The sequence below is a fragment of the Pseudomonas sp. NPDC086566 genome, assembly GCF_050280885.1.
Taxonomy (GTDB): domain Bacteria; phylum Pseudomonadota; class Gammaproteobacteria; order Pseudomonadales; family Pseudomonadaceae; genus Aquipseudomonas; species Aquipseudomonas vlassakiae.
The window spans coordinates 54,362-111,261 of sequence record NZ_JBNNWD010000003.1 but is presented as its reverse complement, the minus strand read 5'-3'; the positions used below and the strand labels follow the sequence as shown (position 1 = coordinate 111,261).

Genomic DNA, 56,900 nt, shown 5'->3' with positions numbered 1-56,900 from the left:
CCGTGTCGCGCCTCAAGCTCGGGCAGCGGCCCCGGTGGCCTGCCGAGCAGTGAGCAGAGCACGTTGCGCAAGGCATTGAGCTGGTTCTCGAACTCGGGAATGGTGGCCAGGGTCGCCAGGTACTGGGTTCGCGCCTGCTGCCAGTCGAGTTCGTCGTTCTCGCCATGACGGAACAACCGCTCGGTAATCTGCAGGCTGCGCTCCTGGCGCTTTGCGTTGTCTTGGGCGATATCCAGCCGAGCCTCGGCGGTGCGCAGGGCGAAGTAGGTGTCGGCCAGCTGCGCGCGTAGCAGCACCATGGCGTCGGCGTAATTGGCCTGGGAGGCGAAGTAGACCGCATCGGCGCTCTCGATGGCGCGGCTGAAACGGCCCCAGAAGTCGATCTCCCAGCCAATGTCGAAACCAGCGCTGGACTGCCAGAACACCGAGTCGCGCGCGGTGGACGTACCGGACTGCTCCTGCTTCAGGTACAGGCTCTGCGCACGCAGCTGCTGCAGCTGTGGATAACGCCCGGTCTGTACGATGGCCAGCTGCGCACGCGCCTCGGCAATGCGCAGGCCGGCCACCCGCAGGTTGGTGTTGTTGGCGTCGGCTTCGGCGACCAGGCCTTCGAGCGTCGGGTCGGCGAATACCAGCCACCACTGGCGCAGGTCAGGTGCTGGCGCAGAGCGCGCGGCCTGCGCCAGCAGAGGCGTGTTCCAGCTATCCAGCCATGAGTCCTTGGGCGTTTCGAAGTCAGGCCCGACCTGGGTACAGCCGACCAGCAGCATGAGCAACCCCAGGCCGTAGCAGCGGTTGGGCATGGCTCAGTCCGCAGGCGGGGTCGGTTGCTCGGGCACCTGCAACGCCACCCATTGCCAGAACAGTACATAGGTCACGCCGAGGATCACCGGGCCGATGAACAGGCCGATGATGCCCTTGACCACCATGCCGCCCAGCGCACCGATCAGCACCACCGGCATCGGCACGTCCACCCCGCGCCCGAGCAGCAACGGTTTGAGCACGTTATCGGCAAGCCCGGCGACGAAGGTGTAGATGGCGAAGATGAGGGTCGCCACGGTGAAGCCCTCGGCATTGAACACGTAGAGGATCACCGGCACGGTGACCAAAGTCGCCGGTGCCTGGGCAATCCCCAGCATGAGGATGACGATGGCCAGCATGCCGGCGCCAGGCACCCCTTTGACGACGAAACCAACGCCAATCAGCAGCATCTGGATGAAAGCAATACCGATCACACCCTGGGCCACCGCGCGGATGGTGGCGGTGCACAGCCTGGCCAGCGGCTTGCCGCGGTCCTCGCCGGACACGCGCATGGCGATACGCTGCGCGGCAATCTCGCCACGCTCACCAAAGGCCATGATGATGCCTGAGACGATGATCGCCGCCACGAACATCAGGAACGCACCACCGGCACTGGCCGCCGCGCCCAGCACCGTGCGCCCGGCGTCCTTGAGCTGTGGCATCCACTGGTTGAGCACGTTGGCCATGTTCTCCGAAGCCGACAACCACAGCGCATGGACTTTCGGCCCGATCAGCGGCCACGTTGCCACCGACTCAGGCGGTGCCGGCACACTCCAGCTGCCGCTCTTGAGAAGCGTCACCAGGCTGTCCACCGATTCGCCGATGGACATTACCACGAGATAGATCGGCACGATCAGGACCACCAACACCAGCAGCACCACCAAGGTTGCCGCAAAGCCTCGCTTGAGGCCGGTACCCCGGTGAATACGGTAATGCAGCGGATACAAGGTGACCGCGAGAATCACTGACCACAGCATCAGCTCCAGGAACGGCTGGAAAACCTGGAAGGAGAACATCACCAGGGCGGCCACCAGGCCCGCCTTGATCAGCACGTCGAGCAGGCCCCGCGACAGGGCGCTGTCCAGCTTCAGACTCGGCTGCATGTTTCAGCTCCGAACAGTAGGTGCGCCCGCGAGGCGCGATTCAGTGGCCCGTCTCGCCGACCGGGCTGTCCCCATCAGGCAACCGCCGCACCAGGGCCATCATCACCAGTGGTACCACCGCCATCGACAGCGTGATGGCAAGCACCAGCAAGTCGTGAACCTGTTGCGTCAGTACTTGATGCTCCAGCGCCAGCTTGAACACCACGAAGGCAAACTCACCGCCAGACGCCAGCACGATCGCCAGGCACAACGCCTCGGCGCGGCTGAGGCCGCCTGCCGTTTGCCCGAGGGCGAGCAGCACAGGCAACTTGATCACCACCAGCAGTAACGTCAGCCCCAGGACGATCAGCGGCATGGCGAACAGCAGGCGCAAGTCGGCACTCATGCCGACGCCGACGAAGAACAGCCCCAGCAGCAGGCCCTTGAGCGGCTCGATCTGGGTTTCCAGTTCGTGGCGAAAGGGCGACTCGGCCATGATCACGCCGGCCAGAAAAGCCCCCAGGGCCATGGAGACCCCTACGTGCTCCATCAGCCAGGCCGTGCCCAGCACCACCAGCAATGCAGTGGCGGTAGAGAGTTCGGGCAAGCCCGAACCAACCGTCCATCTGAAGACCGGGGTCAACAGATAGCGGCCGAAGACAATCAGCACGCCAATGCCTGCCGCCAAGGCCAGCAGCGGCCAGGAACCTTCGTCGGCAGTGCTGACATCACCACCAAGCAAAGGCACCACGGCAATCAGCGGAATGGCGGCAATGTCCTGGAACAGCAGGATAGCGACGGCCAGGCGACCGTGCGGCTTGCCCAGGTCCTTGCGCTCGGCCAGCACCTGCAGGCCAAACGCCGTCGATGACAGCGCCAGGCCCAGACCGAGCACGATCGCGGCCTCTTTCGATTGCGCAAACAGGAAGTACGCCAACAGGCCAAGGGCCACTGCCGTCAGCCCGACTTGCAATGAGCCGACACCGAACAACGCCTTGCGCATGGTCCACAGACGGCGTGGCGACAGCTCCAGACCAATCACGAACAGCAGCATCACCACGCCCATCTCCGACAGGCGGGCGACGTTGTCGGGGTTGCCAAGCAGGCCCAGCACCGACGGCCCGATCAATATGCCAGCCAGCAGATAGCCGGGCACCGCCCCCATCTTCAAACGCTGCGCCAGTGGTACCAGAAGCACCACGGCCAGAAGAAACACTACCGTTGCCTGCAGCAGGCTGCCGTCATGTGGCATGGTTGCGCACCCTTCTAACTCCGGCGGGACGGATCAGAAACGTTCTTCCACCACTTTGAAGGGATAGGGCACGGCCTTGTATTTGCCGATCTTGCCGCGCTTGGGCAGCTTCACCACCTGGTCGCGGGTGATGTCCTTGTAGGGGATGCGCGAGAGCATATGGCTGATGATGTTCAGCCGGGCGCGCCGCTTGTCGTTGGAGTGCGCCATGAACCACGGCGCCCAGGATGAATCGGAAGCCGCGAACATGTCGTCGCGGGCGCGGGTGTAGTCGTCCCAGCGGGTGTACGACTTGAGGTCCATGGGCGACAGCTTCCACAATTTGCGCCCGTCATTGATACGGTCCTGCAGGCGCCGGGTCTGCTCCTCGGCGCTGACTTCGAGCCAGTACTTGATGAGGATGATCCCCGATTCGACCATCATCTTCTCGAACAGCGGCACCACCGTGAGGAACTTGGTGCTCTGCTCTTCGCTGCAGAAGCCCATCACCCGTTCGACGCCGGCGCGGTTGTACCAGCTGCGGTCGAAAATCACCACCTCGCCGGCGGCCGGCAGGTGGCGCAGGTAGCGTTGCACGTACATCTGGGTCTTTTCCCGCTCGGTCGGCGCCGGCAACGCCACCACGCGGAACACCCGCGGGCTGACCCGTTCGGTAATGGCCTTGATGGTGCCGCCTTTGCCGGCACCATCACGGCCCTCGAACACGATGCATACCTTCAAGCCCTTGGCCACCACCCATTCCTGCAGTTTCACGAGCTCCACGTGAAGCTTCTTGAGCGCTTGCTCATACGCTTTGCCGCCCAGTTTTTCTGGCTGCTCGTTCGAATCCTTCTTCCTGGACGGTTTGGCCATGGCGCTCTCCCGAGGGCGAATGAAGAGTCAGTATGGTCGATTCATGAGTTTTTGCCGTTTCGCTTGTTAGGCAACATGCCGCGCCCAAGCAGCCCTTATTTCGCCAACTTGTTGTAGCTGGTCATCAGGTTGCGATAGTCCGGGATGTGGTTGGAGAACAACGTGCCCAGGCCTTCGATATCGTTGCGCCAGTCACGGTGCAGCTCGCAGGCAACGCCGAACCAGGTCATCAGCTGGGCACCGGCGGCCTCCATGCGCCGCCAGGCCGAATCACGGGTCAGCTCGTTGAAGGTACCGGAGGCATCGGTGACCACGAATACCTCGAAGCCCTCCTCCAGCGCCGACAATGCCGGGAAAGCTACGCAGACCTCGGTGACCACCCCAGCGATCAGCAGCTGCTTCTTGCCCGTGGCTTTCACGGCCTTGACGAAGTCTTCGTTGTCCCAGGCGTTGATGTTGCCGGGGCGAGCGATGTAAGGGGCGTCGGGGAATTGCTCTTTGAGTTCGGGCACCAGCGGGCCGTTGGGGCCGGTTTCGAAGCTGGTGGTGAGAATGGTCGGCAGCTTGAAGTACTTGGCCAGGTCAGAAAGCGCCAGCACGTTGTTCTTGAAGCGGTCGGGGTCGATGTCGCGCACCAGTGAAAGCAGGCCGGCCTGGTGATCGACCAGCAGGACGGCGGCGTTGTTCTTGTCCAGACGCTTGTATTGGAAGGCCATGACGCAACTCCTTGCAACGTAGGTTGGGAATTTCAGCGTAGGCAAGGATGGGGGGCGGGAGGGACCGTCAGTCGGTTCGCTGGGGGGCTACTTGATCGGTTACTTGATCGGTAGACATCACTTCACAAATTCCTAAACTAATTATTTCTCCGCCGCGATTTTTCCCCTCGCCCGCCCCCACCAGAATCGCTTCACCACAATCACAATAACCGTGAGGCCACTCCCGTGGACCAGACACTCCAGGTACGGCAGGCTGCCGCCGACCTCGTCGCCGCCTTCGCCAGCAACGACACCGCCCGCTACTTCGCGTGTTTCAGCGAAGACGCCACCTTCCTCTTCCACACCTTGCCGCAACCGCTGCTGTCACGCCGTGCCTATGAAGCCCTCTGGGCCCAGTGGCAGGCCGAGGGTTTTGCCGTGCTCGGCTGTGCGTCGAGCAACGTGCAGGTGAGCCTGCAGGGCGACGTGGCGATCTTCATGCATGACGTGGCCACGCACATCCGCATTGCCGGTGAGGAGCACCAGTTGGCCGAGCGCGAGACCATCGTTTTCCGCCTTCACGGCGAGCAATGGCTGGCGTGCCACGAACACCTGTCGGTCGTCACCGCCGCCTGATCCACACTTACGCGGCCTTGCCGCACTGCCATCGCACCCACAAGAGGGCCCGTGCACCGCGCTGGGCCTACAACAACCGCGCTGGAGCATCACCATGAGCCACTCGACGAGTATCGAGACCAATGGCGTCGAGCAGATCCCCGACGATCAACGCGACGCCTCCCCGCTGGACCTGTTCCGCCTGATCTTCGGCGGTGCCAATACCTTCGCGACTGCCGTACTGGGCAGCTTCCCGGTGCTGTTCGGGCTATCGTTCCAGGCCGGCGTCTGGGCGATCCTGCTCGGCGTCGGCGTGGGCGCGCTGATCCTCGCGCCGATGGGCCTGTTCGGTGCCCTCAACGGTACCAACAACGCGGTGTCGTCGGGCGCGCACTTTGGCGTGCACGGGCGTATCGTCGGCTCGTTCCTGTCCCTGCTCACTGCCGTGGCGTTCTTTTCGCTGTCGGTGTGGAGCTCGGGTGATGCCTTGGTTGGGGGCGCCAAGCGCCTGGCCGGGCTGCCGGAGACTGACCTGACCCTGGGCCTGGCCTATGGCCTGTTCGCGGTGCTGGTGCTGGTGGTGTGCATCTTCGGTTTCCGCTTCATGCTGTGGGTCAACAAGATTGCCGTGTGGGCTTCGAGCCTGCTGTTCCTGCTCGGCATCTTCGCCTTCGCCGGGCCGTTCGATGCGGGCTTCGCCGGTAGCGTCAACCTCAGCCAGCCGGGCTTTTGGGCGGCATTCGTCGGCGCGGCGATCCTGGCCATGAGCAACCCGGTGTCGTTCGGTGCCTTCCTCGGGGACTGGTCGCGCTACATCCCGCGGCAGACGCCAAAGTCACGCATTATGCTGGCCGTGATCGCCGCCCAGGTGGCAACGCTGATCCCCTTCCTGTTCGGCCTGTGCACTGCCACCCTGGTGGCCACCCAGGCGCCTGATTACATCGCCGCCAACAATTACGTCGGCGGCCTGCTGGCCGTGGCGCCGAGCTGGTTCTTCCTGCCGGTGTGCCTGATTGCGGTGATCGGCGGCATGTCCACCGGCACCACCGCGCTGTATGGCACCGGCCTGGACATGTCCAGCGTGTTCCCGCGCCTGCTCAGCCGCGCCGGCGCCACCCTGTTGATCGGTGTACTGGCCATCGGTTTCATCTTCATCGGCCGCTTCACGTTCAACCTGGTGCAGAGCGTGTCGACCTTTGCCGTGCTGATCATCACCTGCACCAGCCCATGGATGGTGATCATGATCCTCGGCCTGATCACCCGCCGAGGCTTCTACCACGCAGACGACCTGCAGGTGTTTACCCGCGGCCAGCGTGGCGGCCACTACTGGTTCCTGCATGGCTGGAACTGGCGCGGCATGGGCGCGTGGATCCCCAGCGCGGTGGTCGGCCTGTGCTTCGTCAACCTGCCAGGGCAGTTCGTCGGCCCGCTCGGCGACCTGGCCGGTGGCATCGACCTGAGCCTGCCGGTAACCCTGGGCCTGGCCGGCGTGCTGTACCTGCTGCTGCTCAACCTGTTCCCTGAACCTGCTGGCGTGTATGGCCCCAACGGCCCGCGCTGGGTGCGCTGCAAAAGCGCCCCGCACACGCCGGTGACCACCGCCGAAATGGCCTGACTGGATACCGACCATGACCACTTCCCACTACATTGCCGGCCGCTGGGTCGAAGGCCAGGGCAACGACTGCATCAGCGTCAGCGAGCCTGCGCTGGGCTTGCCCTTCGCCGAGCTGATGGCCGCCAGCGTGGCCCAGGTCGACCAGGCCGTGGCCGCCGCCCGTGACGCCCTGCCTGCCTGGAAAAAGGTCAGCGCCAGCACGCGCGCGGCCTTCCTGCGCGGCTTTGCCGAACAGCTCGGCCAGCGCCGCGAAGCACTGATCACCTTGCAGATGCGCAACAACGGCAAGCCGCGGCACGAGGCCGAGATCGACCTGGATGATGCGGTCGCCACCTTCGCCTACTACGCCGAGCTGGCCGAACAACTGCCGTCGAAGAACCGTGACGTGCCATTGGCGGCAGCGGGCTTCACCGCCCGCACCCGCCTGGAGCCGGTGGGCGTGGTCGGCCTGATCGTACCGTGGAACTTTCCGCTGGTGACCAGCGCCTGGAAGCTCGCCCCGGCCCTGGCGGCCGGCTGCACCGTGGTGCTCAAGCCGTCGGAAGTCACCCCGCTGATCGAGCAGACCTACGGCCAGATCGCTGACGCCCTGGGCCTGCCGGCCGGAGTGCTGAACATCGTCAACGGCAAGGCCGAGACCGGCGCCGCCCTGAGCAGCCACAACGGCCTCGACAAGCTGTCGTTCACCGGCAGCAACAGTGTCGGCAGCCAGGTGATGCGCAGCGCTTCGGCACAGTGCCGTCCGGTCACCCTGGAGCTTGGTGGCAAGTCGGCAATCGTGGTGTTCGACGATTGCGACCCGGACCAGGCGGTGGAATGGATTGTTGCCGGTATCACCTGGAACGCCGGGCAGATGTGCTCGGCCACCTCGCGCCTGCTGGTGCAGGACGGCATTGCCGACACACTGCTGCCGCGCCTGCAGGCAGCACTGCAAAAGCTGCGGGTCGGCAACCCGCTGACCGAGGAGGTGGACATGGGGCCGCTGACCAGCCAGGCACAGTGGCTGAAGGTTGCCAGCTACTTCGCGACGGCGCGCGAAGAAGGCCTGCAGTGCCTGGCCGGCGGGCAGGCACTGGACCGTGAGGGCTGGTTCGTGAGCCCGACGCTGTATACCGATGTGCCGAAGGACAGCCGCCTGTGGAGCGAGGAGATCTTTGGCCCGGTGCTGTGCGCGCGTCGCTTCGCCACTGAAGAGCAAGCGATTGCCGAGGCCAACGACAGCCGCTTCGGGCTGGTCGCGACGGTCTGCTCCACCGACCTGGAACGCGCCGAGCGCGTGGCCGATGCGCTGGATGTCGGGCATGTGTGGATCAACTCGGTGCAGGCGGTGTTCGTCGAGACGTCGTGGGGCGGCACCAAGGGCAGCGGGATTGGGCGGGAACTGGGGCCTTGGGGGTTGTCGGGGTACCAGTCGGTGAAGCATGTGACTCGGTGTTTGGGGTGATGGCCGCAAGGTGCCTGGCACAAGAGTTTCAGCGCCAGTGAGATCGAGCGCCGCCCGCGCGGCGCATCGCGGATAAATCCGCTCCTACATTTGTTGCAACGTGGCCATGCCTGTAAGGCCATGGTTGTCAGCCGGTTTGCAAGACTCAAGACATGCACCAAGGCAGGTGACCATGGCGTAACAGGTTCGGCACGTTGCAACAAATGTAGGAGCGGATTTATCCGCGATGCGCCGCGCGGGCGGCGCTCGATCTCATAGGCGCTGAACTTCTCATGCCGAACACATGGTGGCCCTCCCCCAATCCCCAGCCATGCATCCCCAAGCATCTCCCCGTAAGAAAATTCCCAACCTGAAACCAAATGCTTCAAGAGCAACCTACTTGGGAATTATCCTACGCACTGCGCTGCCGTTTCTCTGTTGTTGGTGATCAGCATCAGGGCTAATTTCCCTGTGTCGCCAAATTCGGCGACCGGGTGTGAGAGCCCGTGTTGATCTAGCTGCGACCTCAGCGGTAGCTGTGCGCGGGCAGGACTCGTCCTGGCCGGTTTCCTAGATCACCGGTCTCTCACCCCGCGTACAGCTGCCACCCAAACCTGTGAGAGGGAATGGGCATCAGCTCCTGACTGATCTAGGAGTAAACAATGAAAAAAGTAGTCCCCGATCCACCCACCAAAACCTCTCCCCGCGCGTTCTACACCATCAACAACGACATGCCCTCGCCCGAGGCCCTGTTGTACGTTTCCCAATTGCTGCGCGGCATCGAAGACACACTGGACGAATACATCTGCGGCAATGCCGGCGAGCCTGGCATCGGGATGTTGGTCAACACCGTGCACAACGTGCAGATGGCCAGGGCGCTGAATGAATTGGTCCTGTGCCGGGATGCAGCAGAAATCACATGGCATTGAAAAGTGGGGAGGATGAAACGGGGCTGCTTTGCAGCCCTTCGCGGGCTCGCCCGCTCCCACAGAGGGCCCTGCTGACTCGAAGAGTCATGTGCAGTTCTGTGAGAGCGGCGATCCAACTTGCCCCTCGAAGGCCCTTACACCGACTCGTCGGCCGGGCGCGAGCCTTCCTGCAGCAGCACCATGCTCTGCGGCGAAGACAGCGCAATACCTTCATCGCGCAACCGGCCAAGAATGGTGAACAGCAAGTCGCTACGGGTGCCCGACACCTGCCGCGGCCCTGCCACATAACCACTCACGCCAATGACCATGCCCGCAGAGGTCAGGTCCTTGAAGGTCACCGAGCAGGCCGGCGCATCGAGGATTGCCTCATGCTCGCGATAGGCTGCCAGCAGCAGATCACGTACAAGGTTGGCATCGGTCTCCAGCGGCAAGGTCAGGGTGATGCCCACTACGCCCAGGGCATTGCCCATGGTCACGTTGCGCACGTTCTGCGAGATGAACTGCGAGTTGGGCACGATCACCGTGGAACGGTCGGACATCTGGATCTCGGTGGCGCGCACGTTGATCCGGCGGATATCTCCTTCGACCCCGGCCAGGCTCACCCAGTCGCCCACCTTGACCGGGCGTTCGGTGAGCAGGATCAGGCCGGAGATGAAGTTCTGCACGATCTGCTGCAAGCCGAAGCCGATACCGACCGACAGCGCACTGACCACCCAGGTCAGGCTGGTCAGGTTGATGTGCAGGGTCGACATCACCAGCATGGCCAGGAATATGAAGCCGAGGTAACCGACCAAGGTCACCAGCGAGGCGCGCATGCCGGCGTCCATGTCGGTTTCCGGCAGCAGTCGCTCGCTCAGCCAGCGCTTCACTACGCGGATGGCGAACAGGCCGCCGAAGAAGATCAGCACCGCCAGCAGGATGTCCTGCGGCACGATGTTGAGGTTGCCGAGCAACTTGCCACCGGTGCCGTCCCAGTCACCCAGGCTCAGCAACAGCTCGCCGGGGCTGGTGCCCGACGGCATCAGCGCCAGCAAGATGGCCAGGAACAGCAGCACCGTGCGGCTGATACCGACCAGGATGGTGCTGGCCTGGGCCTGGTGCCGTGGCGCCAGGCCCAAGGTCGAGGCGAGTGCCAGACCGCCCGGTTGGCGAGGCGACAGCAGGGCTTCGCAGAGGTCACTGAGGAACGTGGTGAGCAGGTAGGCACACACCGCCACCACGCTGATCCACAGCAGCTTGGCCGTGAGGAAATAGGCCAGGGTCAGGTAGCCAGCGAGCAGTGCCAGCACGATCAGCCCGACCCACACCACGGTCACGAACGGGATCAGCCCGGCCCAGCCCGTCGGGCGGTCCAGGTTGTGCTTTCTCAGGGTGCGGCGGTAGCGCAGCAGCGCCACCGTGAAGATCACTGCCACCACCAGTGCGGTCAGGCCATTGGTGGCCACGGTCAGCGCCAGGCTGGTGCCGATCACGCTGTTGATGCGCTCCATGGTCAGCATGACCATCAGCGCCAGCGCCAGCAGCTTGGGGAACCAGCCCAGCGCGTTGGCCACTTCGTCGTGGATCGGCGGCAGGCGCCAGGACGGGCGCTGCAGCATCAGCATGGCGCGGCCCAGGCCGGTGATGAAGGCGCTGAACACCACCAGGGTGAGGAAGTGATTGGTCAGGCTGGCGATGTCGGAGCCAAGCTCCGAGCTGCTTTCCAGGCCCCAGCGCAGCAGCGAAACGGAACCGGAGATGGTGCCCAGAGTGGCCAGGCTCACGCTCAGGGCCAGGGCGCTGCGTCGCAAGCGGCCTTCTGGCAGGCGGTGCACCATGATGCTGGCCAGCATACGCTCCAATAGCCCGCGCACCACAGTCCATACCAGGATCGCCGCCACCAGGCTGGTGATGAAGAACCAGCGATGTTCAGCATTCAAGGCACTGCCGACCGCATCGGTGGCCTCCTCGCGAAGATCGCGCAAGCGCGCTACGTCGTCCGAGGTGGGGCGGATCAGGCTCTGCCAGAACGCCGGGCTAAGCGGCGTCGTGGCTCGGCTGAGAATTTGCGAGTTGAACTGGCTACGGCGCAGGTTGACGATCTGCGTGGACAGGTCGCGGGCCGATTGAGTCAACTTGGCCGCCTGTTCCTGCTCGGCAACCAACGCCTTCTTCTCGTCAGCCAGCTGCTGACGCTGGCGGGTCAGCACTTCGGCTTCTTCCGGCTGCACCGGGCCGAGCACCTTGAGTTTGTCGTCGAGCTTTTCCACATCTGCGGTGCGCAAGGCACTCAATGCTTCGGCCTGGCGCTGCACCTGCACCGCGGACAGGCGCAACTGCGACAGCAGGTCGTCATTGGCATTGCTGGTAACGCCCTGGCGGATCTGGTCGAGCCGATCGCTCAGTTGCTCGTAGCTGGCATTTTCGTCCAGCACCGGTACTTCCGCCGCTGCCAGGCTGGAAACCGGCGTGGCCGGTGCCGACCATGCTGGGGTGGTCAGCGACAGCAGCAGGGCCATGACACCCAGGTAGAATCGGGCAAGGCTGACACGCCTCATCGAATGTTCCTCTTTACACATCTAACTGGCGGGGGATTCTACGCGGCTTCCGTCAATCAGGAGAGTGCCGTTTCTCGCGCCAGCAGTTGCCGTTTGCGCTCGACCCCCCAACGATAGCCGCTGATGTCGCCGTCACGGCGCACCACACGGTGGCAAGGAATGGCCACGGCGATGTGATTGGCCGCGCAGGCCATGGCCACGGCCCGCACCGCCTTAGGTGCGCCGATGCGTTCGGCAATCTCGGTATAACTGACCCGGCCACCCACCGGCACCTCGCGCAAGGCCTGCCAGACCCGCTCCTGAAAGGCGGTACCTTGCACATCCAGTGGCAGGCTCAGCCCCAGTGCCGGCGCTTCGACAAAGCCGACCACTTCGGCGACCAGCCGCTCGTAGCCGGCATCGCCACCGATGAGGCGGGCTTTGGGAAACTGGTTTTCCAACTGCTCGAGCAACACCTCGGGGTCATCACCCAACAGGATCGCGCAAATGCCCTTCTCGCTCTGGGCCACCAGAATCGCCCCGAGGGAGCACTGACCGATGGCGAAGTGGATGGTCGCTCCGGCGCCGCCTGCCCGGTACTCGCGGGGGCGCATGCCCAGGCGCTGGTCAGCGCTTTCGTAGAAACGGCTGTTGGAGTTGTAGCCGGCGTCGTAGATCGCATCGGTCACCGTACTCTGCCCGTCGCCCAGCCGCTCGCGCAGGCGCCTGGCGCGGAAGGCGCTGGCGTAGGCCTTGGGGGTGAGGCCGGTTTCGGCCTTGAACAGGCGGTGCAGATGAAAGGGGCTTACGGCCAATTGCGCGCCGAGCTGGTCGAGGCCGGGCGGGGTGTCGCTACTTTCCAACAGGCGGCAGGCGCGGGCAATCAGGTCAGCGCGACGGCTTTCACCCGGCTTGGCCATGCAGCGGCGACAGGCACGGTAGCCGGCGGCTTCGGCGCTGGCGGCGTCATTGAAGAACTCGACGTTGTCGCGCTTGGCCATGCGCGACTTGCAGCCGGGGTGGCAGTACACGCCAGTGGTGCGCACGGCGTAGACGAAGTGGCCGGCAGCAGACGTGTCACGGGACTTGACGGCTTGCCAGCGCTGGGTGTCGGTAGTGAAGGCATTCATCCGGTCAACCTCGGCTATCTGTTTCGTCTGTTCCGGCCTCTTCGCGGGCTTGCCCGCGAAAGGGCCGGCAAAGCCACTGCAAAAACATCAGGCCCGCCACAAGTACCAAGCCGCCACAGTCCTGTATGGGCTCCAGCCACCACCCAGTGAGCGCATCTGAGCCGGGGTCGGTGCCTTTTCCAGCCCCTTGAGTCGACGATACCCCTCGCGTACGCCAAAATCGTCCACCGGCAGGATATCCGAACGCTCCAGGCTGTAGATCAGCAGCATCTCGACGGTCCAGCGCCCGACGCCACGCAAAGCGATAAGCCGCTGGATCAATGCATCGTCCGATAACCCCAAGGCCTCCTCACGACCGGGCACCACACCCTCCAGGCTGGCCTGGGCGATACCCTGGATGGTCGCCAGCTTGCTCGCCGAAAAGCCGCAACCGCGCATCACCTCGGGGCTGACCGCCAGCAGTTGTTCTGGCGTCGGAAACGCCTGCCCAGGGAACAGCGCCAGCAACCGCCCGAGGATTGCCTCGGCCGCCCGCGCATGCAACTGCTGATAGGCAATCGCCCGCACCAACGCTTCATAAGGTTCGCGCCCTGGCGTTGCCTGGTGCAGGCACGGCCCGGTCACCTCGATATGCCGCGCCCAGTCAGGGTCCAGCGCTGCCAGGTAGTCGGTGGCTTCACGGTAGGCGGCGGGAGAAAGGTCGGCGAGGATCATCCGTAGCTCCTGTGGCTTCAAGGCAGGTCCAGCTTAGCCCAGCCGCTGATCGGGCAAACGCCGGATCTTGCGCCGCCAATTCTTCAGTCAGCAACGGCTCGCAACTTCCCCGCCCGGCGGTACGATTGCCGGGCAAAGCACACGAACAGCCCTGCCATCAGCGCCAGCGCCATCGGCAGCCCATGCGGCGCCACATCCATCGCCACCCCGCTCACCAGCGGCCCGACCAAGCTGCCGACGCCCCACAACAGGCCCACGCTGGCATTTGCCGTGACCAAATCCTGCCCTTTGAAGCGCTGCCCGATCAGCACCAGCGCCAGGGTGTAGATACCGCCCGCCACCGCGCCCAGCAGTACCAGCATCGGCCACAGCAGCCAAGGCACCTGCAGCAGCCATGGCAGGGCGATGCCGATGGCCATCGCCACCAGCCCGCACACCAGGTGCAACCCGGTGCGCTCGACACGGTCGGCCAGCCAGCCCAACGGCAGTTGGAACACCATGTCGCCGGCAAACACCACGGTCACCATCAGCGCCGCCACGGCCACGGCAAAACCATGGCTGCTGGCGTACACCGGCAGCAGCGACAGCACCACGGCATCGAAGAACGAAAAGAACAGCACCGCCACGCACAGCGCTGGCGCCACACGGAAAAAGCCCGCCAGGCCGAAGCTCTTCTCACCCTCATCGCCATGTTCGACATGGTCGTTGGGCACCGTCAGCACAATGCACAGCAAGGCCAGGCCATAGCCAAGGGTGACTACGCCAATGATCCAGGGGCTGTCGGCGCCAATCAACGCGATCAGGGCCGGGCCAAGCACCTGAAAGCCGGTGAAACTGGTGGCGTACAGGGCCATGATCTTGCCGCGGTTGTGGTCCGGGCACAGCTCGTTGACCCAGGACTCGCCGAGGATGATCGCGATGCCCATGCCAATGCCCAGGCCCAGGCGCAGCACGGCCAGCAGCCACAACGTATCGAACGCCGAATCAAGCAGGGCGATGCTCACGGTGCAGAGGCTGAAGCACAGCAGGTAGAGGGTGCGCCGGGTCAGGTGCCGGCAGCAGGCATCGACCATGAACGCCGAAAGCATCATGCCCGCAGCCGGGATGGCCGAGATGATGCCGATTTCCAGGGTTCCGGCCCCGGCCTCGTGCAGGCGCAACGATACCAGCGGCAGGCTGGCCCCCAGGCTGAAGCCCACTACCGATACGGCGAACAGAAGGCCCGCCAGCAAACGCATGTTCATGTACCACTCCAGGCAAAACTGAAAAGACGTGCAGATACAGGCGCCCATACGCTCGCCGGGAAGGCGGACGACGCAGAGGCGCTGGGTGTCAGTTCAGGGCTGGGTGTGGCGAGAAGGTGAAGGCGAACAGCACACTGCGGCGACGCTTGAGCACCGTATCGCTCGGCCACGCACGACGCATGGCCTGCAGAGCAGGCTGGCGGGTGTGTGGGAGGGATTGGCTACGGCGCATTGCTGTGGCTACTACGCAGGTGTGAAAAAGAGAGGCGGCACTCTAGGCCAAGCCTGACCAAGTCGTCAATTGCCCGGGGCTGCTTTGCAGCCCCCGGCGATATCAGCGCTTACCGGTGTTTGGCAGAAACACCGCCAACAGGCCGAACAAAGGCAGGAACGAGCACAGCCCATACACATACTCGATGCCACGCAGGTCAGCCAGGTACCCCAGCAGCGCCGCACCAATCCCGCCGAAGCCGAACATCAGGCCGAAGAAGATACCGGCAATCATGCCCACACTGCCCGGCACCAGCTCCTGGGCATACACCACGATCGCGGAAAACGCAGAGGCCAGAATGAAACCGATCACCACGCTGAGCACGGTCGTCCAGAACAGGTCGGCATACGGTAAAGCCAGGGTGAACGGCGCCACCCCCAGGATCGAGAACCAGATCACCGCCTTACGCCCAATACGGTCACCGATCGGCCCTCCAAAGAAGGTACCCGCCGCCACCGCGCCAAGGAAAAGGAACAAGTGCAGCTGCGAGCTGGCTACCGACAGGTCGAACTTCTCGATCAGGTAGAAGGTGAAGTAGCTGGTGAAGCTGGCCATGTAGAAGTACTTGGAGAACACCAGCAGCCCGAGCACGATCAGCGCCGCGATCACCCGCCCGCGCGAAATACCGTGGCTGGCCTGCACCGCCTTGCGTGCCTTGGCCTGGTTAAGGTGTTCCTTGTACCAGCGGCGCAGCATCAGGGTCACGGCAAAGAAAAACAGCGCCGCCACACCAAACCAGGCTACGTGAGTCTGGCCGAACGGAATCACGATGGCCGCCGCCAGCAACGGGCCGAAGGCAGAACCGGTGTTGCCGCCAACCTGGAATGTCGACTGCGCCAGGCCAAAACGGCCACCCGAGGCCAGCCGCGCGATCCGCGAGGTCTCGGGGTGGAAGGTCGACGAACCGATGCCGACCAGCGCCGAAGCCAGCAAGATCATCGGGAAGCTGCCAACGAAGGCCAGCATGACGATCCCCACCAGGGTGCACAGGGTACCCAGCGGCAACAGGTTGGGCGTGGGTCTGCGATCAGTGAAAAAGCCCACCCACGGTTGCAGCAACGAGGCGGTTATCTGAAAGGTCAGGGTGATCATGCCGATCTGGGCGAAGCTCAGGTCGTAGTTGGCCTTGAGCATCGGGTAGATCGCCGGCAATACCGACTGGATCAGGTCGTTGATCAGGTGCGCCAGTGCGCAGAAAGCGATGATGCGCATCACCAGCGGATTGGCTTGGGTCGCCGAACCGGTGCTGGCGGTGGGAGTGCTGCTGATGGTCATGAGCTTGAGTTCCGTCCGCAGGTTTGGGATCCGATTATCAGGAAACAAATAGATACATAGCTACCTTTTTTATTTGGCGGTGAGGCGTACTTGTAAATGGTTCTCAATATATTTAGCATCCCCAACCTAATTCTTCCCATAATCGCTGGGCGAAATCGCCCTCACACGAGCACACCGCCCAATGAGCCCGCTGCCCGCCACGCAGAGTCAGGTTCCGCCCGCCCGGCCACGGCCGCGTTTGCTCAAAGTCCGCCGTAGCTACCTGGGCAAGATACTGGCCGCGCTGTTCCTGCTGTTGCTCGGCGCTTTCGCCTATCTTTACTGGCCACTGATGCAACGCTTGGCCAGCGAGCTGGCCACTGATGTGGGCGAGCGCCGCAGCGTGCGCCTGGCCGACGGTTCGACGTTGCACCTGGACAGCGCCAGCGCGGTCAATGTGGACCTGCGCGGGCGCACGCGCCAACTGCACCTGGTACAAGGCCAGGTGTATCTGGAGGTGGCGCTCGATGGCCGCGCCATGGACGTTCAGGTCGACGATGCCCGTATCCAGGTGTACGGCACGCGCCTGATGGTGGCGCGGCATGCCGATCAAGATGAGCTGGTGGTGCTCAATGGCAGAGCGCTGGTTACTCAGGGCGGTGACCAGCGCATGGTGTCAGCGGGCGAGCGGGTAACCTTCACCGATGCGCGGATCCACCCAGTGCAGAAAGTCGATGAGAAGACCGTGGATGCGTGGCGCTCTGGCCGTATCGAGGCCAACGACATGCCTCTGGGGCAAGTTATCGAGCGCCTGGCCAGCTATCAGGGCCGGCGGGTCTGGCTGATGGATGAACATGCCGCCCATCGACGCGTGACGGGTAACTTCAATCTCGACCGCCCAGGCGAAACCCTCGCGGGACTGGCTGCCGAGCAGGATTTGCAGCTGTACGGCGTGCTTGGGCAGTGGTTGATCGTCCGCTGAAACCGGGGGCGGTCGCTAAGTTTTTGAAAGCGTGCAATTTTTTTTTGAAATGAGTGTTGACACAGGTCCATCACAAGGGAATAATGCGCCCCATCGGCTACATAGCTCAGTTGGTTAGAGCATAGCATTCATAATGCTGGGGTCCGGGGTTCAAGTCCCTGTGTAGCCACCAAATCTGAAAAGGGCTTACCGCAAGGTAAGCCCTTTTCTTTTGCCTGTAGAAAAGCCCAGCCCCTCAGCGCACCCCGGCGACCGCCACAGCCAGACCCAAGCCGATCAGCGCCACACCGATCACGCGGTCGACCAGCCGCTGCCTTGCAATGATCAATGCACGCAACCCCGCACGGGAAAACAGTAACGCCACCAGGCTGAACCAGGCCCAGTGAGCGAACGACATGAATGCCCCATAGGCGAAGTCCATTGCCAACGAGCTGCCCGGCCGCACCACTTGGGTGTAGGCGCTCACGACAAACAGCATGGTCTTTGGGTTGAGGGCATTGGTCACGAACCCTGTGCGCAACGCAGCTGGCACACCGGATTGCGCCACCTCCCCTTCCAGGCTGATTCGCGCGGTATTGGTCAGCGACTGATAACCCAGGTAGATCAAGTAGCCCGCACCGAGCACTTTCATGGCCAGGAACAGCGCCGGGCTCTGGCTGATGACCACGGCGATCCCCAATACCGTGTACAGCACATGCACCTGCACGCCCAGGGCAATCCCCACCGCAGCAGCCAGTCCGGCCTTGCGGCCCAGAGCATAACTGCTGCGAGTGACCAGGGCGAAGTCGGCACCGGGACTGATGACGGCCAGGAGCGTGAACAGGGCGACGGCGATGAGTTCGGTCATTGGGTGAGTCTCGATAGGCGATGAAATTGCACACATGCGGCGATTATCGAGTGGACGATGAACATAAAAAATCGATTTAAAGTGAGGCAAATCTGATAGCTTTCCTCACATATATGCACTGCTTGATCCAGCCTCTTCGCGGGCACGCTCGCTCCCACAAGGATCATCAGCGGCCTCAAGCTCGAGGCGTACCTGTGGGAGCGGGCGTGCCCGCGAAGAGGCCGGCCAGCCAAACAGGGACCCCATGAAACTGCCAGCGCTCACCGCCTTCCGCTACTTCGACATCGCCGCCGAAACCGAAAGCTTCGTCCGCGCCGCCGAGCGCCTGCATGTCACTCACGGTGCTGTCAGCCGCCAAGTGCGCCTGCTCGAGGAAAGCCTGGGCGTCGAACTGTTCGAACGGCGCAACCGGGCGATCTTCCTCACCCCTGCCGGCCGGGCACTGCACGGCACCACCCAGGCGATCTTCGAACAGCTCGAAGGCGCCGTGCAGCGCCTGCAACAGCAGGAACGCGACAACGTGCTGGTGCTGTCGTGCGAGCCGACTATCGCAATGCGCTGGCTGATCCCGCGCCTGCCGCGCTTCCACGCCGCGCATCCAGACCTGCAATTGCACCTGGTGGCTGCCGGAGGCCCGGTGGACTTCGCCCGCAGCGGGGCCGACCTGGCACTACGCCGCGATGACTTCCATTGGCCACCGACCTTGCATAGCCTGAAGATCTGCGATGAGTGGATCGGCCCGGTCAGTCGCACCCCAACCGACAACCTGGACGGCCGACGCCTCCTGCACAGCAACACCCGCCCCAATGCCTGGCCCACCTGGCTACTCCTGAGCGGGCAGCAGGCAACCCACAGTGAACGCAGCGACTTCGAACACTTCTACCTGTCGCTACAGGCCGCCAGTGCCGGCCTGGGCCTGGCCATCGCCTCGGCATTGATGGTGAGCGACGAACTCGACAGCGGCCAGTTGCAGGCCCCGTTCGGCTTTCTGCGTGATGGCTCGGCCTATCACCTGCTCAGCTCACATCCACTAACGGATGGCGGGAAGCGCCGGCGTTTCGCCAAATGGGTCATGAGTGAATGCCAGGCTTGCCTCAGTCACCTGGGCTTGCTGCAAAACGACGAGCCTGATCCGCCATCCGCACCCCAGGTGCGATAACCCGCAGTATCGATGTGGATGCGCCCGCTGGGATAGCGCCCGAGCCCCATGTTCCAGGCCTGGCCATGCTGCTGCCAGAAGCGGCAAAGCGGATTGGGGTCGGCCCAGGCCGGCAGCAGGATATCGACCGCGAAAGCGCGGGTATGGGCACTGCCCACGGCACCTCCCGCGCAGCGATTGAGATCCGGATTGCGATAGCCCGACACCACTTCGAACTGGCGCAAGATACCTTGCCCGCCGAGGGTATTGACCAACGCCAACGTGGAACGCACTGCCGGCCAGTTGCTGGCCGGCGGCACCGCAAACGGCGAGGCATGGCACTGCTTCCAGTCCGACGCCGTTCGTAGCAGCTGATGGATCGGGACCACACCATAGAGGCGCGCATCCACCAGCATCTCGCGAAACGGCCGGGTTTGATGATCACCGGCCCACTGCGCGAACATCCACACGTCGCGCTCGTCTGCCATCACCCCTGTGCTCGACAGCACACCCGCTACCAATAGCAGCCTGCTCGCTCTTCTCATCCACATGCTCCCTGCCCCAGTATGAGCGCGGCCGTCACATCGGACGGCCACTCACAAGGAGTTAAGCATGCACAAGACTGCCGCAACGAGCCTCGCCGCCCTCGCCTTCAGCGGCCTGGCCATGGCGGATGCGCGCATCGACCTGGGCGACGCCCAGCGCGTTACCCGCCTGTTCGCCTTCCCCAACAATTGCCACGTGATCTGCTACCGCGACTGGACGCTGGAACAGACTGTCGAGCACTACCTGACCCAGAGCGTACGCCGTGACGGCCACGCCAACGCCCAGGTGCACGTCAGCCGTGACCACGACCGGCTGCACGCCACCATCAGCGACGTGCCCGCCAACTATGCCGAACCCCTGCGCAAGCTGCTCGACAGTGGCGAGCTGGCCTACACGGGCGCCACCCAGCTGAACAAGGAGGGCAAATGGTCCTACGACTGGTACCTGTTCCTGCCGCTGGGCATGGCCCTGCAGAATCGCCGCAGCATCGAGCTGCTGCACTTCCCGCCAGACTATTCACTGACCCAGGCACAGGACTACCTGCGTTCCAACACGACCGACCGCTGGGCCGAACTGCTGACCTTCAACGGCGTCGACGCCAGCCAGACCCCGGCCTACCAGACCATCATCGACATCGCCCCGATCGCCGCCCCGGCCAGCGCGGGAGCAGCCCTGACAGACACCTATGGCTACTTCAAGGACTATCAGCTGCGCATGGTCAAGGAAATGACCTTGCAAAGCGCTGCCAAACCGCTACCAATGGTCGCGTTCGGCGCCCCGGTACGTAACTGGATCCAGCAGCAGTACGGCCCGCAGGTGGGTGTGCTAGGCCTGGTCAGCATCAGCCCGCAACCGGGTGCACAAGTGCCGGTGCTAGGCGCCAACCACCCTAGCGCAATCTGGTATGCAGCGGACAAGGACAGCCATGGCGGCGACCAGGACGCGGCCGATGCTGCGGGTTTGAAAATGATGGGGCAGGATTTGACGGCGGCCTGCTGGCAGGCGGGTATGGGGCGTAACCCGGGGGCCGAAGCGAAGATGACCTTGGACGCCTGCTCGAACAAGTGGCAGGTGACGCAGAAAAAGCAGACCTGCGAGCTGTTCTTCCGCACCGTGCGCAAGTACACCCCAGAGCAGGCGGCGGCGAAGTGCAATACCGGGGAAATGAGCAGAAGCCTGCGGGACCTGCGCAAGCCGCTAAACACTCAGTGACATGCACGCCCCCACAAATGAACTGTAAGGTGCATAATCCTGACCACTACTCAGCCCCGTACGCGATGATTCAGTTCAGCGGCTGTTGGGGTGAAGAAACCGGCCTTGCGCCGTTTTTTTCGTTTGCGGAGCACATACGTTGGAATAGCAGCCGAGCACAGGCGTGGAAGGCAACCGGATTGCGTTGGCATTGAGACCGAGCGCCGCCCGCGCGGCGCATCGCGAGCTTTGCTCGCTCCTACGTTTGTTTTTGGCCAGTAACGCCTGTGACAGGCGCGCGCGACCGCCTTGTTGGTACGACACGATATTGAGTCAAGCGCCAAGGCGCTCGCGCGCAAATCCCACAGGAATAATTGGCCCGAAACAAACGTAGGAGCGAGCAAAGCTCGCGATGCGCCGCGCGGGCGGCGCTCGATCTCACAGGCCCCGAGAAGCTCAAGACGAGCCTTCGACGGTGCCAGCTTACCTACTCAGTCCTCAAGCAGGGTACAAGCCATCACCAGCGCATCTTCACGCCCACCCGCGACCGGGTAGTAATCGCGACGCCGGCCGATCTCATTGAAGCCATAGCGCTCGTACAAGCGATAGGCCGACTGATTACTCGCCCGCACCTCAAGGAAGCACTCACGACCATTGAGCTGGTAGGCCCGCGCCATCAGGTGTTCAAGCAGCTTCAGCCCCAGCCCGCGCCCCTGGTTCTCGGGTTTGACGGTAATGTTGAGCAGATGCGCCTCATCAATGATCACATTGATCACCCCATGCCCCACCTGCTGCTGCCCGTCGAACATCAGCCACACTTCGTAGGACTTGAGCGCATCCTGGAAAATCCCGCGGGTCCAGGGATGACTGAACGCGGCATATTCGATCTTAAGCACGGCATCCAGATCCGCCTCGGTCATCAGGCGGAAACTGATCGAGTCACTCATTCAACGCTCTTCCAGCGCGCCATCAGCTGGCGCATCGCTTGCCAGACGTCCGCCTTGCGCTGCGGCTCGTCCATCAACAGTTCAAGGCCTGGCAACGCCCAGGCGTCACCCAGGCCATCGACCTTCAGTACTTGGTAATAAGCCGCCTCGTCGGCGCTGGCCGCGTAACGCATGGCCGGCAAGCCGATCAGCCACAGCACGCTGCAGGGGGTCTGCTCCAGGCGCGCCTGGATGAAGCCGCGGACGAAATCCCGTGCGGCATCCGGGCCCTGGTCCATGTTGCCGCGCACCAGCAGCGGCCAGCGCACCGGCTCGCCGATGATCTGCGGCGCATCGGGCAGGCCGGCGGCACGCAGCATGTCCTTGAGCAACAGATAGGATGGGTCGCGACTCTGGAAAGGCTGACCGGTAGCCAGTTCGACCAGCAGCAGGCAGCTGCCGGCACGCAGCAACTGCAGCGAGAAGCGCGGTGGTGGCACCGGGGCCGGACGTGACGCCGGGGCCTCTTGCTCGGCTTCGACTGGCTTGGCAGCGACCTTGGGCGTGCTGCCCGGGCGCGGAATCTCGATTTTCGGCCGTTCGCCGGAGCGGGCCTGGGGCGCGGCCGGGGCTTCGCTGGAGGCCGGCGCAGAGGGCCGAACCTCCAAATCGATTTCCTCTACCGGCGCCTGCGGCAACAGCAGCTCGGGGCGCGACGGCGCGGCGAACGGCAATTCGGCACGCGGCAGCCAATGCACCACTTGCATGGCGGAAAGGTAGGCGCGGCGGCGGGGCTCGGTCAGCAAGGCTCGGGGATCCGGGGTTCGAAACGTCGCACATTCTAACGTTGTTGGCCGGGCTGCGCTGCAACTGGTCGGCGGAAATTTGTTGCCCACACCCGCGAAGAGGCCTGCAAATCCCCTACAAGGGACAAGGTTATCGCGCATTACAGACCAAGGGGTGAAATCCTCCCCCCCGGATGAAGTACAATCGCCCCCTTTTTACTTGGCAACGAGTAGACGCCAATGATCGAACCCAAGCGCGTCCTGCGCGCCCTAGCCGAACACTGGGCCCTGATCGAGCCGCTGTGCGAGCGTTTCGACCAAGGCACCCTGAGCCTGGTGGAGCTGCGCCAGCAACTGAGCCGCCAGCAGGTGGAAAGCACGCCGCAGGACATCACCCAGCTGCTCGACGTGTGGATCCGCCTGGACATCCTGGTGCCGGTGGCCAAAAGCCCGAACCGCTTCGAGCTCAACGCCCAGATCCACGACTTCCTCGCCTACCTGCGCCGCGAGCACCGGCTGGGCCTGTGCCTGGAGATCGAGGCCTACCTGCGCCACCTGGAGCGCCTGGCCGGGCATATCCAGGATGCATTCGACAACCGCGACAGCGACGACCTGGCGCGTCAGCTGCGCCTGCTCGACATGCGCGTGCGCGACGTGCTGAAGAAGCTCGACAACGACGAGCAGGCGCTGGTCGCCGTGGCCGAGCGGGCCAAGACCAGCAATCGCCAGATTCCGCTGCGCCAGCGCTACGCCGAAGTACTGGCGACCTGGGACGAATACGTTGAGCCGATGATCCAGCTGGTGAACGCCGACGGCGCGTTCGAGCAAGGCGTGCGCAAGGTCGAAACCGTGTTGCTGAAGCTGCTCGGCGAACAGGCGCGCCTGGGCCACCTGGTCGACGATGACATGCTGCTGCGCACCCACGCGCGCATCCTGGAAATGCAGACCAGCGCCCAGCTGACCCTGCGCCACGCCCGCGAACTGTTGCTGCCGCTGCGTGAAGAAGCGCGCCGGCACAACGCCGTGACCCGCGGTGCCGCGCTGGCGCTGTCGTTGATCCGGCGCAAGGGCATCGATGCCGTGCCGCAAGCCGCCATGCCGCTGTTCACCCGCCCGCAGAGCACCTTCCTCGGCAGCGCCAGCCAGGTCGAGGCCTACGTCTATGCCCTGGCCCGCTTCGAGCCGAAACCGGCCAAGTTTCCCAAGGCGCACAAGACCCAGAAAGGCCCGCTGCCGCGTGCACCACGCACGGTCAAAGAAATGCTCGAGCGCTGCGAAGACGCCCTGCCGCTGCCAGACCTGATGGTCTGGTTGCTGGATCAGGAACCCGAAGGCGCCACCGACGAACTGCTGTACTGGTTCTCGCGCCTGTCGCGAGAGAAGCGCTTCAAGCGCGAACGCCTGGAACGGCGCGAGTACACCACCCACGAACACCTGGTCAGCCTGCGCTCGTTCGCCCTGACGTCCAGCCGCGAAGCGCAACCTGAAACCCACGCGAGCCCAGCCAATGCATCTTGATCTTTCCGAACTGTCCCAGCTCGCGCCGATCTTCCGCGAGCTGTTCAAGGGCTTCCACGTCAGCCGCCGCGACCCTGAAATGTACGCCCAGCTGTCGAACTTCCAGGACCAGTACCGCACCCTGTTCAAGGCCCTGGGCTTCGAGCTGGTGTGCGACACCCGCGGCTTCTACTACTTCGTCCCCGAGCAGGCCGCCGCGCAGGTCAACAAGACTGCCCAGCGCCTGTCGCTGTTCACCTTCATCATCGTCGAACACCTGGCCGACCAGGGCCGCGACCCGATGGCCGTACTCGACGGCGGCAGCATCGGCCGCGACGAGCTGCCCTCGCTGCTGGACAAGTACCGCGACCTGTTCCTCCAGGCCGAAGTGCAGACCGTCGACGAGCTGGAAGAAAAGATCATGCGCCGCATGACCCAGCTCGGCTTCGCCCATGAAGAAGGCGGCATCTACCGCTTCCTGCCGCCGATGCACCGCTTCCTCGACGTCTGCCTGTCGGTGCAGCAGGACCGCGACCTGGCCGCCAGCCTGCACAGCGACCTGCCCTTGCCGGTGCCGGTGCTGGTCGAGGAAGAAAGCCCGGAACAACTCAACCGCACCGACGACCCGCTCGACCTCACCCCGTTCGACGGCGAAGAAAGCGAAGAGGACGCCCTGGCCCGGGCCATCCGCGAAGAGCAACAGGAGATTGACGCATGAGCCAGGAACGCTACGGCATCCGCCGCTTCGCACTGCTCAACACTGCCGGTTACAGCCTTGGCCTGTTCCCGCTTGAACACCCGCTGTCGGTGTACGGCGCCAACAACCTGGGTAAATCGGCGTCGATCAACGCCCTGCAGTTCCCGATCCTGGCGCGCATGTCCGACATGAGCTTCGGCAAGTACAGCCTGGAGCAGTCGCGCCGGTTCTATTTCGCCAGCGACACCTCGTACATCCTCTGCGAACTGAACCTGCCCCACGGCCCGCACGTGATCGGCGTGGTCGGCCGCGGCCCGGGCGGCGGTTTCGGCCACCAGTTCTTCGCCTACAAGGGCGAGCTGGACCTGGCCCACTACCAGAAGAACGACACCTGCCTGCGCCAGAAAGAGCTGTTCACCAACCTCGAGCGCCTGGGCCTGAAGGCCTACGAGCTCAAGCCCGACGAACTGCGCCGGCTGCTGGTCGGCGGCCACACTTCGTGCCCGCTGGACCTGACCCTGATCCCGCTGCGCTCCACCAGCGAGCAGAGCCTGAAAACCTTCCGCGCACTGTTCATCAACCTGCTGCACATGCGCGAGATCACAGCGGCCAAGCTCAAGCAGCTGTTCCTCGACGCCTTCGAGCACAGCCTGCGCTCGGGCAGCGTCGACTACATCGCCGCCTGTGAAGAAGCCTTCCGCGACGTGCGCCGCATGGAGCAGGACTACAACGCCCTGGTCGCCGCAGGCCCGCTGGTCGAGGCCCTGGCCGGCGGCGTAGCCCAGCGCGACATCCTGCGCGGCAAGTTGCACCGCCTTTCGCCACTGCTCGACAACCTGCTGGGCACCTGGCAGGAATACGCCATGGCACGCAAGGAAGAACTGGTGATCCAGGCCGAGCACTACCGTGGCGAACAGGACCGCCTGCAAAACGACCAGCGTGGCGGTACCCAGGAGCTGATGCGCCTGGAGCGTGAAATCACCGGCATCCAGCGCTGGCTCGGCGAGCTGTCGGTACTCAAGCACCGCTTCGCCCTGGTCGACGACGTCAAGGTGCTGGAACAGGGCCTGCTGGCCGCCAAGGACGCCCACGACGAACTGGCCGGCGCCCTGGCGCAGTCGCGCCAATTCAGCGCCGAAGACCTCGACGAGCGCGTACGCGACCTGGAAAAACGCCTGAAGCAGGTCAAGCAGCAGCTCGACCACGCCGACAACAACAGCTACGCCCGCCTGCGCGAAGAATTCTCGCAGCAGGACGTCGACCGCCTGATGCGCCTGTTCAACGGCGCACTGTTCAGCTTGCCGCTGGGCGAGCGCGGCATCGAGCTGGACGACAGCGACCTGTGGGTGAAGTCCCTGGAAGCCGTGCTCGACGGCTTCAAAGGCGAGCGTTTCGAGGCCCCTGGCCTGTCCATCGACCTCTCCAACATCGACCCGCCAGCCCTGCAGGCCCTGGCCGACCGCGCCGCCCTGCGCGACCAGAAGGAGCGCCTGGAAAAAGAGCTCAAGCAGCTCAAGACCCAGCAGCAGGTCGCCGCCGACCGTACCGCCTCCAAGGCGCAGACAGAAGCCCTGTACCAGGAAGTGCTGGACGCCCAGAAGGCCCTGGAAGACTACCGCCGCAGCGAAACCCTGAGTGCCGAAGAGCCCGAGAAGCTGGAGCAACTGGCGCAGCTGGAAGCCGCCCAGGACGAGCTCAAGCGCTCCAGCGACGCCTTCACCGAGCGCGTCCAGCAGCTGTCGGCCAAGCTGCAACTGGTCGGCCGCCAGATCGGCGACCTGGAATCCAAGCAGCGCACCCTGGAAGACGCCTTGCGCCGCCGTCAGCTGCTGCCTGCCGACCTGCCTTACGGCACGCCTTTCATGGAAGAAGTCGATGATTCCATGGACAACCTGCTGCCGATGCTCAACGACTATCAGGACAGCTGGCAGGCCCTGCAACGCGTCGACAACCAGATCGAGGCGCTGTACGCCCAGGTGCGCCTCAAGGGCGTGGCCAAGTTCGACAGCGAGGACGACATGGAGCGCCGCCTGCAGCTGCTGGTGAACGCCTACGCGCACCGCACCGACGAAGCCCTGACCCTGGCCAAGGCGCGCCGCGCCGCGGTCACCGACATCGCCCGGACCCTGCGCAACATCCGCAGCGACTACGACAGCCTCGAGCACCAGCTGGCCCTGTTCAACCGCGAGATCAACAAGCGCCAGGTGTCCAACCTGGAAAGCTTCCGCGTAGTACTGGCACCGAACAAGGAAGCGCTCAAGCACATCGACCAGATCATCCACAGCGCCGGCCAGTACGAGGAAGGCGAGACCCTGTCGGTGTTCGATCTGACCCAGAGCGCCGAGCAGGACAACAAGAACGAAGAGGCCAAGGAGTACCTGGCGCGGCTGGTGGCTGCAAACCACAACCAGCTGGGCCTGAAGGACCTGTTCGAGCTGGCGTTCGAGATCACCAAGGTCAACGGCCAACCGATCATCCACGCCGACATCGACGGCGCGGCGTCCAACGGCACCACCATGACCATCAAGGCGCTGACCAACATGTACCTGTTGTTGCACCTGATGGACCGTGACCTGGCCGGGCGCATTCGCCTGCCGTACTACCTCGACGAGGCGGCGGACATCGACGAACGCAACCAGGCCGCACTGCTGGAAACCAGCCTGCAACTGGGCTTCGTGCCGATTCTGGCGAGCGTGAAGCCGCAGGTGTCGGCGCGCGTGGCGATCGACCTGGAAGGTGGCAGCGGGCCGAATGGCATCTACATCGACGAGGCCGACTGGAAGTACATCAGCCGGCTGGATGAGGTGAAGGCGGTTGTGCGTGAGGATCAGGCCGAAGAGCTGGCCTGAGGTAATTGGGGCCGCTTTGCGGCCCTTCGCGGTTTCAATGGCTCCAAGGCAGGATCGGGATCGCCGTCACCGCATTCTGCGGGCTGCCTTCAATCATGCGGTCGCTGTACACCAGATAAACCAGCGTATTGCGCTTCTTGTCGAGGAAGCGCACCACCTGCATGGTCTTGAATACCAGCGAGGTGCGCTCCTTGAACACCTCCTCACCGTCCTTCAGTTCACCCTTGAAGTTGATCGGCCCGACCTGACGGCAGGCAATCGAGGCCTCCGCCCGATCTTCCGCCAACCCCAGCCCACCCTTCACGCCGCCTGTCTTGGCCCGCGACAGGTAGCAAGTCACACCCTCGACCTTGGGATCATCGAACGCCTCGACCACGATGCGATCATTCGGCCCGAGGAACTTGAACACAGTGGACACCTGGCCGATCTCCTCGGCCCCGGCCAGCACCGGCAGGGCAAGGACCGCCATCGCAATGACCCGCTTGAGCCGCTTCATACCAGCACCAGGTTGTCGCGGTGCACCAGCTCCGGCTCGGCGATGTAGCCCAGCAACGCCTCGATCTGATCGGACGGCTGGCCGATAATCTTCTGCGCTTCCAGTGCGCTGTAGTTGGCCAGGCCACGGGCCACTTCGACACCATCCGGGCCGACGCAGACCACCATCTCGCCACGGCGGAAACTGCCCTGCACGGTCTTCACGCCGACCGGCAGCAGGCTCTTGTTCGCCTCGCGCAGCGCCTGGACGGCACCTGCGTCGAGCACCAGGGTGCCGCGGGTCTGCAGGTGGCCAGCCAGCCACTGCTTGCGTGCCGCCAGCATGCCGCGTTCTGGCGACAACAGCGTACCCAGGCGCTCACCAGCCTTCAGGCGATCCAGCACGCGCTCGATGCGGCCACCGATGATGATCGTGTGCGCGCCGGAACGGGCGGCCAGGCGCGCGGCGCGCAGCTTGGTCTGCATGCCGCCCCGGCCCAGCGCCCCACCGGTACCTCCGGCCACGGCGTCGAGCGACGGGTCGTCGGCACGGGCTTCGTAGATCAGCTGGGCTTCGGGGTTGTTGCGCGGGTCGGCGTCGAACATGCCGTCGCGGTCGGTGAGGATGACCAGCAGGTCGGCTTCCACCAGGTTGGCCACCAGCGCGGCCAAGGTGTCGTTGTCGCCGAAGCGAATCTCGTCGGTGACCACGGTGTCGTTTTCGTTGATCACCGGTACCACGCCCAGGTCAACCAGGGTACGCAGGGTGCTGCGGGCGTTCAGGTAACGCTTGCGGTCAGACAGGTCGTCGTGGGTCAGGAGAATCTGCGCGGTGTGTTTGCCGTGCTCGCCGAAGCTCGTTTCCCAGGCCTGCACCAGGCGCATCTGGCCGATCGAGGCAGCGGCCTGCAACTCGTTCATTGCACTCGGTCGCGAAGTCCAGCCCAGCTGGCTCATGCCGGCAGCCACGGCCCCGGAGGAGACCAGTACCAACTCCACGCCTGCTTCACGCAGCGCGACCATCTGCTCGACCCATACGGCCATGGCGCCGCGGTCGAGGCCCTTGCCATCAGCGGTCAGCAGGGCACTGCCAATCTTCACGACCCAGCGCTTGGCGCCCGTCACCTTGCTTCGCATCTTCTTCCAACCTATGTCGAATCTGTAGATACCGTGGATACAAAAACGCCGCTCCCGAGAGCGGCGTTTAGTGTACTGCAACCGGTCAGTCGCGCACGTAAATGATTTCCGGGCCGTCTTCGTCGTCCTCGAAATCATCGTCCCAGGCATCGTCGTCATCGCCGATGTCGTGCACGCTCTTGACGCCGGTACGACGCAGGGTACGGGCGTCGTCCAGGGCCTGCAGCTGGGCGCGGGCTTCGTCTTCGATACGCTGGTCCAGTTCAGCCAGTTCCTCGGCGTAGGCCGGGTCATTGGCCAGGCGGTCGGCGCGGTCTTCGATGTAGCGCATCAGGTCGTGGCTGAGCTGCTCGGTACCCTGCTTGGAGATCGCCGAGATCACGTAGACCGGGCCTTCCCACTGCAGGCGCTCGATGACTTCCTTGACCCGCTCTTCGCGTTCGTCTTCCATCAGCATGTCGGACTTGTTCAGTACCAGCCAGCGCTCGCGGTCGGTCAGCGACGGGCTGAAGCGGGTCAGCTCGTTGATGATGACTTCAGCGGCATCGGCCGGGCTGCTGCCGTCCAGCGGCGCCAGGTCGACCAGGTGCAGCAGCACGCGGGTACGCGCCAGGTGCTTGAGGAAGCGGATACCCAGGCCGGCACCGTCGGAGGCGCCTTCGATCAGGCCGGGAATGTCGGCGATGACGAAGCTCTTCCAGCGGTCGACGCTGACTACGCCCAGGTTAGGTACCAGGGTCGTGAACGGGTAGTCGGCGACCTTCGGCTTGGCGGCCGAAACCGAGCGGATGAAGGTGCTCTTGCCCGCATTCGGCAGGCCGAGCAGGCCGACGTCGGCCAGGACCTTCAGCTCCATCTTCAGGTCGCGCTGTTCACCTGGCTTGCCCGGTGTGGTCTGGCGCGGCGCGCGGTTGGTGCTGGACTTGAAGCGGGTGTTACCCAGGCCGTGCCAGCCGCCCTGGGCGACCATCAGCTTCTGACCTGGAGTCACCAGGTCACCGATCACTTCCTGGGTCGAGGCATCGATCACGGTGGTGCCGACAGGCACGCGCAGGAACAGGTCCTCGCCCTTCTTGCCGGTGCAATCGGTGCTGCCGCCATTGGAGCCGCGCTGGGCTTCGTGGTGACGGGTGTAGCGGTAGTCGACCAGGGTGTTGAGGTTTTCGTCGGCAACCATGTACACCGAGCCACCGTCACCACCGTCGCCGCCGTTGGGGCCGCCGTTCTCGATGAACTTCTCGCGGCGGAAGCTCATGCAACCGTTACCGCCGTCACCGGCCTTGACCCGGATGGATACTTCGTCAACAAACTTCATTCAAAACCGCCTCTCGCCTGCGGGCGAGCTGAATACTGAAAAACCTGAGGCTCTTGCAAAAATGAGCGCGGCGGCCCCGTACGACCGTAGAAACCCACGCCGGCAGCCCATACAAACAGCTTTGCAAGAGGCTCACCACAAACGAAAAAGCCCCGTCGCGTGACGGGGCTTCTGGAGCGACGTCGCGATTAAGCGGCGACGATGCTCACGTAACGGCGCATGAACTCGCCTTTCTTCTCGAACTTGATCACGCCTTCGATCTTGGCGAACAAGGTGTGGTCCTTGCCCATGCCAACGCCGTAGCCAGCGTGGAATTCGGTGCCGCGCTGACGGACGATGATGTTGCCTGGCTTGATGACCTGGCCGCCATACATCTTCACGCCAAGGCGTTTCGATTCTGAGTCGCGACCGTTACGAGTACTACCACCAGCCTTCTTGTGAGCCATGGTTCAATTCTCCAAATAAATTCAGGGGACCGAGGCGATTAAGCCTGGATACCGGTGATTTTGATCTCGGTGAACCACTGGCGGTGGCCCATACGCTTCATGTGGTGCTTACGACGACGGAACTTGATGATGCGAACCTTGTCGTGACGGCCTTGCGAAACGACTTCGGCAACCACTTTAGCGCCGGCGACGACTGGTGCGCCGATGGTGACTTCTTCACCGTTGGCAACCAGCAGGACGCGGTCGAAAGTCACGGATTCGCCAGTGGCGACTTCCAGCTTTTCGATCTTGAGGAATTCACCTTCAGCGACTTTGTACTGCTTGCCGCCGGTAACGATTACTGCGTAAGACATGGTATTTCTCCGATAATCCTGCTCACCCAGCGCTTTATATGATGAGTATTGGCTGGCATGGCTGCATGGGGCTGGAACGGCCCTGTGCAATTGCGTAAGGCAGGTGCTGCCCAGGAAGTTAGGGTGCGCGATTGTACGCAACCCCGGTTTTGCTTGCAAGTCCCGCCCCCTGCCAGCGGGCACCGCGCCTTGACACACCGGGACCCGCGACCTAGCATGCCGCGCAACCTCACTGGAGCAGCCGATGCAACCCCAAACCTTCTACCGCGCGGTAGCTGAAGATTTCAGCGCCGTCGACGAGATCATCAAGAAGCAGCTGACCTCGCGCGTGCCGCTGGTATCGAAGATCGGCGACTATATCACGTCGGCCGGTGGCAAGCGCCTGCGTCCACTGCTGGTCCTGCTGTGTGGCAAGGCCCTGGGCCGTGAAGGCGCCGACCTGCGCCTGCTGGCCGCGACCATCGAGTTCCTGCACACCGCCACCTTGCTGCACGACGACGTGGTCGACATGTCCGGCATGCGCCGTGGCCGCTCCACCGCCAACGCCCTGTGGGGCAACGCGCCGAGCGTCCTGGTGGGCGATTTCCTCTATTCGCGTTCGTTCGAGATGATGGTCGAACTGGGCTCGATGCCGGTCATGCAGATCCTCTCCAAGGCCACCCGGGTAATCGCCGAGGGCGAAGTGCTGCAGCTGTCGCGGGTACGCGATGCCAGCACCACCGAAGAAGTTTACATGGACGTCATCCGCGGCAAGACCGCCATGCTGTTCGAAGCCTCGACCCACAGCGCCGCGGCACTGGCCGAAGCCAGCGAAGCGCAGCGCGAAGCCCTGCGCACCTTTGGCGACCACCTTGGTGTGGCCTTCCAGTTGGTCGACGACCTGCTCGACTACGAAGGCGATGCCGAAGCCCTGGGCAAGAACGTCGGCGACGACCTGGCCGAAGGCAAGCCGACCCTGCCCCTGATCTACACCATGCGCGAAGGGACGCCGGAGCAGGCGGCACTGGTGCGCAAGGCGATCCAGAAGGGTGGCCTGGAAGACCTGGAGCAGATTCGCGAGGCCGTCAACGCCTCGGGCGCACTGAAGTACACCGCCGAGCTGGCGCGTGACTACGTCAAGCGCGCCATCGAATGCCTGGAAGTGCTGCCAGCCAGTGAATACCGGGATGCGCTGGTAGAACTGAGCGAGTTTGCTGTCGCACGTACTCACTGACAGATCGAGTCGCCTTCATTCGCGGGTAAACCCGCTCCCACAGATTGTGCAAACTCTGTGGGGGCGGTTTTACCCGCTTTGCATTTGTCCGGACAAAAATACTTCTCGCGCTAGACCTTATACAATATGGGCCTTTAACCGCCTGTCTGTTTAAGGAACCGAAGTGAGCACTCTGCCACCCTGCCCCAAATGCAACTCCGAATACACCTACGAGGATGGCAGCCAGCTGATCTGCCCTGAGTGCGCCCACGAGTGGTCGGCCAGCGGCGAAGCCGAAGCGGCCAGCGATGACGTGGTGAAGAAGGACTCGGTGGGCAACGTCCTGCAGGACGGCGATACCGTTACCGTGATCAAGGACCTCAAGGTCAAGGGCTCGTCCCTGGTGGTCAAGGTCGGCACCAAGGTCAAGAACATCCGCCTGTGCGATGGCGACCACGACATCGACTGCAAGATCGATGGCATCGGTGCCATGAAGCTCAAGTCGGAATTCGTGCGTAAGGTCTGATTACAAAATCTGCCAATTGGCGCTTGCTATTCTGATAATAAGAATTATTCTCATTGGAGCCGCTTTCCAAGGAGAATCGCCATGACTTATCTGATCGACGCCTGGCTGGACCGCCCCCACCCCTATCTGCGCATTCTTCATCGGGAAACCGGTGAGGTGTGCGCAGTGCTCGAAGAAGAAGCACTGGACGAGCTGCGCGACCAGGGCGACCTGGATCTGTGCGGGCTGAATTCGAGTGAACCGGTGGTGCTCAAGGAGCTGGTGCGCAACCTGTTTCTGTTCTGCTATGCGCGGGCCTTGCGCCCAGGGGGAACAGACTGGAATTGAGGCTGGCTTCACCGGCCTCTTCGCGGGCAAGCCCGCTCCCACAGGGATCACACGGGATTCGGGCCTTGTGCGATACCTGTGGGAGCGGGCTTGCCCGCGAATGGGCCGCAAAGCGGCCCCAACGGTCTTACAGAACGTCGAGCAGCTCGACGTCGAACACCAGGGTGCTGTGCGGCGGGATGCTGCCAACGCCTTGCGCGCCGTAAGCCAGCTCGCTCGGCACGTACAGGCGCCATTTGCTGCCAGCGTTCATCAGCTGCAGGGCTTCGGTCCAGCCAGCGATCACGCCGCCAACCGGGAATTCAGCCGGCTGACCACGATCATAGGAGCTGTCGAACACAGTGCCGTCGATCAGGGTGCCGTGGTAGTGGGTGCGGACGTTGCTTTCGCGGGTCGGCTTGGCGCCTTCACCTGCGGTCAGCACTTCGAATTGCAGGCCCGAAGCCAGGGTGGTGATGCCGTCACGCTTGGCGTTTTCGGCAAGGAAAGCCTTGCCAGCGGCGGCGGCGGCTTCAGCCTTGGCGGCAGCTTCGGCTTGCATCAGCTCACGGATGACCTTGAAGCTGGCCGACAGGTCGGCTTCGTTGACACGGCTTTCGGCGCCGTTGAACGCGTCGGTCAGGCCGGCCAGGATGGCTTCCAGGCTCACGCCTGGCGGCGGGTTGTCGCGCAGCTGGCCGCCCAGTTGACGGCCGATGCCGTAGCTGACGCGCGTTTCGTCGGTGGACAGGTTGAGTTCGGACATGGTCATGCTCCACTGCAGGGCGCAGTGCAGCCGCGCCCTTGATGAAAAGGGCGAGCAGCCTAGCACACTGGGCAGCCGCGAGCAGCTACCAGGCCGAACGCTGGGAAATCGGCACCTTCAAGTCTTCTTCGGGGTGCGTGCCCATGCCGCACATCTCGTCCTGCACCGACCAGTGCACCAGGTTCATCGACACCATCGGAATGGTCTGTAGCAACTTGCGCGCATCCTCTACCGAATGTACGCGCAAGCGCTCACCGCGGGTATCGGACAGGGGATGGGGGTGGCCTTTGATCCGGGCTTCGATCAGGTAGTCGCCGCCCTCGATGGCAATGAGGTTCAGTTCGTCGACATGGCCGGCCCTGGCCTCGGTGTTGAGCTGATGCAGGTTCATGAGAGCACCTCGCTATGGGAACCACGCATGAGTGCTCATTTTTTGTACGAATCTAATGATTGCACAAGGCATTACTGACGCCGCTCGTCAGTTGGCCTAGATCCCTGTGGGAGAGGGCTTGCCCGCTCCCACAGGGCCCTGGCGGGGCTCAGTGCTTGGTCAGCTTGTCCAGGTAGCCCATGCAGAACGCCGAGACCACGAAGGTCATGTGGATGATCACGTACCACATCAGGTAGTCGGTGGAGATGTTCTGCGCATCCATGAAGACCCGCAGCAGGTGGATCGAAGAAATCGCCACGATCGAGGCGGCTACTTTCATCTTCAGCGACGAAGAGTCCATCTTGCCCAACCAGTTGAGCTTTTCCTTGCTCTCGTCGATGTCCAGCTGCGACACGAAGTTCTCGTAGCCGGAAATCATCACCATCACCAACAGGCCGCCAACCAGCGACATGTCGATCAGCGACAGGATGACCAGGATCAGGTCGGCTTCACTGAGGGCAAAGACGTTGGGCAGGACGTGGACAACTTCCTGGAAGAACTTCAGCGCCAAGGCCAGCAGGCCGAGGGACAGGCCGAAGTAGATGGGAGCGAGCAGCCAGCGCGAGGCATACATCGCGTTTTCGAGAATACGTTCCATGGAGAATTTGGGACTCGTCAGGTGACTGGAAATTCGGCCGCGAGTATAGCCAGCCACCTGTGACAGCAAAAGCCTGCGGCCTGATGCCGCACCGCTGGTAATGAATGCTCAGGTTTCAGGATGGAACTGGTAATCGCCCAGATTACGGCAGCGTTCGCCGTTGATCCGGCGCAACTGAGCCTGCAGGTGCAGGCACCAGATCTGTGGATCGTCGGCCACCTGATAGCCATGCAGCGTCAAGCTGTCAACGATGGCGCTGAGCACGGACTCGGCCACTACCGGCCCATGGAACGGCCCCTGGGCCTTGATCGCCGAGGGTTGTTCACCGGCCATGCCGGCGGCGAACAGCAGTGTCCACATGCCGTTGTCACCGGCCAGTGGGCGAATGCTGCATTCAATGCGGGTCACCAGGCCCAGGCACTGGCGAGTAAGGCTGAGGTTGCGCATGGCCGCGTCCCCTCCAATGAGCCCTGTTCAGCCTGAAAACCAGGCTGTTTCCATCCTGAACCCTGATACCGTCCTTAAGTTCCAGCATAGAAGAACAGCGCAAAAAGATGGAAAACCGGCGCTGAACGGTAGCACTTGGCCGCCAGCGCCGATTTATTGACTCAGGCCGGCTTGGCTTGGGCAATCACCTCTTCAAGCCGTTCCTTTTCAGCCTTCTCGATTTCTTCCTCGCTGATCATTTCGGCGATCTCGCGCAAGCGTTCGACCACCCGGGCGTTGACGCTGCCTTCGGTAAAGACGCCTTGTTCGTTGAGTTCGCCAGCCTCTTCGCCCACCAGCAAGCTCAACGCTTCATCGGCCTGGCTGACCGCATAGACGTGGAACAGGCCGTTTTCCACCGCCTGCAACACGCGCTCGTCGAGCATCAGTGTGGCGACGTTGGCGCGCGGAATGATCACCCCCTGCTCGCCCGTCAGGCCACGTGCCTCGCAGAGGCGGAAGAAGCCTTCGATCTTCTCGTTGACCCCACCCACCGCCTGCACCTCACCGAACTGGTTGATCGAGCCGGTGATGGCGAAGCACTGCTTGAGCGGCGTGCGCGACAACGCTGAGATCAGCGTGCAAGCCTCACCCAGCGAGGCGCTGTCGCCATCTACATAGCCGTAGGACTGCTCCAGGGCGATGCTGGCGGAAATCGCCAGGGGGAATTCCTGGGCATAGCGGCTGCCCAGGTAGCCGGTAAGGATCATTACGCCCTTGGAGTGGATCGGCTGGCCGAGGTTGACCTCACGCTCGATGTCGACGATGCCGCTGCCGCCCGGGTAGACGGTGGCGGAAATGCGCGCCGGCATGCCGAACGCCGAATCGCCGACTTCGAGCACGGTCAGGCCGTTGCACTTGCCAATCGCCGCGCCTTGCGTGTCGATCAGGATGATGCCGGCGAGCATGTCGTCGAGCACCCGCTGCGAGACACGCCCGGTGCGGGTGGCCTTGGCCTTGAGCGCCCGCTCGATGTGCCCGGCGTCGGTCATTTCGTCACTGGCCAACTGACGGATGAAATCCGCCTCGCTGACCAGCTGGAATAGGTCGCCAATGCGTGCCGACAGGCGCGACTGGTTTTCCGCCAGGCGAGCGCTGTAGGTGGCCAGGCGCGCCACCGCATCACTGGTCAGCGGTGCCATGCCTTCTTCGTTTGTGCGGGTGCGCAGCAGCTGGGCGAACTGCTCGAGATTCTCGTCGACCATCGGCATGTCTTCGTCGAAGTCGACCAGCACGCGGAACATCTCCTGGAAGTCCGGGTCGTGGTCCTGCAGCGCGTAGTACAGCTGGCGTGAACCGATGATCACCAGCTTGATGTTCAGCGGAATCATCTGCGGCGTCAGGCTGACCGTGGCAACGCGGCCCAGCTCGCCCAGCGGCGACTCCATCTTCAGCTTGCGCGACTGCAGGGCGCGCTTGAGGGCGTCCCAGACGAACGGCTCGCCCAGCATCTTCTCGGCTTCGAGAATCAGGAAGCCGCCGTTGGCGCGGTGCAGCGCGCCAGGGCGCAGCTGCCGGTAAGAGGTGTACAGCGCCCCTTGATCGGTGCTGTATTCGATGCGCCCGAACAGGTTGTCGTAGGTCGGGTGCGGCTCGAACACCACCGGCGCACCACCGTCAGCGTGGTGGCCGACCACCAGGCTTGGCGCGTACTGCTCTTCAAGCAGCTTGCGCGCAGCAGCGTCGGTCTTGCTGTCTTCAACCAGCTGCTCGACCACGGTACGCAGGAGGTTCAGCTGCACGGACTGCAGGTAAGCGCAAACCGCCGCGTTCTCGGCGTACTTTTCCGACAGCGGCGCCAGCAACGGCTGCAGGGCCAAGGTGATGGTTTCTTCGTTGAGCTGACGCAGCTGGTTGTTCGACTCGCGTTTCCATTGCGGCAGGCTGGCCAGCTCCTCGTTGAGGCGCTCCTCGAGCAGGGCGATGTCCTCGTGGAATTGCTCGCGAACCTCTTCGGGCAGCTGGGCGAATTCGGCTTCGTCCAGCGCCTTGCCATCGGCCATCGGGGTGAAGGCGACGTTGCTGGCATCGCGGTACAGGGCCACGTCCTTTTCCAGCGAGGCGCGCTCGATCACATCCAGTGCACGGTCATAACGCTGGTTGAAGGCGCGGTCGATGGCACCTTTCTTTTGCTGGTACGACGGGTGCTCGAACACCGCCGGGAAGGTCGCCAGCAAGTTGTCGATCAAGCCGCTCATGTCGTTGATGAACTCGGCCGCGCTGCCGGAAGGCAGCTCCAGGGCGCGTGGTTCGCGGGTGTCATCGAAATGGTTGACGTAGAGCCAGTCGGACGGGGTCTGCTGGCGCTTGCCCTCGGCCTTGAGGTAGCGTTTGACGAACGAGAAGCGGCCGGTGCCCGGCTCGCCCATCACATAGACGTTGTAACCCGGGCGCGGCATGGCCACGCCAAACTGCAGGGCCTCGACAGCACGCTCTTGGCCCAGGACTCCGCGAAACGGCTCCAGATCGTCGGTATTGGTAAAGGCAAACTGCTCGGGGGAGAAACGCCGGGTCAGGGCTTCAGGCGCGAGACGCAGGCGCGCAGCGACAGGATCGGGCATTGGGTTTCCTTACTTCGGCGGGGCAGATACGCAGCATTCTGGCGCTGCCCGCGCGCGCCTTGCAAGGCTCCTCGGGACTTTATGTCACAGCGGTGATGCTGTCATCTGCGAGCAAATTTTTCGCAATCAACGACGCAACCTTTAGATCATGCCTAAACTCCAAGCTGCGCGGGTGGGTGAAATGCTTTCCCGACCTGGCAACCGAGTTGCCAGAAACCCTGACCCTTGGTTAAGACAAATAGAGAACAATGCTATGAAACGGATTCTTCTGGGTACTCTGTTCACCGTGGTTTCGCTCAACGCGCTTGCCGAAGCGCCGGGTGGCCCGAACTGCGGCTGGGGCAACATGCTGTTCGAAGGCCAGCGCGGCACGCCGGCTCACTTCCTGGCTTCCACCACCAACGGTACCTCGGGCAACGCCACCTTCGGCATGACCTCCGGCACCAACGGCTGCTCGACCAAGGCTTCGCTGACCTATGGCGGCAAGTCCTGGTTCGCCATGAACGGCATGATGAACGAGCTGTCCGAAGACATGGCCATGGGCCAGGGCGAAGCCCTGACCACCTACGCCGTGGTCCTGGGCGTCGCTCCGGAAGATCGTGGCTACTTCGCCTCGGTCACCCACCAGCACTTCAATCAGATCTTCAGCAGCGCCGACGTGACTGCCGAAACTGTCCACAGCAATACCCTGGCCGTTCTGAAGAACGACCCTCGCCTGGCCAAATACGCCACCGAGGCCTGAGTGCAGCTACCCCCGCCCCGGCCTCCGGGGCGGGTTTCGCCTTTCTTCGGCATCGTTAAGAAGTAGTTGCCCGACATGCTCAAACGCCTCGCACCCTTGGCGCTGTGTGCCTGCGCCCCCGTACATGCCATGCCCGTGCTGGACCCAGGCCGTATCCAGCAACTGGCCAACACCCCTTACTGGATTGCCCTGGGCCACTATGAAACCGCCAAGCTCGGCGGCTGGCGCAGCTATGTAGACGATGATGCCTTCTTCCTCGCCGAGGACGGCGCGCACCATCCGGACCAGGAGCTCAAGGCCACGGTCGAAGCGCTGTACGCCCCCGCCAGCCTGGGCGACAAGCACGCCCAATGCGTATTCCCCGCACGCACCCGCTGGCTGCGTGAACAGCTGGACCTCAAAGGCCTGCCGCAACCGGACTGCCAGGAATTCAAGACCTGGTACCAGTCGATCGACCCGCACAGCGCGGCGCTGATTTTCCCGGCGGCCTACCTCAACAGTCCATCGTCGATGTTCGGCCACACCCTGCTGCGCATCGACCAGTCCAGTACCCGCAGCGACGACACCACGTTGCTGAGCTACGCCATCAACTTCGGCGCCTACATCGAAGGCAGCGACAACAGCATCCTGTATGCCTGGAAGGGCCTGATGGGCGGCTACCCAGGCCTGTTCGCGCTGATGCCCTACCAGGAAAAGCTCTCGGAATACCGCAGCCTGGAGAACCGCGACCTGTGGGAATACCAGCTGGATCTGACGCCCGAAGAAACCGGGCGCATGGTCGAGCACGTCTGGGAGCTGAAGCAGATCCAGTTCGACTACTTCTTCTTCGACGAAAACTGCTCCTACCGCCTGCTGGAGCTGTTGCAGGTAGCCCGGCCAAGCCTGGACCTGACCTCACAATTCCCGCTCACCGCCATCCCGACGGACACGGTGAAAGCGGTGAAGCAATCGGGCCTGGTCGCCAGCGAAACCTACCGCCCGTCACGCGAACGCGAACTGCTGGCCCGGGCCGAGCCGCTGGACCATGACGAGAAGCGCCAGGTACTGGCCGTCAGCGCCGATACCGCACAGTTGCAGAACCCCGAATTCAAAGCCTTGCCCCGCGAGCGCCAGGCACTGGTACAGGATGCGGCCTACCGCCTGGAGCGCTACCGGGCCAACGGCCAGGCGCGAGACCCTGGGCAGGCTAGGCGCAGCTTCGAACTGCTGCGGGCAATCAACGGCAACCCGCCGCCGCCGCTGCAGATCGAGCGCCCCGGCCTGCCAGAGGACGGCCATGACTCGCGGACCTGGCAACTGGGCGTCGGTACCCGAGAGGACCGCGCCTACGCCGAATACGGCCTGCGCATGGCCTACCACGACCTCAACGACAACGCCTACGGCTTCCCGCTGGGGGCGCAGATCGAGATTCTGCAGCTTAAGGTGCGCCAGTACGAAGGCAACGACTGGCAGGTACAGCGCCTGGACCTGGCCACCATCCGCTCGTTGACGCCGCGCAACGAGCTGCTCAAGCCTTGGTCCTGGCAAGTCGCTGGCGGCCTGGAACGGGTGCCGGGCAAGCATGACGACGAGGTGCTGGTGAGCCATGTGAACGGCGGTGCCGGGGGTACCTGGCAGCTGGCCGATGGCTTGCTGGGCTTTGCCCTGGGTACGTTGCGAATCGAGCACCACAACGACTTCGCCCAGTTCATCGCCCCGGCGACGGGGTTCAATGGCGGGCTGCTGTGGCGCAACGGGCTGGGCAACATGACGCTGGAGGCCAAGGGTGATTACTTCACCAATGGCGAGGTACGGCGCAGTGTGAGCCTGAACCAGCAATGGGAGATCAGCCAGAACCTGGGCCTGAGGTTGAGTGCTTCGCGGGAGTTCAGCCACCTGGCGACAGCGCAGAACGAAGTGATGCTGGAGCTGAAGTGGTACCACTACTGAACGTGAACCAACCGACTCTTTGACACTGTTTTGACACCTCCCCGACAAATCGCCACCTAGACTTTCGGTATCTCCCCAAGGGTCCAGGTGGTCATGTCGCGGTACTGGTTCGGTTTGTGCGTTGCATTGTTGCTGGCGGGTTGCGAAACCACCCATGATCAGATGGTCAACCACGGTTATCCCCCCGCCTACGCCGACGGCTACCAGGACGGTTGCAGCAGCGGCCGTCAGGCAGCCGGGCTGATGGTGGGCGACTTCAAGAAGGACGTACCACGCTACCTGCACGATCGCCACTACGAGACCGGCTGGGACGATGGTTTCCGCCAGTGCCACGCGATGCAGAACAGCGAGGAACAGCGCCAGTACCACGAGCGCTTCTGGGACGAACGTGATCGCCAGTGGCAGCAGGAGAAAGACCAGGGCGCCGGCCGTGCCTACCGTCATGACTAAGTCGCAAATGGACATCCATTGAAACCGTCGGCCTGCCATGCTGGTCTCCAGCACAAGGAGGCCATTGCATGAGCCGAGCATTCGTCAACGAAGACCAGGCCGCTGCCCAGGCCGATCAGCCGGTGGAGCGGCGCGTCAGCGACCAACCCAATTACGTCACTGCCAATGGCCTGCGCCAGCTGCAACAGCGCGTGAGCGAACTGAATGCCTTGCGCAGCGCGTTGCAGGCGCAGGGCGAGCGCGGCGACAAGCAGCGCCTGGCCGATACCGAGCGGGATCTGCGCTATTTCAGCGCGCGGGTGCAGAGCGCCCAGGTGGTGCCGGCGGCGACATCACGCAGCAAGGTGCAGATTGGTAGCCGGGTAAGGTTCGTCGACGAGCAGGGCCAGGAGCAGGTAGTGCAACTGGTGGGCGAGGATGAGGCGGATGCCGCCCGCGGGATGATCAACTGGGGATCACCGCTGGGGCGGGCATTGCTCGGGGCCGGGCCTGGGGATGAAGTGCTGTGGCGGCGGCCGGCGGGGGATCAGCTGATTGAAGTGATCGAGATCGGTTGAGGCCTTGGGGCTGCTGTGCAGCCCAATCGCGACCTGCGGTCGCTCCTACGGGAGCGCGCGTGCCTCTGTAGGAGCGACCGCAGGTCGCGATTGGGCCGCAAAGCGGCCCCAGCAGTCAGATCAGACCACGCCTTGCGCCAGCATGGCATCGGCAACCTTCACGAAGCCAGCGATGTTAGCGCCCTTCACATAGTTGACCTTGCCATCCGCCTCTTCACCGTAATGCACGCAGGCATGGTGAATCGACTGCATGATGTTGTGCAGCTTGCTGTCCACCTCACCCGCCGTCCACAGCAGGCGCATGGCGTTCTGCGACATCTCGAGGCCCGATACGGCCACGCCACCGGCGTTGGATGCCTTGCCCGGTGCGTACAGGATCCCGGCCTCGATGAACAGGTCGACCGCCGCCAGGGTGGTCGGCATGTTGGCGCCTTCGGCCACGCAGATGCAGCCGTTGCGCAGCAGGGTGCGGGCGTCTTCGATGTCCAGTTCGTTCTGCGTGGCGCATGGCAAGGCGATGTCGCATGGCAGGCTCCACGGAGTCTGGCCCTTGCGGAACTCCAGGCCAAACTGCTCGGCCAGTTCGCTGATGCGGCCGCGCTTGACGTTCTTCAGCGTCATCAGCGCGTCCCACTGGGCATCGGTCAGGCCGCCTTCGGCGTACAGGGTGCCTTCGGAGTCGGACAGCGAAATCACCTTGCCGCCAAGGTCCATGACCTTGCGGGCAGCGTACTGGGCGACGTTGCCGGAACCGGAAATGGCCACGCGACGGCCATCGATGCGCAGGTGCTGGCGCTTGAGCATTTCTTCCGCGAAGTACACGCAGCCGTAGCCAGTGGCTTCGGGGCGGATCAGGCTGCCGCCGTAGGTCATGCCCTTGCCGGTCAGCACCGACGTGAACTGGTTGGCCAGGCGCTTGTACTGGCCGAACATGAAGCCGATCTCGCGGGCGCCCACGCCAATGTCACCGGCCGGCACGTCGCAGTCAGCACCGATGTGGCGGTACAGCTCGCTCATGAAGGCCTGGCAGAAGCGCATGACTTCAGCATCGCTCTTGCCTTTCGGGTCGAAGTCCGAGCCGCCTTTGCCGCCGCCCATGGGCAGCGAGGTGAGGGAGTTCTTGAACACCTGTTCGAAGGCCAGGAACTTGAGCACGCTCAGGTTCACCGACGGGTGGAAGCGCAGGCCGCCCTTGTAGGGGCCGATGGCGCTGCTCATCTGGATGCGGTAGCCGCGGTTGACCTGCACCTTGCCCTGGTCATCGACCCACGACACGCGGAACAGCACGGCACGCTCCGGCTCGACCATGCGCTCGAGGATGCCGGACTGCAGGTAGTGAGGGTTGGCTTCGAGGAACGGCCACAGGGTACGCAGCACTTCTTCCACGGCCTGGTGGAATTCCGGTTGGCCCGGGTCGCGTTGCTGCAGGCGTGCAAGGAAATGGTCGACAGATTCGATCATAGTAGACATCTCACCAAGGGGATTGGACTTATTGGTTTTTTTCGGAATGTACCAAGAAGCAATTGCACCGGAATAGGGCGAAATGTCGTTTTTTTGAAATTATTTGGTGCGTTTTATATAAATGTATACAAAATCACCTTTGAATAGAGGGTAAAACAGCCGTTCTGCCGCTGTGAGCAGGCACAAAAATGGGGCCGCGATAGGCCCCATTCTTGTGCATCAGAACACTGGCTTACTGGGCCAGCTTCTTGTGCCGTACACGGTGCGGCTGGGCTGCAGCGTCGCCCAGGCGCTTCTTGCGGTCGGCTTCGTACTCGGTGTAGTTGCCCTCGAAGAACACCACGTTCGAGTCGTCTTCGTACGCCAGGATGTGGGTAGCCACACGGTCCAGGAACCAACGGTCGTGGGAAATCACGATGGCGGCGCCCGGGAAGTCCAGCAAGGCTTCTTCCAGGGAACGCAGGGTTTCAACGTCGAGGTCGTTGGACGGTTCGTCGAGCAGCAGGACGTTACCGCCCTCCTTCAGGGTCAGGGCCAGGTGCAGGCGGCCACGCTCACCACCGGACAGGTCCTTGACGAACTTCTGCTGGTCGCCACCCTTGAAGTTGAAGCGGCCAACGTAGGTACGCGACGGGATCTCATAGTTGCCGATGCGGATCTGGTCGGAACCGTCGGAGATCTGCTGGAACACGGTCTTGGAACCGTCGAGGTCTTCACGGCTCTGGTCCACGCAGGCCAGCTGCACGGTTTCGCCGATCTCGATGGTGCCCGAGTCCGGTTGCTCCTTGCCCATCAGCATGCGGAACAGGGTCGACTTACCGGCACCGTTACCACCGATCACGCCGACGATGGCACCTTTGGGCATCGAGAACGACAGGTTGTCGATCAGCACGCGGTCGCCATAGCCTTTGGTGACGTTCTTGAACTCGATGACTTTGTCGCCCAGGCGCGGACCGGCCGGGATGTAGATCTCGTTGGTTTCACTGCGCTTCTGGAATTCCTGCGACTGCATTTCCTCGAAGCGCTGCAGACGGGCCTTGGATTTGGACTGGCGGGCCTTGGCGCCTTTGCGCACCCACTCCAGTTCCTCTTTCATGGCCTTCTCGTGGGCGCTCTGCTGCTTGGATTCCTGCGCCAGGCGCTCCGACTTGGCTTCCAGCCAGCCCGAGTAGTTGCCTTCGTACGGAATACCGGCGCCGCGGTCCAGCTCGAGGATCCATCCGGCGACGTTGTCGAGGAAGTAACGGTCGTGGGTAATCGCTACCACGGTGCCCGGGAAGTCGTGGAGGAAGCGCTCCAGCCAGGCTACCGAGTCGGCGTCCAGGTGGTTGGTCGGTTCGTCGAGCAGCAGCATGTCGGGGGCCGACAGCAGCAGGCGGCACAGGGCCACGCGGCGCTTCTCACCACCGGACAGGTGCTCGATGCGAGCATCCCAGGCCGGCAGGCGCAGGGCGTCGGCGGCGACGTCCAGCTGGCGCTCGAGGTTATGGCCGTCGGCAGCCTGCAGGATGGCTTCGAGCTTGGCCTGTTCGGCAGCCAGCTTGTCGAAGTCGGCATCGGGTTCGGCGTAGGCGGCGTAGACCTCGTCCAGGCGGGCCTGGGCGTCCTTGATCACGCTGACCGCTTCCTCGACCACTTCGCGCACGGACTTGTTCGGGTCCAGTTGCGGCTCCTGCGGCAGGTAACCCACATTGATGTCGGGCATCGGACGGGCTTCGCCGTCGAATTCCTTGTCGACGCCCGCCATGATCCGCAGCAGGGTCGATTTACCGGCGCCGTTCAGGCCGAGCACGCCGATCTTGGCGCCTGGGAAGAACGACAGGGAAATGTTTTTGAGAATTTCCCGCTTCGGCGGCACGACCTTGCTCAGCCGATGCATGGTGTAGACGTATTGAGCCAAAACCAAGCCCTCTAAATAGGTAAAGACATCGACGATCGCCCCGGCACTGTGGCCAGGGGGATGTGTTTACGGGGTTCATTGAACAAAGTCGACCATTCTACGCCAACGCGCGGCGTTGCACAGGGTGGTCGGATGGTGGCAAGGGATCGTTGTGATCCTGGGAGGCTTTTGTTGCCTGTTCCGGCCTCTTCGCGGGCTTGCCCGCGAAAGGGCCGGCACAGCCGCCGAGAGGGCTCAGACGTGACGCTGTTTGGCCTTGCCCCGCGGCAACCGGCAACGGTCGCTCTGCTCGGCCAGGCGCGCCGCATATGCGGCCTTGACGCTGAAGCCGCCACTGCGGACAGGCTGGGCTGCAACAGGCGTACTGACAACCTTGCCAGCCGGCTTGGCTACGGCAGCCACCGGTACCTCTTCAGCGGGTGCTGCCGCCTTGGCGGTCTTGCGCAGCTCAGCCAGCGATGGCGTCTTGTTTTTCGAGGCCGCAGCCGCATCTGGTTTGACCAGCGAGCGCTGGCATGATTTGCAGGATACGTCCGCGGTCACGGCAGTGCTGACAAGGGTCTGACTGCTGCGCCCACAGGCGGAATCGAGGCCATTGGTGGAAAAGTGAGTAACCAAAACCGAACATCTCCGATGCGTTGTCATTGAAGCGGGCGGCATTCTCGCACAGGACGCAGGGTCTTGCCGAACGGGTCGGCATCACCACGGCCACTGGCTTCGGACAATCGGGCTGGCACATTGCCACAATCACAGGCATGCTAGCCCGTTCGCATGTCCGGCTTTATAGTGCGCGGCCGCGGTCCAGGCCTGTGCAGATACCGGCATACACCGTGCATGTTCATCCCTGCCATCGCCAGCCCAATCGCAGGACCAACGCTTGACCAATCTCAATCATCCGACTCTGCTGCGCCCCGCTTCGCCGGCCCCAGTCGCTTCGCTACGGGGTTCGGTCAAGGGTGCGCTGGCCCTGCTGGCCCTGATTCTGCTGGGCTTGCTGCTATGGCAACTGTTTTCCCAGTTTCGCCACACCCAGGCTGACCAGCGTCAGCAGACCCTGGACGCCAGTGCCCATCTCGCCGACCACCTGAACCTGAACCTGGCGCTCAAGGCCCAGCAGGCCCTTAACGTGCTCCAGCCCTACGTCAATGCACCGGCGCCCGCCGCCCTGCCGAGCCTGCTGGCAACCCTGCGCGAACGCCTGCCCGCCCTGCGCGACTTGGCCTGGCTGGACCAAGCCGGGCAACTGCTAGGCGACAGCCTGGCCGGCAGCCCAGACCGCCAGTTGCTTGACGAGTTGGTCGGGCTGAACCAAGGCCGCCGCTACTTTTTCGCCAACTCGGCAGACAACCGCACTGTCTACCTGCTGTTGCGCCAGACGGCGGAACAGGATCGGGGCTACTGGCTGCTGCGCCTGTCAGCGGACTATTACCAGGCGCTCACCGTGCACCTCGACGGCCCGGGCCACCCGCTCTGGCTGCTGGAAAACAGCCGCAGCGGCGAGGTACTGGAACGCCACGCTCCGGTGCAGACCAGCGGCGAGCCGCTGCAAAGCGTGATGCTCGCCTTCATCGACAACAGCACCTGGCAATTGCGTGGCCTGTTCGACGCAGGCCTGGCCCAGCAGAAGCTGCTGCCGGCACTGATCGGCAAGTGCCTGCTGGCGCTGTTCTGTGCCCTGCTGCCGGTACTGGCGCTGTTCAACATGCGCCGCCGCCAACGCGCGCTGCAGGAAGACCGCCGGCGCTACCAGGAAATCTTCGAAGGCACCGGCGTGGCCTTGTGCGTGCTCGACCTGTCGAGCCTGCCCGGCCAGCTCGACCGCTATCACCTGCGCAACCTGGCCGGGCTCAAGCAGAGCCTGGCGCTGGACCCGACCCTGCGCCGCTCGCTGTTGCTGGAGCTGAAGATCACCGAAATCAACCAGGTGGCGCGCCAGCTCCTCAATGTCGAGTGCCACCAAGGCGCCTGGCAACGGCTGATCGATGGCAGCGGCGACGGCCGCGACAGCGTCGGCATGCAGCTGATCGACGCGCTGATCGAACAACGTCCGTCGCTGGAGCTGGAAGTGCGCCTGCCCGCACCGCTGGGTGGCGAGTTGCACCTGTGGCTGATGGCGCGCCTTCCGCAGCAGCGTCGCGATTACCAGGCAGTGATCCTCAGCATCAGCGACATTACCAGCCGCAAGCAGGTGGAGCTGTCGCTGCTGGAACGTGAAAGCTTCTGGTCCGACGTCGTGCGTACAGTGCCCGACCAGCTGTACGTGCAGGACGTGCTCAGCCAGCGAATGATCTTCAGCAACCGCCACCTCGGCCAGACCCTCGGCTACGACCGCACCGAGCTGGCACAGATGGGCGACCGCTTCTGGGAACTGCTGCTGCACCCTGAAGATGCCGCGCACTACCAGGCTCTGCGCCAGCAACAGCGCGACAGTGCCCATAGCCAGTCACTGCACACTCAGTTGCGCTTCCGCCACCGCGATGGCGCCTGGCGCTGCTATGACATCCGCGAGCAGGTACTGACCCGCGATGACGATGGCCTGGTCACACGCATCATCGGCGTGGGCAAGGATGTCACCGTGCAGATCGAGGCCAGCCAGTCGCTGCGCGACAGCGAGCAGCGCTACCGCATGCTCGCCGAAAGCATCAGCGACGTGATCTTCTCCACCGACAGCCGCCTGCAACTGAACTACCTCAGCCCCTCGGTGCAGGCGGTGCTGGGCTACCAGGCCGAGTGGATCTTCGACAATGGCTGGCAGTCGATCATCGCCAACCCGTCCCAGCTCACCGGCATCTACAGCCTGATGGAGCGGGTCAGCAGGGCCATGGGTGACAACGAGCAACTGGCCCAACTGCGCAGCCAGCTGCCGACGCAACTGTTCCTGTTCGACTGCCTGCGCGCCGATGGCCGCAAGATCCCTATCGAACTGCGCCTGGTGCTGGTGTGGGACGACCAGCAGCGCTTCGAAGGCGTGCTCGGCGTAGGCCGCGACATCAGCCAGCAGCGCCGTGCGGAAAAAGACCTGCGCATGGCCGCGACGGTATTCGAGCACTCCACCTCGGCCATCCTCATCACCGACCCGGCCGGCTATATCGTTCAGGCCAACGAGGCCTTCAGCCGGGTCAGCGGCTACGCGGTCGGCGACGTGCTCGACCAGCTGCCGAGCATGCTGGTCGTCGAGGACCAACAGGAAAGCCACCTGCGCTACGTGCTCAAGCAACTGCACCAGCGCGGCAGCTGGGAAGGCGAAGTGTGGCTCAAGCGCCGCGACGGCGACCATTACCCGGCCTGGGTCGGCATTACCGCCGTGCTCGACGACGAAGGCGACCTGGCCAGCTATGTGTGCTTCTTCACCGACATCAGCGAGCGCAAGGCCAGCGAACAGCGCATCCACCGCCTGGCCTACTACGACGCCCTCACCCACCTGCCCAACCGCACGCTGTTCCAGGACCGCCTGCATACCGCGCTGCAGCAGGCCGAGCGGCAGAAGTCATGGGTGGTGCTGATGTTCCTCGACCTCGACCGCTTCAAGCCGATCAACGACTCCCTCGGCCACGCTGCGGGCGACCGTATGCTCAAGGACATGGCCCTGCGCCTGCTGGCCTGCGTCGACGATGACGATACCGTGGCGCGCATGGGTGGCGACGAATTCACCTTGCTGCTGCAGCCACGGGCCACCCGCGAGATGGCCCTGAACCGTGCCATCCACGTGGCCGAGAACATACTTGGCAGCCTGGTGCGGCCATTCGTGCTGGAAGGTCGCGAGTTCTTCGTCACCGCCAGTATCGGCATCGCCCTCAGCCCGCAGGACGGTAACGAGCTGAGCCAGTTGATGAAGAACGCCGACACCGCCATGTACCACGCCAAGGAGCGCGGCAAGAACAACTTCCAGTTCTACCAGACCGAGATGAACGCCAGCGCCCTTGAGCGCCTGGAGCTGGAAAGCGACCTGCGCCACGCGCTGGAGCAGAACGAATTCATCCTTTACTACCAGCCGCAGTTCAGCGGCGACGGCAAGCGCCTGACCGGTGCCGAAGCCCTGCTGCGCTGGCGCCATCCGACCCGAGGGCTGGTGCCGCCGGGCGACTTCATACCGGTGATCGAAGAGCTGGGCCTGGTGGTGGATGTCGGCGACTGGGTGCTGCGCGAGGCCAGCCGCCAGCTCAAGGCCTGGCACAAGAACAAGGTGCGCGTGCCGAAGGTGTCGGTGAACATCTCGGCGCGGCAGTTCTCCGACGGCCAGCTGGGCACGCGGATCGCCACCATCCTCGAAGAAACCGGCCTGCCGCCGGCGTGCCTGGAGCTGGAGCTGACCGAGAGCATCCTGATGCGCGAGGTCAATGAAGCGCTACAGATTCTCGCCAGCCTGAAAAACCTCGGCCTGAGCATCGCCGTCGACGACTTCGGCACCGGTTACTCGTCGCTTAACTACCTCAAGCAGTTCCCCATCGACGTGCTGAAGATCGACCGCACCTTCGTCGACGGCCTGCCCGAGGGCGAGCAGGACGCGCAGATCGCCCGGGCGATCATCGCCATGGCCCACAGCCTCAACCTGGCGGTGATCGCCGAGGGCGTGGAGACCCACGAGCAGCTGGAATTCCTGCGTGAGCATGGCTGCGACGAGGTGCAGGGCTACCTGTTCGGGCGGCCGATGCCGGCCAACCAGTTCGAAGCGCAGTTCGCCAACGCCGCCCTGTTCATGTTCCAGTGATGACGCCCGCTCCCACGGAGGGTCCGCCACAGCCTGAATCAGGGTCGGAAAAACGGACCTTCGAGTCAACTCCAGCCCAGACACGGCGCGGGATGCAACATAAAGCCCATTGGTCCGCGACTTGATGCCACTTCATATGCCAGGCGCGGATCAATCGGTTAGAATGCCCCCCCAAATTACCCCGATCCTTGAGGACCGCCATGTTCAGCCGTGATTTGACCATTGCCAAGTACGACGCCGAGCTCTTCGAAGCCATGCAGCAAGAAGCCCTGCGCCAGGAAGAGCATATCGAGCTGATCGCTTCGGAAAACTACACCAGCCCGGCAGTCATGGAAGCTCAGGGCTCGGTCCTGACCAACAAGTACGCCGAAGGCTACCCAGGCAAACGCTACTACGGCGGCTGCGAATACGTCGACGTGGTCGAGCAACTGGCCATCGACCGTGCCAAGGAGCTGTTCGGCGCCGACTACGCCAACGTCCAGCCACACGCAGGCTCGCAAGCCAACGCCGCGGTCTACCTGGCCCTGCTGTCGGCCGGTGACACCATCCTGGGCATGAGCCTGGCCCACGGTGGCCACCTGACCCACGGCGCTTCGGTAAGCTCGTCGGGCAAGCTGTACAACGCCATCCAGTACGGCATCGACAGCAACGGCCTGATCGATTACGACGAAGTCGAGCGCCTGGCTGTCGAGCACAAGCCGAAGATGATCGTTGCCGGCTTCTCGGCCTACTCGCAGGTCCTGGACTTTGCCCGCTTCCGCGCCATTGCCGACAAGGTCGGTGCCTACCTCTTCGTCGACATGGCCCACGTTGCCGGCCTGGTTGCCGCTGGCGTGTACCCGAACCCTGTGCCGTTCGCCGACGTGGTCACCACCACCACCCACAAGACCCTGCGCGGTCCTCGTGGCGGCCTGATCCTGGCCCGCGCCAACGCCGACATCGAGAAGAAGCTGAACTCCGCCGTCTTCCCAGGCGCCCAGGGCGGCCCGCTGGAGCACGTGATCGCGGCCAAGGCCATCTGCTTTAAGGAAGCGCTGCAGCCTGAGTTCAAGGCTTACCAGCAGCAGGTCGTGAAGAACGCCCAGGCCATGGCCGAAGTGTTCATCGAGCGTGGTTTCGACGTCGTTTCCGGCGGCACCCAGAACCACCTGTTCCTGCTGTCGCTGATCAAGCAGGAAATCTCCGGTAAAGATGCTGACGCTGCCCTGGGCAAAGCCTTCATCACCGTCAACAAGAACTCGGTACCGAACGACCCACGTTCCCCGTTCGTCACTTCGGGCCTGCGTTTCGGCACCCCAGCCGTCACCACCCGTGGTTTCAAGGAAACCGAGTGCCGCGAACTGGCCGGCTGGATCTGCGACATCCTGGCTGACCTGAACAACGAAGCGGTGATCGACGCCGTGCGCGAGAAGGTCAAGGCCATCTGCAAGAAGCTGCCGGTTTACGGCAACTGATTGGCGCAAGCCTGATGTGAAGAAGCCCGGCCTTGTGCCGGGCTTCTTATTTATGGAATGAGGCACAAATCGAGCACCCAGCCACCCCAGCGTATTACCCTGTGCCCTTTTAAACGACCACGCACAGGCCCCACCTTGACCAGAGAGCAACTCGAAACCCAGCAGATCCCGATCTACTTCGTCGCAGTACTGGCTGCCATTGCCGTCGGTCTGCTGGCCAGCGACGCCGCGCAGCATCTGCAAACCCTGGTCACCCCCGCCATCGCCATCCTGATGTATGCGATGTTCCTGCAAATCCCCTTCCTCGGCGTGCGACAGGGCCTGGGTAACCGCCGCTTCATGGCCGCCCTGCTGCTCACCAACTTCATATTCGTGCCATTGTTGGTGTGGGCCCTCACCCGCGGCTTGGCCGAGCACCCGGCAATTCTGATCGGCGCCCTGCTAGTGCTGCTCACGCCGTGCATCGACTACGTGGTGGTGTTCACCCACATCGGCAAAGGCGATTCGCGCCTGACCCTAGCCGCCACGCCCGTGCTGTTGCTGGTGCAGCTGGTGCTGCTGCCGCTGTACCTGGCGCTGATGCTCGGCGACAGCAGCGGCGTGACCATCAGCATCGCCCCGTTCGTGGAAGCCTTCTTGCTGCTGATCATGCTGCCGATGATCCTCGCCGTGCTCACCAGCGCCGGCGCCCGCCGCTCCTGCACGCTCTCGGCATGGAACGACGCCTGGGCGTGGATGCCAGTGCCAGCGATGGCGTTGGTATTGGTGGCGGTGATCGGGTCGCAGATTGCCGTGGTGCTTCGGGACTTCGATCGGTTGCTGCCGGTGATTCCGGTGTACGTCGGCTTCATGCTGCTGGCGCCGCTGCTTGGGTACCTTTCGGCACGGTTGCTGCGCCTGCCGGTGACCGAGGCACGCTCGGTTACCTTCAGCGCCGCAACGCGGAATTCGCTGGTGGTGTTGCCGTTGGCGCTGGCGTTGCCAGAGGACCTGCGCGGGTTGGCGGCGGCGGCGGTAATTACCCAGACGCTGATGGAATTGGTGGGCGAGCTGGTTTACATCAGGCTAATTCCGCTGCTTGTACGGCGCTGACACCTCTCCACCGTGTGGGAGCGAGCTTGCTCGCGAAGGGCTGCAAAGCAGCCCTCGACAAACGCTGTTTCAATGATCATCTACGGTGCCTTCATAGCGTCGGTAGTCGCCTTGATGATCTCTTTGGCCGCTTCAACGCTAATCGGTAGAGGTGCCTGTGCATCATCTTGCTCAGGCTTAGGCCGATGATGGAAATAGCGCAGCAAGGCAATCAGCAACAAGGTCGGCACGGTGGAAAGTGCCACGATGATCGGGATATCACCCGTGGAGTGAGGCTTGACGGAGGTGAAGAAATACCAGGTGCCTACGGTCAATCGAATATTGCCAAGAAACACGAAGCCAAGCAGCGCAATGTAGAAAGTGATGACCAACGCTACGGTGACATTGGTCAGGCGCTTCTCCCACCGAAAACGCCAAGACTCTCTTTTAAGGTAGTCATTGACCAGACCTACGTTATCCGCCTCTCCCTGAGACAGGTCATCACTCGTGCCTGTCATAGGAACCCGATTGCCTTCAGCCGGAACTCCATCGCAGCGGTCGAGACACCAAAGGCCCTGGCCAGCCGAGCAAGGTCAGTAACCCTCTGCTCAAGTACCAGGTGTTTGACCAAGGCTGCAGGCATCAGCAACGCAGCAGCGAACCGATTGGCGGCAACCTCTTTAGGGTCCCTCGTTCTTGCACTGAATTGTTCCGTGGTATCACGTGGGGCGTCTAGATCACCATGCACGTGATGGCCTATTTCATGAGCGATCGTGAACCGCTGACGAACAGGCGCATCCGTGAAGTTGTAGGTGATCAGCGGCTTACCATCACGATAGGAATAATGGCCGCTCTCGTTAGGGCGCCAGTTCTCCTGATCTAACGGGGTCAGCGACTTGACCTCGATGCCCATCGCCTCAGCTATTGCCTGAGGGTTGACCGGCAGTCGCCCGTCCCAATGCGCTTGCAGGACGTCGTTTGCAGTACGGTACTCCATTCGGCCTCCTGAAAAAGGTTGGGGGTTGTTGATCAAAAATGAGGGGCGATTTTGCACAAGTCAAGGGTAGCGGTCAAATTGAGGTTGACACGCGATATTTCATTCGTTCTACCGCTGAAACTGTAGGTAAGAAAAAGCGAAATCCGGAGAGCGAAAGTGCCTGCCGCATCCGCATGAAAGGGCTCTACAGCATGGAATGCGCAGGCACTTGGTATTCCTCCTGCCTACAACGCCTTCATCTCCGCAATATCCCGCGCCACCTGATCCGCAGAATGATCGAACATCGCCTGCTCCTGCACATCCAGCGGCAACTCGATCACCCGGGCAATCCCCTCCTCCGCCAGCACACAGGGCACGCCCATGGCGATGTCGGTGCGCCCGTATTCCCCTTCAAGAATCGCGACCGCCGGCAGAATGCGGTTACGCCCATTGACGATCGCATCCACCATCTGCGCAATGGCCACACCTGGCGCATCGCAGGCGCTGCCGACCTTCTTCAAGCCCAGGATCTCGCCACCGCCCTTGCGGGTGCGTTCGACGATCCGCTCGATCTGCTCATCCGACAGGAAGTGCGACAGCGGCACCGAGCCGACCTGGCAGTAGCGCATCAGCGGCACCATGCTGTCGCCATGCCCGCCCAGCACCAGCGCCGTGATGTCCCGGGCTGAAAACCCCGTCTCCTCGGCAATGAAGCACTTCATGCGCGCGGTATCCAGCACCCCCGCCTGCCCGAACACCCTGCCGCGCCCGAGCTTGCTGAGCGACCAGGCGCGATAGGTCAGCACATCGACCGGGTTCGAAACCACCAGCACCGTCGCTGCCGGCGCATAGCGATTGATGTCGTGCATGATGCCGTCAAGGATCGGCAGGTTGGTGCTCAGCACGTCCTGCCGCGACTGACCAGGCTTGCGCGGCACGCCTGCGGTAATCACCACCAGCTCCGAGTCCTGCAGCATTTCGGCCTTGGCGCCACCCAGCACCTTGGTATCGGAACCGGACTCAACGGCTGCCTGCCAGATGTCCAGCGCCTTGCCCTGGGCCAGCTCACCCTGCACGTCGAGCAACATCAGTTCACGGCAATACTCTTCCCGGGCGATGATCTGCGCCGCCGCCTCACCCACTATCCCCGCACCTACGATTGATAGCTTGTTCACCTGACACCTCCCAGCGGCGCGCGCCACCAGGAGCACGCCTGCGTATACAGAGAAGTATTGCCTGCCAAGGCGAAAAGACCATGGGACGCGACCGCATGCTATTGACAGCCTCCCACCGCCCCGGAAATACTTTGTAACGATTCATATAGATGACCAAATAACAAGGTGAATCGCTCCATGACCGCACTGCCCAGCCACAAGCTATTGCCCGGCGCAACACCGCCGTCCGCCAGCCCCATTCCTCCGAAGTTCGAAGTTTGCGCATCCAGTCGGCCATTGCGCGACCGATAACGGCTCGCTACTGCCCGCAGAACCCTCTGTCATGCCTGCAATGCCTGAGCGCCGCTAGCGCGCCAGCCCAACCGAGATTCCCTGAATGACTCCCTTAGATATACAGCTGTTGCTGACCGCCTTGGTCAGTGTCCTGGTGCTGGTAGCCCTGATCGTGTCCCGCCTTAAGATGCACCCGCTGCTGGCCTTGCTGGTGGTGTCCATTGGCGTGGGCTTCGCGACCCGCATGGAGCCAGGCAGCATCGTTTCCCACCTGCTCACTGGCGCCGGCAAGACGCTGGGTGCGGTCGGGGTGGTGATCGCGCTGGGCGCGATGCTCGGCAAGATCCTGGCTGACGCTGGCGTCACTGAGCAGGTCGCGGATGTGATCCTCAAGCGGACTTCGGACCGGATGATCCCTTGGGCGATGATGCTGGTGGCCTTTGTCATCGGCATCCCGATGTTCTTCGAAGTGGGCCTGGTGATCATGCTGCCGTTGATCTTCAGCGTGGCGCGCAAGCTGGAAGGCCAGGCCCGCTTCAAGGGCTCGGCGTATGTGTATGTCGGTGTGCCGGTGATTGCCGCGCTGGCCGCCATGCACGGCATGGTCCCGCCGCACCCAGGCCCCTTGACCGCCATCGCCGTGCTCAAGACCTCGGTCGGGCCGACCATGCTCTATGGCTTCCTGGCCGCTATCCCGGCCATGATCCTGGGCGGCCCGCTGTATGGCCTGTTCATTGCGCCGCGCATGAACACCCGGCCCGATCAGGCATTGCTGGACCAATTCACACTGACTGAAAAAGCCCACGGCCAAACCCGCCCCGGCGTATTTGTCGGCATGCTGGCCGCGTTGCTGCCGGCGATCCTGATGCTGGTGCATGCCGTCGCCGAAATGCTGCTGCCCAAGGGCAATGCGATGCTGGAACTGGCCAGCTTCCTCGGCAACCCGTTGATCGCCATGCTGCTGGGCGTGCTGTTCGCCGGCGCGAGCCTGGTGCTGGCGCGCGGTGGCGACGCCGAACAGCTGCGCGATGCACTGGGCAAAAGCCTCAAGCCGATCGCCTCGATCATCATGATCATTGCCGGCGGCGGTGCCTTCCAGGAGATGCTGACCAGCGCCAAGGTCGGCGATGCCATCGTGCACCTGACCCAGCAATCGGCCTTCCCGCCGTTGATCCTGGGGTGGCTGATCGCGATGCTGCTGTCGGTTTCTACCGGCTCTGCCACGGTCGGGATCGTGGGCGCTGCCGGCCTGCTGGCGCCGCTTGCGGGGGCTGACCCGAGCCTGAACCTGCCGTTGCTGGCCCTCTCCATCGGCTGCGGTTCGTTGTTCTTCAACTATGCCAACCATGCGGGGTTCTGGATGGTGAAGGAGTCGTTTGGCATGACCATGGGTGAGGCTACCAAGACCATCTCGGTGGTGCAGTCCATCGTGGCAGTGGTTGGCTTGATCGTGGTGTTGATGCTGAATGCGGCGATTACGGTGGGCTGAGCTGGGAAAACCGACCCAGTTCATCAACTGCCTCAGCGTTTTTCCCGTAAACCTCATCTCTGGTTGTTGAGGCTTTTGACGTTAGCAGCTGCGCTCGGTTAAAGGCCCTTCGAAAATGGCTGGCCTACGAAAAGCCTACCGAAGCTTGCGCACATCATGGTTTCGTGATCAAGTTGTCCCGTGTCCCGGGACACGGGACGGCTAGATAGAGATTCTCATGAAAGGTCAAGACATCGGCTTACTGCTCAAGCTGGTTTGCCTCCAGCGACATGAG

General features: G+C 63.2%; 52 protein-coding genes, 1 tRNA gene and 1 pseudogene (2 of these 54 running past the window's edge). 23 read left to right on the top strand and 31 right to left on the bottom strand.

The annotated features are described in order from the left end of the window. The 5 genes from ACQKPS_RS07755 to ycaC all read right to left on the bottom strand — a co-directional run. Positions 1-803, bottom strand: partial view of a TolC family protein gene (locus ACQKPS_RS07755; RefSeq protein ID WP_254483160.1) — the 5' portion only. Its footprint begins 712 nt before the window's first position; the window shows 803 of its 1,515 coding nt (coding positions 1-803); its start codon is at positions 801-803; the stop codon falls past the left edge of the window. 3 nt (positions 804-806) lie between these two features. Beyond that, positions 807-1,904 (bottom strand): AI-2E family transporter, encoded by a 1,098-nt coding sequence (locus ACQKPS_RS07750; RefSeq protein ID WP_254483157.1) that lies wholly within the window; start codon positions 1,902-1,904, stop codon positions 807-809. A 40-nt stretch (positions 1,905-1,944) separates the two neighbouring features. After that, entirely contained in the window at positions 1,945-3,135 is a 1,191-nt protein-coding gene (locus ACQKPS_RS07745) for a monovalent cation:proton antiporter-2 (CPA2) family protein (protein WP_427603459.1), read from the bottom strand. Positions 3,136-3,168: 33 nt separating this feature from the next. Continuing rightward, on the bottom strand, positions 3,169-3,987 hold the full coding sequence (gene ppk2, locus ACQKPS_RS07740) for a polyphosphate kinase 2 (protein WP_254483153.1): 819 nt from the start codon (positions 3,985-3,987) through the stop codon (positions 3,169-3,171). A 95-nt stretch (positions 3,988-4,082) separates the two neighbouring features. Further along, on the bottom strand, positions 4,083-4,703 hold the full coding sequence (ycaC, locus tag ACQKPS_RS07735) for an isochorismate family cysteine hydrolase YcaC (protein ID WP_254483151.1): 621 nt from the start codon (positions 4,701-4,703) through the stop codon (positions 4,083-4,085). Between the two features lie 225 nt (positions 4,704-4,928). Between ycaC and ACQKPS_RS07730 the strand changes: the two genes are divergently transcribed. The 4 genes from ACQKPS_RS07730 (at position 4,929) to ACQKPS_RS07715 (ending at position 9,264) form a co-directional block, all read left to right on the top strand. Beyond that, the gene (locus ACQKPS_RS07730) at positions 4,929-5,318 is read left to right on the top strand and encodes a YybH family protein (protein ID WP_254483150.1); all 390 of its coding nucleotides are present in this window, start codon (positions 4,929-4,931) and stop codon (positions 5,316-5,318) included. A 94-nt stretch (positions 5,319-5,412) separates the two neighbouring features. Then, complete coding sequence (locus ACQKPS_RS07725; protein WP_254483148.1) at positions 5,413-6,912, top strand: purine-cytosine permease family protein; 1,500 nt, start codon at positions 5,413-5,415, stop codon at positions 6,910-6,912. Between the two features lie 13 nt (positions 6,913-6,925). Then, a complete protein-coding gene (locus tag ACQKPS_RS07720) occupies positions 6,926-8,356 on the top strand; it encodes an aldehyde dehydrogenase family protein (protein WP_427603456.1) in 1,431 nt (476 codons plus the stop codon). A gap of 641 nt (positions 8,357-8,997) precedes the next feature. Further along, entirely contained in the window at positions 8,998-9,264 is a 267-nt protein-coding gene (locus ACQKPS_RS07715) for a hypothetical protein (protein ID WP_254483145.1), read from the top strand. 134 nt (positions 9,265-9,398) lie between these two features. Here the strand turns inward: ACQKPS_RS07715 and ACQKPS_RS07710 are convergent, their stop codons facing one another. From ACQKPS_RS07710 to ACQKPS_RS07685, 6 genes are all read right to left on the bottom strand, one after another. After that, positions 9,399-11,801: a DUF3772 domain-containing protein gene (locus tag ACQKPS_RS07710; protein WP_427603454.1), complete on the bottom strand. Its 2,403-nt coding sequence runs from the start codon at positions 11,799-11,801 to the stop codon at positions 9,399-9,401. Positions 11,802-11,857: 56 nt separating this feature from the next. Beyond that, positions 11,858-12,910 (bottom strand): bifunctional DNA-binding transcriptional regulator/O6-methylguanine-DNA methyltransferase Ada, encoded by a 1,053-nt coding sequence (gene ada / locus ACQKPS_RS07705; protein ID WP_427603452.1) that lies wholly within the window; start codon positions 12,908-12,910, stop codon positions 11,858-11,860. Positions 12,911-12,997: 87 nt separating this feature from the next. Then, the gene (locus ACQKPS_RS07700; protein ID WP_427603450.1) at positions 12,998-13,624 is read right to left on the bottom strand and encodes a DNA-3-methyladenine glycosylase family protein; all 627 of its coding nucleotides are present in this window, start codon (positions 13,622-13,624) and stop codon (positions 12,998-13,000) included. Positions 13,625-13,707: 83 nt separating this feature from the next. Then, positions 13,708-14,868 (bottom strand): MFS transporter, encoded by a 1,161-nt coding sequence (locus ACQKPS_RS07695; protein ID WP_427603448.1) that lies wholly within the window; start codon positions 14,866-14,868, stop codon positions 13,708-13,710. An 88-nt stretch (positions 14,869-14,956) separates the two neighbouring features. After that, positions 14,957-15,100, bottom strand: coding sequence for a hypothetical protein (locus ACQKPS_RS07690; protein WP_176506899.1), 144 nt, complete (start codon positions 15,098-15,100; stop codon positions 14,957-14,959). Between the two features lie 102 nt (positions 15,101-15,202). Beyond that, positions 15,203-16,414, bottom strand: a complete 1,212-nt coding sequence (locus tag ACQKPS_RS07685; protein ID WP_427603445.1) for an MFS transporter — start codon at positions 16,412-16,414, stop codon at positions 15,203-15,205. A 202-nt stretch (positions 16,415-16,616) separates the two neighbouring features. Here ACQKPS_RS07685 and ACQKPS_RS07680 point away from each other — a divergent pair. After that, positions 16,617-17,375: pseudogene (locus ACQKPS_RS07680) on the top strand (FecR family protein); the annotation flags it as partial. Positions 17,376-17,470: 95 nt separating this feature from the next. Next, positions 17,471-17,547 (top strand) — tRNA-Met (locus tag ACQKPS_RS07675). A 63-nt stretch (positions 17,548-17,610) separates the two neighbouring features. Here ACQKPS_RS07675 and ACQKPS_RS07670 read toward each other — a convergent pair. Then, the gene (locus tag ACQKPS_RS07670; RefSeq protein WP_254483130.1) at positions 17,611-18,222 is read right to left on the bottom strand and encodes a LysE family translocator; all 612 of its coding nucleotides are present in this window, start codon (positions 18,220-18,222) and stop codon (positions 17,611-17,613) included. 244 nt (positions 18,223-18,466) lie between these two features. On the opposite strand from ACQKPS_RS07670, the gene ACQKPS_RS07665 reads away from it, so the two are divergent. Then, positions 18,467-19,381, top strand: coding sequence for a LysR family transcriptional regulator (locus ACQKPS_RS07665; RefSeq protein WP_427603443.1), 915 nt, complete (start codon positions 18,467-18,469; stop codon positions 19,379-19,381). Here the strand turns inward: ACQKPS_RS07665 and ACQKPS_RS07660 are convergent. Then, complete coding sequence (locus ACQKPS_RS07660) at positions 19,321-19,905, bottom strand: D-Ala-D-Ala carboxypeptidase family metallohydrolase (protein WP_254483128.1); 585 nt, start codon at positions 19,903-19,905, stop codon at positions 19,321-19,323. The genes ACQKPS_RS07665 and ACQKPS_RS07660 overlap by 61 nt on opposite strands. A gap of 67 nt (positions 19,906-19,972) precedes the next feature. Between ACQKPS_RS07660 and ACQKPS_RS07655 the strand changes: the two genes are divergently transcribed. Continuing rightward, positions 19,973-21,118, top strand: coding sequence for a hypothetical protein (locus ACQKPS_RS07655; protein ID WP_427603441.1), 1,146 nt, complete (start codon positions 19,973-19,975; stop codon positions 21,116-21,118). Between the two features lie 470 nt (positions 21,119-21,588). Here ACQKPS_RS07655 and rimI read toward each other — a convergent pair whose 3' ends face one another. Together rimI and ACQKPS_RS07645 are read right to left on the bottom strand one after the other, a co-directional pair. After that, complete coding sequence (gene rimI, locus ACQKPS_RS07650; RefSeq protein ID WP_054887607.1) at positions 21,589-22,044, bottom strand: ribosomal protein S18-alanine N-acetyltransferase; 456 nt, start codon at positions 22,042-22,044, stop codon at positions 21,589-21,591. Beyond that, on the bottom strand, positions 22,041-22,829 hold the full coding sequence (locus tag ACQKPS_RS07645) for an energy transducer TonB (RefSeq protein WP_427603438.1): 789 nt from the start codon (positions 22,827-22,829) through the stop codon (positions 22,041-22,043). The genes rimI and ACQKPS_RS07645 overlap by 4 nt, the downstream gene beginning before the upstream one ends. Positions 22,830-23,048: 219 nt before the next feature. Here ACQKPS_RS07645 and mksB point away from each other — a divergent pair, with 219 nt between their 5' ends. From mksB to mksF, 3 genes are read left to right on the top strand one after another with little or no spacing between them, the layout of a single operon-like run. After that, positions 23,049-24,326, top strand: coding sequence for an Mks condensin complex protein MksB (gene mksB / locus ACQKPS_RS07640; RefSeq protein WP_427603437.1), 1,278 nt, complete (start codon positions 23,049-23,051; stop codon positions 24,324-24,326). Continuing rightward, on the top strand, positions 24,316-25,023 hold the full coding sequence (gene mksE, locus ACQKPS_RS07635; RefSeq protein WP_054887604.1) for an Mks condensin complex protein MksE: 708 nt from the start codon (positions 24,316-24,318) through the stop codon (positions 25,021-25,023). Before mksB ends, mksE begins: the two co-directional genes overlap by 11 nt. Continuing rightward, on the top strand, positions 25,020-27,851 hold the full coding sequence (mksF, locus tag ACQKPS_RS07630; RefSeq protein WP_254483122.1) for an Mks condensin complex protein MksF: 2,832 nt from the start codon (positions 25,020-25,022) through the stop codon (positions 27,849-27,851). The genes mksE and mksF overlap by 4 nt, the downstream gene beginning before the upstream one ends. A gap of 34 nt (positions 27,852-27,885) precedes the next feature. Here mksF and ACQKPS_RS07625 read toward each other — a convergent pair whose 3' ends face one another. The 5 genes from ACQKPS_RS07625 to rplU all read right to left on the bottom strand — a co-directional run bounded on the left by ACQKPS_RS07625 (position 27,886) and on the right by rplU (position 31,576). Further along, a complete protein-coding gene (locus ACQKPS_RS07625) occupies positions 27,886-28,347 on the bottom strand; it encodes a CreA family protein (protein WP_254483119.1) in 462 nt (153 codons plus the stop codon). Continuing rightward, positions 28,344-29,462: a glutamate 5-kinase gene (gene proB, locus ACQKPS_RS07620; RefSeq protein ID WP_054887601.1), complete on the bottom strand. Its 1,119-nt coding sequence runs from the start codon at positions 29,460-29,462 to the stop codon at positions 28,344-28,346. The genes ACQKPS_RS07625 and proB overlap by 4 nt, the downstream gene beginning before the upstream one ends. Before the next feature lie 85 nt (positions 29,463-29,547). After that, positions 29,548-30,777, bottom strand: coding sequence for an Obg family GTPase CgtA (gene cgtA, locus ACQKPS_RS07615; protein ID WP_054887600.1), 1,230 nt, complete (start codon positions 30,775-30,777; stop codon positions 29,548-29,550). 188 nt (positions 30,778-30,965) lie between these two features. Beyond that, on the bottom strand, positions 30,966-31,223 hold the full coding sequence (gene rpmA, locus ACQKPS_RS07610; protein WP_003247464.1) for a 50S ribosomal protein L27: 258 nt from the start codon (positions 31,221-31,223) through the stop codon (positions 30,966-30,968). 38 nt (positions 31,224-31,261) lie between these two features. Further along, positions 31,262-31,576, bottom strand: coding sequence for a 50S ribosomal protein L21 (gene rplU, locus ACQKPS_RS07605; RefSeq protein ID WP_003247466.1), 315 nt, complete (start codon positions 31,574-31,576; stop codon positions 31,262-31,264). 244 nt (positions 31,577-31,820) lie between these two features. Between rplU and ACQKPS_RS07600 the strand changes: the two genes are divergently transcribed. From ACQKPS_RS07600 to ACQKPS_RS07590, 3 genes are all read left to right on the top strand, one after another. Further along, positions 31,821-32,789 carry a polyprenyl synthetase family protein gene (locus ACQKPS_RS07600; RefSeq protein ID WP_099815048.1) on the top strand — a complete coding sequence of 323 codons (969 nt, stop codon included), beginning with the start codon at positions 31,821-31,823 and terminating at the stop codon, positions 32,787-32,789. Positions 32,790-32,952: 163 nt separating this feature from the next. Next, positions 32,953-33,294 carry a zinc ribbon domain-containing protein YjdM gene (locus tag ACQKPS_RS07595; protein WP_054887598.1) on the top strand — a complete coding sequence of 114 codons (342 nt, stop codon included), beginning with the start codon at positions 32,953-32,955 and terminating at the stop codon, positions 33,292-33,294. Positions 33,295-33,375: 81 nt separating this feature from the next. Next, positions 33,376-33,621, top strand: a complete 246-nt coding sequence (locus ACQKPS_RS07590; RefSeq protein WP_254483116.1) for a hypothetical protein — start codon at positions 33,376-33,378, stop codon at positions 33,619-33,621. A 127-nt stretch (positions 33,622-33,748) separates the two neighbouring features. On the opposite strand, the gene ACQKPS_RS07585 is transcribed toward ACQKPS_RS07590, so the two are convergent. The 5 genes from ACQKPS_RS07585 to ACQKPS_RS07565 form a co-directional block, all read right to left on the bottom strand. Next, positions 33,749-34,366 (bottom strand): FKBP-type peptidyl-prolyl cis-trans isomerase, encoded by a 618-nt coding sequence (locus tag ACQKPS_RS07585; RefSeq protein WP_254483115.1) that lies wholly within the window; start codon positions 34,364-34,366, stop codon positions 33,749-33,751. A gap of 85 nt (positions 34,367-34,451) precedes the next feature. Further along, positions 34,452-34,757 carry a DUF6482 family protein gene (locus tag ACQKPS_RS07580; RefSeq protein WP_176506909.1) on the bottom strand — a complete coding sequence of 102 codons (306 nt, stop codon included), beginning with the start codon at positions 34,755-34,757 and terminating at the stop codon, positions 34,452-34,454. A 148-nt stretch (positions 34,758-34,905) separates the two neighbouring features. After that, on the bottom strand, positions 34,906-35,394 hold the full coding sequence (locus ACQKPS_RS07575) for a TIGR00645 family protein (RefSeq protein ID WP_003247486.1): 489 nt from the start codon (positions 35,392-35,394) through the stop codon (positions 34,906-34,908). Positions 35,395-35,502: 108 nt separating this feature from the next. After that, the gene (locus tag ACQKPS_RS07570; RefSeq protein WP_054887213.1) at positions 35,503-35,841 is read right to left on the bottom strand and encodes a hypothetical protein; all 339 of its coding nucleotides are present in this window, start codon (positions 35,839-35,841) and stop codon (positions 35,503-35,505) included. 161 nt (positions 35,842-36,002) lie between these two features. Beyond that, a complete protein-coding gene (locus ACQKPS_RS07565) occupies positions 36,003-38,441 on the bottom strand; it encodes a Lon protease family protein (protein WP_313202031.1) in 2,439 nt (812 codons plus the stop codon). A gap of 253 nt (positions 38,442-38,694) precedes the next feature. Here ACQKPS_RS07565 and ACQKPS_RS07560 point away from each other — a divergent pair, with 253 nt between their 5' ends. From ACQKPS_RS07560 to ACQKPS_RS07545, 4 genes are all read left to right on the top strand, one after another. After that, positions 38,695-39,183 (top strand): DUF3015 domain-containing protein, encoded by a 489-nt coding sequence (locus ACQKPS_RS07560; RefSeq protein ID WP_054887210.1) that lies wholly within the window; start codon positions 38,695-38,697, stop codon positions 39,181-39,183. Positions 39,184-39,258: 75 nt separating this feature from the next. Next, positions 39,259-41,112 (top strand): DUF4105 domain-containing protein, encoded by a 1,854-nt coding sequence (locus ACQKPS_RS07555; RefSeq protein WP_283725215.1) that lies wholly within the window; start codon positions 39,259-39,261, stop codon positions 41,110-41,112. Between the two features lie 93 nt (positions 41,113-41,205). Beyond that, a complete protein-coding gene (locus tag ACQKPS_RS07550) occupies positions 41,206-41,562 on the top strand; it encodes a hypothetical protein (RefSeq protein WP_254483109.1) in 357 nt (118 codons plus the stop codon). Positions 41,563-41,630: 68 nt separating this feature from the next. After that, a complete protein-coding gene (locus ACQKPS_RS07545) occupies positions 41,631-42,119 on the top strand; it encodes a GreA/GreB family elongation factor (protein WP_427603429.1) in 489 nt (162 codons plus the stop codon). Positions 42,120-42,239: 120 nt separating this feature from the next. On the opposite strand, the gene gdhA is transcribed toward ACQKPS_RS07545, so the two are convergent. From gdhA to ACQKPS_RS07530, 3 genes are all read right to left on the bottom strand, one after another. Next, positions 42,240-43,580: an NADP-specific glutamate dehydrogenase gene (gene gdhA / locus ACQKPS_RS07540; RefSeq protein WP_254483107.1), complete on the bottom strand. Its 1,341-nt coding sequence runs from the start codon at positions 43,578-43,580 to the stop codon at positions 42,240-42,242. Between the two features lie 232 nt (positions 43,581-43,812). After that, positions 43,813-45,480: an energy-dependent translational throttle protein EttA gene (ettA, locus tag ACQKPS_RS07535; protein ID WP_427603427.1), complete on the bottom strand. Its 1,668-nt coding sequence runs from the start codon at positions 45,478-45,480 to the stop codon at positions 43,813-43,815. A 234-nt stretch (positions 45,481-45,714) separates the two neighbouring features. Next, a complete protein-coding gene (locus ACQKPS_RS07530; RefSeq protein WP_254483105.1) occupies positions 45,715-46,098 on the bottom strand; it encodes a hypothetical protein in 384 nt (127 codons plus the stop codon). A 259-nt stretch (positions 46,099-46,357) separates the two neighbouring features. On the opposite strand from ACQKPS_RS07530, the gene ACQKPS_RS07525 reads away from it, so the two are divergent. The 3 genes from ACQKPS_RS07525 to ACQKPS_RS07515 all read left to right on the top strand — a co-directional run bounded on the left by ACQKPS_RS07525 (position 46,358) and on the right by ACQKPS_RS07515 (position 52,734). Then, positions 46,358-50,188 carry a sensor domain-containing protein gene (locus tag ACQKPS_RS07525; RefSeq protein WP_254483103.1) on the top strand — a complete coding sequence of 1,277 codons (3,831 nt, stop codon included), beginning with the start codon at positions 46,358-46,360 and terminating at the stop codon, positions 50,186-50,188. A 200-nt stretch (positions 50,189-50,388) separates the two neighbouring features. After that, positions 50,389-51,642: a serine hydroxymethyltransferase gene (glyA, locus tag ACQKPS_RS07520; protein ID WP_054886141.1), complete on the top strand. Its 1,254-nt coding sequence runs from the start codon at positions 50,389-50,391 to the stop codon at positions 51,640-51,642. A gap of 135 nt (positions 51,643-51,777) precedes the next feature. Next, positions 51,778-52,734, top strand: a complete 957-nt coding sequence (locus ACQKPS_RS07515) for an arsenic resistance protein (RefSeq protein WP_254483102.1) — start codon at positions 51,778-51,780, stop codon at positions 52,732-52,734. A gap of 80 nt (positions 52,735-52,814) precedes the next feature. Here the strand turns inward: ACQKPS_RS07515 and ACQKPS_RS07510 are convergent, their stop codons facing one another. From ACQKPS_RS07510 to ACQKPS_RS07500, 3 genes are all read right to left on the bottom strand, one after another. Continuing rightward, the gene (locus ACQKPS_RS07510; RefSeq protein WP_254483101.1) at positions 52,815-53,231 is read right to left on the bottom strand and encodes a hypothetical protein; all 417 of its coding nucleotides are present in this window, start codon (positions 53,229-53,231) and stop codon (positions 52,815-52,817) included. Further along, the gene (locus ACQKPS_RS07505) at positions 53,228-53,710 is read right to left on the bottom strand and encodes an ImmA/IrrE family metallo-endopeptidase (protein WP_254483100.1); all 483 of its coding nucleotides are present in this window, start codon (positions 53,708-53,710) and stop codon (positions 53,228-53,230) included. Before ACQKPS_RS07505 ends, ACQKPS_RS07510 begins: the two co-directional genes overlap by 4 nt. 224 nt (positions 53,711-53,934) lie before the next feature. After that, on the bottom strand, positions 53,935-54,864 hold the full coding sequence (locus tag ACQKPS_RS07500; RefSeq protein WP_283725405.1) for a malate dehydrogenase: 930 nt from the start codon (positions 54,862-54,864) through the stop codon (positions 53,935-53,937). A gap of 376 nt (positions 54,865-55,240) precedes the next feature. On the opposite strand from ACQKPS_RS07500, the gene ACQKPS_RS07495 reads away from it, so the two are divergent. Further along, positions 55,241-56,626 (top strand): GntP family permease, encoded by a 1,386-nt coding sequence (locus tag ACQKPS_RS07495; RefSeq protein WP_427603424.1) that lies wholly within the window; start codon positions 55,241-55,243, stop codon positions 56,624-56,626. Positions 56,627-56,843: 217 nt separating this feature from the next. Then, positions 56,844-56,900 carry the beginning of a hypothetical protein gene (locus tag ACQKPS_RS07490; RefSeq protein ID WP_427603422.1) on the top strand. 588 nt of this gene lie beyond the right edge of the window, so only the first 57 of its 645 coding nucleotides appear in the window; the start codon lies at positions 56,844-56,846; the stop codon falls past the right edge of the window.

Coding starts and splice junctions, on each gene's coding strand:
- ACQKPS_RS07750 (WP_254483157.1), bottom strand. CDS start 1,904: ATGCAGCCGAGTCTGAAGCTGGACAGCGCCCTGTCGCGGGGCCTGCTC.
- ACQKPS_RS07745 (WP_427603459.1), bottom strand. CDS start 3,135: ATGCCACATGACGGCAGCCTGCTGCAGGCAACGGTAGTGTTTCTTCTG.
- ppk2 (WP_254483153.1), bottom strand. CDS start 3,987: ATGGCCAAACCGTCCAGGAAGAAGGATTCGAACGAGCAGCCAGAAAAA.
- ycaC (WP_254483151.1), bottom strand. CDS start 4,703: ATGGCCTTCCAATACAAGCGTCTGGACAAGAACAACGCCGCCGTCCTG.
- ACQKPS_RS07725 (WP_254483148.1), top strand. CDS start 5,413: ATGAGCCACTCGACGAGTATCGAGACCAATGGCGTCGAGCAGATCCCC.
- ACQKPS_RS07720 (WP_427603456.1), top strand. CDS start 6,926: ATGACCACTTCCCACTACATTGCCGGCCGCTGGGTCGAAGGCCAGGGC.
- ACQKPS_RS07715 (WP_254483145.1), top strand. CDS start 8,998: ATGAAAAAAGTAGTCCCCGATCCACCCACCAAAACCTCTCCCCGCGCG.
- ACQKPS_RS07710 (WP_427603454.1), bottom strand. CDS start 11,801: ATGAGGCGTGTCAGCCTTGCCCGATTCTACCTGGGTGTCATGGCCCTG.
- ada (WP_427603452.1), bottom strand. CDS start 12,910: ATGAATGCCTTCACTACCGACACCCAGCGCTGGCAAGCCGTCAAGTCC.
- ACQKPS_RS07700 (WP_427603450.1), bottom strand. CDS start 13,624: ATGATCCTCGCCGACCTTTCTCCCGCCGCCTACCGTGAAGCCACCGAC.
- ACQKPS_RS07695 (WP_427603448.1), bottom strand. CDS start 14,868: ATGAACATGCGTTTGCTGGCGGGCCTTCTGTTCGCCGTATCGGTAGTG.
- ACQKPS_RS07690 (WP_176506899.1), bottom strand. CDS start 15,100: ATGCGCCGTAGCCAATCCCTCCCACACACCCGCCAGCCTGCTCTGCAG.
- ACQKPS_RS07685 (WP_427603445.1), bottom strand. CDS start 16,414: ATGACCATCAGCAGCACTCCCACCGCCAGCACCGGTTCGGCGACCCAA.
- ACQKPS_RS07670 (WP_254483130.1), bottom strand. CDS start 18,222: ATGACCGAACTCATCGCCGTCGCCCTGTTCACGCTCCTGGCCGTCATC.
- ACQKPS_RS07665 (WP_427603443.1), top strand. CDS start 18,467: ATGAAACTGCCAGCGCTCACCGCCTTCCGCTACTTCGACATCGCCGCC.
- ACQKPS_RS07660 (WP_254483128.1), bottom strand. CDS start 19,905: ATGAGAAGAGCGAGCAGGCTGCTATTGGTAGCGGGTGTGCTGTCGAGC.
- ACQKPS_RS07655 (WP_427603441.1), top strand. CDS start 19,973: ATGCACAAGACTGCCGCAACGAGCCTCGCCGCCCTCGCCTTCAGCGGC.
- rimI (WP_054887607.1), bottom strand. CDS start 22,044: ATGAGTGACTCGATCAGTTTCCGCCTGATGACCGAGGCGGATCTGGAT.
- mksB (WP_427603437.1), top strand. CDS start 23,049: ATGATCGAACCCAAGCGCGTCCTGCGCGCCCTAGCCGAACACTGGGCC.
- mksE (WP_054887604.1), top strand. CDS start 24,316: ATGCATCTTGATCTTTCCGAACTGTCCCAGCTCGCGCCGATCTTCCGC.
- mksF (WP_254483122.1), top strand. CDS start 25,020: ATGAGCCAGGAACGCTACGGCATCCGCCGCTTCGCACTGCTCAACACT.
- ACQKPS_RS07625 (WP_254483119.1), bottom strand. CDS start 28,347: ATGAAGCGGCTCAAGCGGGTCATTGCGATGGCGGTCCTTGCCCTGCCG.
- proB (WP_054887601.1), bottom strand. CDS start 29,462: ATGCGAAGCAAGGTGACGGGCGCCAAGCGCTGGGTCGTGAAGATTGGC.
- cgtA (WP_054887600.1), bottom strand. CDS start 30,777: ATGAAGTTTGTTGACGAAGTATCCATCCGGGTCAAGGCCGGTGACGGC.
- rpmA (WP_003247464.1), bottom strand. CDS start 31,223: ATGGCTCACAAGAAGGCTGGTGGTAGTACTCGTAACGGTCGCGACTCA.
- rplU (WP_003247466.1), bottom strand. CDS start 31,576: ATGTCTTACGCAGTAATCGTTACCGGCGGCAAGCAGTACAAAGTCGCT.
- ACQKPS_RS07600 (WP_099815048.1), top strand. CDS start 31,821: ATGCAACCCCAAACCTTCTACCGCGCGGTAGCTGAAGATTTCAGCGCC.
- ACQKPS_RS07590 (WP_254483116.1), top strand. CDS start 33,376: ATGACTTATCTGATCGACGCCTGGCTGGACCGCCCCCACCCCTATCTG.
- ACQKPS_RS07585 (WP_254483115.1), bottom strand. CDS start 34,366: ATGTCCGAACTCAACCTGTCCACCGACGAAACGCGCGTCAGCTACGGC.
- ACQKPS_RS07580 (WP_176506909.1), bottom strand. CDS start 34,757: ATGAACCTGCATCAGCTCAACACCGAGGCCAGGGCCGGCCATGTCGAC.
- ACQKPS_RS07575 (WP_003247486.1), bottom strand. CDS start 35,394: ATGGAACGTATTCTCGAAAACGCGATGTATGCCTCGCGCTGGCTGCTC.
- ACQKPS_RS07570 (WP_054887213.1), bottom strand. CDS start 35,841: ATGCGCAACCTCAGCCTTACTCGCCAGTGCCTGGGCCTGGTGACCCGC.
- ACQKPS_RS07565 (WP_313202031.1), bottom strand. CDS start 38,441: ATGCCCGATCCTGTCGCTGCGCGCCTGCGTCTCGCGCCTGAAGCCCTG.
- ACQKPS_RS07560 (WP_054887210.1), top strand. CDS start 38,695: ATGAAACGGATTCTTCTGGGTACTCTGTTCACCGTGGTTTCGCTCAAC.
- ACQKPS_RS07555 (WP_283725215.1), top strand. CDS start 39,259: ATGCTCAAACGCCTCGCACCCTTGGCGCTGTGTGCCTGCGCCCCCGTA.
- ACQKPS_RS07550 (WP_254483109.1), top strand. CDS start 41,206: ATGTCGCGGTACTGGTTCGGTTTGTGCGTTGCATTGTTGCTGGCGGGT.
- ACQKPS_RS07545 (WP_427603429.1), top strand. CDS start 41,631: ATGAGCCGAGCATTCGTCAACGAAGACCAGGCCGCTGCCCAGGCCGAT.
- gdhA (WP_254483107.1), bottom strand. CDS start 43,580: ATGATCGAATCTGTCGACCATTTCCTTGCACGCCTGCAGCAACGCGAC.
- glyA (WP_054886141.1), top strand. CDS start 50,389: ATGTTCAGCCGTGATTTGACCATTGCCAAGTACGACGCCGAGCTCTTC.
- ACQKPS_RS07510 (WP_254483101.1), bottom strand. CDS start 53,231: ATGACAGGCACGAGTGATGACCTGTCTCAGGGAGAGGCGGATAACGTA.
- ACQKPS_RS07505 (WP_254483100.1), bottom strand. CDS start 53,710: ATGGAGTACCGTACTGCAAACGACGTCCTGCAAGCGCATTGGGACGGG.
- ACQKPS_RS07495 (WP_427603424.1), top strand. CDS start 55,241: ATGACTCCCTTAGATATACAGCTGTTGCTGACCGCCTTGGTCAGTGTC.